The 57671-nt window shown below is 30.7% G+C and carries 51 protein-coding genes and 2 tRNA genes (2 of these 53 running past the window's edge); 28 read left to right on the top strand and 25 right to left on the bottom strand.

Annotated elements, in window-relative coordinates; translation table 11 throughout:
- From JOP69_RS08335 to JOP69_RS08320, 4 genes are all read right to left on the bottom strand, one after another.
- Positions 1-398 carry the beginning of a pyruvate dehydrogenase complex dihydrolipoamide acetyltransferase gene (locus tag JOP69_RS08335; protein ID WP_203393888.1) on the bottom strand. 1228 nt of this gene lie to the left of the window's left edge, so only the first 398 of its 1626 coding nucleotides appear in the window; the start codon lies at positions 396-398; the stop codon falls past the left edge of the window.
- Between the two features lie 3 nt (positions 399-401).
- Positions 402-1391 (bottom strand): pyruvate dehydrogenase (acetyl-transferring) E1 component subunit alpha, encoded by a 990-nt coding sequence (gene pdhA, locus JOP69_RS08330; RefSeq protein WP_203393889.1) that lies wholly within the window; start codon positions 1389-1391, stop codon positions 402-404.
- 132 nt (positions 1392-1523) lie between these two features.
- Positions 1524-2198 carry a hypothetical protein gene (locus JOP69_RS08325; protein WP_203393890.1) on the bottom strand — a complete coding sequence of 225 codons (675 nt, stop codon included), beginning with the start codon at positions 2196-2198 and terminating at the stop codon, positions 1524-1526.
- 78 nt (positions 2199-2276) lie between these two features.
- The gene (locus JOP69_RS08320; RefSeq protein ID WP_203393891.1) at positions 2277-2945 is read right to left on the bottom strand and encodes a M15 family metallopeptidase; all 669 of its coding nucleotides are present in this window, start codon (positions 2943-2945) and stop codon (positions 2277-2279) included.
- Positions 2946-3068: 123 nt separating this feature from the next.
- On the opposite strand from JOP69_RS08320, the gene ctlX reads away from it, so the two are divergent.
- Both ctlX and JOP69_RS08310 read left to right on the top strand, forming a co-directional pair.
- Positions 3069-4004, top strand: a complete 936-nt coding sequence (gene ctlX, locus JOP69_RS08315) for a citrulline utilization hydrolase CtlX (RefSeq protein WP_203393892.1) — start codon at positions 3069-3071, stop codon at positions 4002-4004.
- Positions 4005-4111: 107 nt separating this feature from the next.
- On the top strand, positions 4112-4786 hold the full coding sequence (locus JOP69_RS08310; protein ID WP_203393893.1) for a PrsW family intramembrane metalloprotease: 675 nt from the start codon (positions 4112-4114) through the stop codon (positions 4784-4786).
- Positions 4787-4888: 102 nt separating this feature from the next.
- On the opposite strand, the gene pafA is transcribed toward JOP69_RS08310, so the two are convergent.
- The gene (pafA, locus tag JOP69_RS08305; protein WP_203393894.1) at positions 4889-6529 is read right to left on the bottom strand and encodes an alkaline phosphatase PafA; all 1641 of its coding nucleotides are present in this window, start codon (positions 6527-6529) and stop codon (positions 4889-4891) included.
- A gap of 108 nt (positions 6530-6637) precedes the next feature.
- Between pafA and JOP69_RS08300 the strand changes: the two genes are divergently transcribed.
- The 5 genes from JOP69_RS08300 (at position 6638) to JOP69_RS08280 (ending at position 10078) form a co-directional block, all read left to right on the top strand.
- Entirely contained in the window at positions 6638-7378 is a 741-nt protein-coding gene (locus JOP69_RS08300; RefSeq protein ID WP_203393895.1) for an ABC transporter permease, read from the top strand.
- Between the two features lie 3 nt (positions 7379-7381).
- Positions 7382-8155 carry an ABC transporter ATP-binding protein gene (locus JOP69_RS08295; protein WP_203393896.1) on the top strand — a complete coding sequence of 258 codons (774 nt, stop codon included), beginning with the start codon at positions 7382-7384 and terminating at the stop codon, positions 8153-8155.
- Between the two features lie 55 nt (positions 8156-8210).
- Positions 8211-8283 (top strand) — tRNA-Lys (locus JOP69_RS08290).
- Positions 8284-8400: 117 nt separating this feature from the next.
- Positions 8401-8473 (top strand) — tRNA-Lys (locus JOP69_RS08285).
- A gap of 120 nt (positions 8474-8593) precedes the next feature.
- On the top strand, positions 8594-10078 hold the full coding sequence (locus JOP69_RS08280; RefSeq protein WP_203393897.1) for a DUF389 domain-containing protein: 1485 nt from the start codon (positions 8594-8596) through the stop codon (positions 10076-10078).
- A 187-nt stretch (positions 10079-10265) separates the two neighbouring features.
- Here JOP69_RS08280 and JOP69_RS08275 read toward each other — a convergent pair whose 3' ends face one another.
- The 4 genes from JOP69_RS08275 to JOP69_RS08260 all read right to left on the bottom strand — a co-directional run bounded on the left by JOP69_RS08275 (position 10266) and on the right by JOP69_RS08260 (position 14306).
- On the bottom strand, positions 10266-10862 hold the full coding sequence (locus JOP69_RS08275; RefSeq protein WP_203393898.1) for a SprT-like domain-containing protein: 597 nt from the start codon (positions 10860-10862) through the stop codon (positions 10266-10268).
- A 20-nt stretch (positions 10863-10882) separates the two neighbouring features.
- Complete coding sequence (locus JOP69_RS08270; RefSeq protein ID WP_203393899.1) at positions 10883-11563, bottom strand: SDR family oxidoreductase; 681 nt, start codon at positions 11561-11563, stop codon at positions 10883-10885.
- A 59-nt stretch (positions 11564-11622) separates the two neighbouring features.
- Complete coding sequence (locus tag JOP69_RS08265; protein ID WP_203393900.1) at positions 11623-13140, bottom strand: hypothetical protein; 1518 nt, start codon at positions 13138-13140, stop codon at positions 11623-11625.
- 122 nt (positions 13141-13262) lie between these two features.
- Positions 13263-14306 carry a glutaminyl-peptide cyclotransferase gene (locus JOP69_RS08260; protein WP_203393901.1) on the bottom strand — a complete coding sequence of 348 codons (1044 nt, stop codon included), beginning with the start codon at positions 14304-14306 and terminating at the stop codon, positions 13263-13265.
- 263 nt (positions 14307-14569) lie between these two features.
- On the opposite strand from JOP69_RS08260, the gene JOP69_RS08255 reads away from it, so the two are divergent.
- The 4 genes from JOP69_RS08255 (at position 14570) to JOP69_RS08240 (ending at position 19001) form a co-directional block, all read left to right on the top strand.
- Positions 14570-14821, top strand: coding sequence for a type B 50S ribosomal protein L31 (locus JOP69_RS08255; protein WP_203393902.1), 252 nt, complete (start codon positions 14570-14572; stop codon positions 14819-14821).
- A gap of 372 nt (positions 14822-15193) precedes the next feature.
- Complete coding sequence (locus tag JOP69_RS08250) at positions 15194-16708, top strand: FMN-binding glutamate synthase family protein (protein WP_203393903.1); 1515 nt, start codon at positions 15194-15196, stop codon at positions 16706-16708.
- Positions 16709-16723: 15 nt separating this feature from the next.
- Entirely contained in the window at positions 16724-17695 is a 972-nt protein-coding gene (locus JOP69_RS08245) for a YpdA family putative bacillithiol disulfide reductase (protein ID WP_203393904.1), read from the top strand.
- A gap of 424 nt (positions 17696-18119) precedes the next feature.
- Entirely contained in the window at positions 18120-19001 is an 882-nt protein-coding gene (locus tag JOP69_RS08240) for an NAD(P)-dependent oxidoreductase (protein WP_203393905.1), read from the top strand.
- A 141-nt stretch (positions 19002-19142) separates the two neighbouring features.
- Here the strand turns inward: JOP69_RS08240 and glgP are convergent, their stop codons facing one another.
- The 4 genes from glgP to gcvP all read right to left on the bottom strand — a co-directional run bounded on the left by glgP (position 19143) and on the right by gcvP (position 25941).
- Positions 19143-20783 (bottom strand): alpha-glucan family phosphorylase, encoded by a 1641-nt coding sequence (glgP, locus tag JOP69_RS08235; protein ID WP_203393906.1) that lies wholly within the window; start codon positions 20781-20783, stop codon positions 19143-19145.
- A gap of 207 nt (positions 20784-20990) precedes the next feature.
- Positions 20991-21953 carry a sugar phosphate isomerase/epimerase gene (locus JOP69_RS08230; protein ID WP_203393907.1) on the bottom strand — a complete coding sequence of 321 codons (963 nt, stop codon included), beginning with the start codon at positions 21951-21953 and terminating at the stop codon, positions 20991-20993.
- A 6-nt stretch (positions 21954-21959) separates the two neighbouring features.
- Positions 21960-22748, bottom strand: coding sequence for a DUF1080 domain-containing protein (locus tag JOP69_RS08225; RefSeq protein ID WP_203393908.1), 789 nt, complete (start codon positions 22746-22748; stop codon positions 21960-21962).
- Between the two features lie 307 nt (positions 22749-23055).
- A complete protein-coding gene (gcvP, locus tag JOP69_RS08220; RefSeq protein WP_203393909.1) occupies positions 23056-25941 on the bottom strand; it encodes an aminomethyl-transferring glycine dehydrogenase in 2886 nt (961 codons plus the stop codon).
- A gap of 186 nt (positions 25942-26127) precedes the next feature.
- Between gcvP and JOP69_RS08215 the strand changes: the two genes are divergently transcribed.
- From JOP69_RS08215 to JOP69_RS08205, 3 genes are all read left to right on the top strand, one after another.
- The gene (locus tag JOP69_RS08215) at positions 26128-26949 is read left to right on the top strand and encodes a hypothetical protein (RefSeq protein ID WP_203393910.1); all 822 of its coding nucleotides are present in this window, start codon (positions 26128-26130) and stop codon (positions 26947-26949) included.
- A 140-nt stretch (positions 26950-27089) separates the two neighbouring features.
- Positions 27090-28982, top strand: coding sequence for a phosphoglycerate dehydrogenase (gene serA, locus JOP69_RS08210; RefSeq protein WP_203393911.1), 1893 nt, complete (start codon positions 27090-27092; stop codon positions 28980-28982).
- Positions 28983-28993: 11 nt separating this feature from the next.
- Positions 28994-29866, top strand: coding sequence for a M23 family metallopeptidase (locus JOP69_RS08205; RefSeq protein ID WP_203393912.1), 873 nt, complete (start codon positions 28994-28996; stop codon positions 29864-29866).
- Between the two features lie 318 nt (positions 29867-30184).
- On the opposite strand, the gene JOP69_RS08200 is transcribed toward JOP69_RS08205, so the two are convergent.
- The 4 genes from JOP69_RS08200 to JOP69_RS08185 form a co-directional block, all read right to left on the bottom strand.
- Positions 30185-30862 carry a YiiX/YebB-like N1pC/P60 family cysteine hydrolase gene (locus JOP69_RS08200; protein WP_252191213.1) on the bottom strand — a complete coding sequence of 226 codons (678 nt, stop codon included), beginning with the start codon at positions 30860-30862 and terminating at the stop codon, positions 30185-30187.
- Positions 30863-30988: 126 nt separating this feature from the next.
- Positions 30989-31570, bottom strand: a complete 582-nt coding sequence (locus JOP69_RS08195; protein ID WP_203393913.1) for a hypothetical protein — start codon at positions 31568-31570, stop codon at positions 30989-30991.
- Between the two features lie 121 nt (positions 31571-31691).
- Positions 31692-32261, bottom strand: coding sequence for an outer membrane beta-barrel protein (locus JOP69_RS08190; protein ID WP_203393914.1), 570 nt, complete (start codon positions 32259-32261; stop codon positions 31692-31694).
- Positions 32262-32283: 22 nt separating this feature from the next.
- Positions 32284-33471 (bottom strand): C40 family peptidase, encoded by a 1188-nt coding sequence (locus tag JOP69_RS08185; RefSeq protein WP_203393915.1) that lies wholly within the window; start codon positions 33469-33471, stop codon positions 32284-32286.
- Between the two features lie 140 nt (positions 33472-33611).
- On the opposite strand from JOP69_RS08185, the gene kynU reads away from it, so the two are divergent.
- From kynU to JOP69_RS08140, 9 genes are all read left to right on the top strand, one after another.
- Positions 33612-34871, top strand: a complete 1260-nt coding sequence (kynU, locus tag JOP69_RS08180; protein ID WP_203393916.1) for a kynureninase — start codon at positions 33612-33614, stop codon at positions 34869-34871.
- Positions 34872-34924: 53 nt separating this feature from the next.
- A complete protein-coding gene (locus JOP69_RS08175; protein ID WP_203393917.1) occupies positions 34925-36334 on the top strand; it encodes an NAD(P)/FAD-dependent oxidoreductase in 1410 nt (469 codons plus the stop codon).
- Between the two features lie 13 nt (positions 36335-36347).
- Positions 36348-37295, top strand: coding sequence for a hypothetical protein (locus tag JOP69_RS08170; protein WP_203393918.1), 948 nt, complete (start codon positions 36348-36350; stop codon positions 37293-37295).
- Between the two features lie 8 nt (positions 37296-37303).
- Complete coding sequence (locus tag JOP69_RS08165; protein ID WP_203393919.1) at positions 37304-37828, top strand: DUF1697 domain-containing protein; 525 nt, start codon at positions 37304-37306, stop codon at positions 37826-37828.
- A gap of 7 nt (positions 37829-37835) precedes the next feature.
- Entirely contained in the window at positions 37836-38972 is a 1137-nt protein-coding gene (locus tag JOP69_RS08160) for an FAD-dependent monooxygenase (RefSeq protein ID WP_203393920.1), read from the top strand.
- Between the two features lie 3 nt (positions 38973-38975).
- Positions 38976-39194 carry a DUF6500 family protein gene (locus JOP69_RS08155; RefSeq protein ID WP_203393921.1) on the top strand — a complete coding sequence of 73 codons (219 nt, stop codon included), beginning with the start codon at positions 38976-38978 and terminating at the stop codon, positions 39192-39194.
- A 118-nt stretch (positions 39195-39312) separates the two neighbouring features.
- Positions 39313-40089 carry an SDR family oxidoreductase gene (locus JOP69_RS08150; protein WP_203393922.1) on the top strand — a complete coding sequence of 259 codons (777 nt, stop codon included), beginning with the start codon at positions 39313-39315 and terminating at the stop codon, positions 40087-40089.
- Positions 40090-40286: 197 nt separating this feature from the next.
- On the top strand, positions 40287-40820 hold the full coding sequence (locus JOP69_RS08145; RefSeq protein WP_203393923.1) for a 3-hydroxyanthranilate 3,4-dioxygenase: 534 nt from the start codon (positions 40287-40289) through the stop codon (positions 40818-40820).
- Between the two features lie 142 nt (positions 40821-40962).
- On the top strand, positions 40963-42048 hold the full coding sequence (locus JOP69_RS08140; RefSeq protein WP_203393924.1) for an amidohydrolase family protein: 1086 nt from the start codon (positions 40963-40965) through the stop codon (positions 42046-42048).
- A 69-nt stretch (positions 42049-42117) separates the two neighbouring features.
- Here the strand turns inward: JOP69_RS08140 and JOP69_RS08135 are convergent, their stop codons facing one another.
- The 3 genes from JOP69_RS08135 to JOP69_RS08125 form a co-directional block, all read right to left on the bottom strand.
- The gene (locus JOP69_RS08135; protein WP_203393925.1) at positions 42118-42741 is read right to left on the bottom strand and encodes a hypothetical protein; all 624 of its coding nucleotides are present in this window, start codon (positions 42739-42741) and stop codon (positions 42118-42120) included.
- Between the two features lie 24 nt (positions 42742-42765).
- Entirely contained in the window at positions 42766-43185 is a 420-nt protein-coding gene (locus tag JOP69_RS08130) for a DUF2141 domain-containing protein (protein WP_203393926.1), read from the bottom strand.
- 399 nt (positions 43186-43584) lie between these two features.
- Positions 43585-44478, bottom strand: coding sequence for a hypothetical protein (locus JOP69_RS08125; RefSeq protein WP_203393927.1), 894 nt, complete (start codon positions 44476-44478; stop codon positions 43585-43587).
- Between the two features lie 142 nt (positions 44479-44620).
- Between JOP69_RS08125 and JOP69_RS08120 the strand changes: the two genes are divergently transcribed.
- The 3 genes from JOP69_RS08120 to JOP69_RS08110 are packed head-to-tail and all read left to right on the top strand — an operon-like array spanning position 44621 to position 48619.
- The gene (locus JOP69_RS08120) at positions 44621-45130 is read left to right on the top strand and encodes an RNA polymerase sigma factor (protein WP_203393928.1); all 510 of its coding nucleotides are present in this window, start codon (positions 44621-44623) and stop codon (positions 45128-45130) included.
- 1 nt (position 45131) lies between these two features.
- A complete protein-coding gene (locus JOP69_RS08115) occupies positions 45132-46064 on the top strand; it encodes a FecR family protein (RefSeq protein ID WP_203393929.1) in 933 nt (310 codons plus the stop codon).
- Positions 46065-46069: 5 nt separating this feature from the next.
- Complete coding sequence (locus tag JOP69_RS08110; RefSeq protein WP_203393930.1) at positions 46070-48619, top strand: carboxypeptidase-like regulatory domain-containing protein; 2550 nt, start codon at positions 46070-46072, stop codon at positions 48617-48619.
- 11 nt (positions 48620-48630) lie between these two features.
- On the opposite strand, the gene JOP69_RS08105 is transcribed toward JOP69_RS08110, so the two are convergent.
- Complete coding sequence (locus JOP69_RS08105; protein WP_203393931.1) at positions 48631-50787, bottom strand: TonB-dependent receptor; 2157 nt, start codon at positions 50785-50787, stop codon at positions 48631-48633.
- Positions 50788-51239: 452 nt separating this feature from the next.
- Here JOP69_RS08105 and JOP69_RS08100 point away from each other — a divergent pair, with 452 nt between their 5' ends.
- Both JOP69_RS08100 and JOP69_RS08095 read left to right on the top strand, forming a co-directional pair.
- The gene (locus JOP69_RS08100) at positions 51240-52766 is read left to right on the top strand and encodes a hypothetical protein (RefSeq protein ID WP_203393932.1); all 1527 of its coding nucleotides are present in this window, start codon (positions 51240-51242) and stop codon (positions 52764-52766) included.
- A gap of 151 nt (positions 52767-52917) precedes the next feature.
- Positions 52918-54663, top strand: a complete 1746-nt coding sequence (locus tag JOP69_RS08095) for a cytochrome-c peroxidase (RefSeq protein WP_252191211.1) — start codon at positions 52918-52920, stop codon at positions 54661-54663.
- A 131-nt stretch (positions 54664-54794) separates the two neighbouring features.
- Here JOP69_RS08095 and JOP69_RS08090 read toward each other — a convergent pair whose 3' ends face one another.
- The 4 genes in view from JOP69_RS08090 to JOP69_RS08075 are tightly spaced (at most 29 nt apart) and all read right to left on the bottom strand, a layout consistent with a single transcriptional unit that may run on beyond the window.
- Positions 54795-55148: a hypothetical protein gene (locus JOP69_RS08090; RefSeq protein WP_203393934.1), complete on the bottom strand. Its 354-nt coding sequence runs from the start codon at positions 55146-55148 to the stop codon at positions 54795-54797.
- 1 nt (position 55149) lies between these two features.
- Complete coding sequence (locus JOP69_RS08085; RefSeq protein ID WP_203393935.1) at positions 55150-55458, bottom strand: hypothetical protein; 309 nt, start codon at positions 55456-55458, stop codon at positions 55150-55152.
- Complete coding sequence (locus tag JOP69_RS08080) at positions 55459-56754, bottom strand: NAD(P)/FAD-dependent oxidoreductase (RefSeq protein ID WP_203393936.1); 1296 nt, start codon at positions 56752-56754, stop codon at positions 55459-55461.
- Between the two features lie 29 nt (positions 56755-56783).
- Positions 56784-57671, bottom strand: partial view of a hypothetical protein gene (locus JOP69_RS08075; RefSeq protein ID WP_203393937.1) — the 3' portion only. Its footprint extends 42 nt past the window's final position; the window shows 888 of its 930 coding nt (coding positions 43-930); its start codon lies off the right edge, out of view; its stop codon occupies positions 56784-56786.

Raw genomic sequence — 57671 nt, 5'->3', positions numbered from 1 at the left:
TCACTTAAACGAGGCATTGTGATTACTTGCACTCCTTCTGGAATTGCAACTGAACCCGCAGTACTTGTTTCGGTAGTAGCTTCTTCTTTGACCTCTTCTGTAGTAGCAGCTTCCTTTGCAGGTTCTGCACTACCGTTTATAATTGCAGAAATATCTTCACCTTCTTCACCAATAATAGCTAATAAAACATCAACAGGAGAAGTTTCTCCTTCTTGAATACCAATGTATAAAAGAGTTCCTTCGTAGAAAGACTCAAATTCCATTGTTGCTTTGTCAGTTTCAATTTCGGCTAAAATATCGCCTTCTTCGATTTTATCTCCAACTTTTTTTAACCATTTTGCCACAACACCTTCTTCCATGGTGTCACTTAGTCTGGGCATATTTATTATTGTAGCCATATCTTAACTTATAAAAGGATAATCTTCTTGTTCGTAAACCATATCATACATTTGCTTAAGCTCTGGGTAAGGAGAGTCTTCTGCGAATTGTTCACATTCTTTTACTCTTACTTTTACGTCCTTATCTATAGCCGCTAATTCTTCAGCAGTAGCATATTCTTGTTCTAAAATAATATCTTTTACTTGCGTAATAGGATCTATTTTTTTGTATTCTTCTACTTCGTCTTTTGTTCTGTAGTGCTGCGCATCAGACATTGAGTGACCTCTATATCTGTATGTTTTCATTTCTAAGAAAGTTGGTCCATCACCACGTCTAGCTCTATCTAAAGCTTCATCAATAGCTTCTGCAACTTTTATAGGATTCATAGCGTCTACTGGTCCACAAGGCATTTCGTAACCTAAACCAAGTTTCCAAATATCAGTATGGCTTGCAGTTCTTTCTACAGAAGTACCCATTGCATATCCATTATTTTCACAAATAAATATTACAGGTAATTTCCATAACATAGCTAAATTAAATGCTTCGTGTAAAGAACCTTGTCTTGCAGCACCATCTCCAAAACAAGTTAATGTAACACCACCGGTATTATTATATTTATCACCAAAAGCAAGACCAGCACCTAAAGGAATTTGTCCTCCAACGATACCATGACCACCATAAAAGCCAAATTCTTTAGAAAAAATATGCATAGAACCTCCCATTCCATGAGATGTTCCGGTAACCTTTCCATACAATTCTGCCATTACACGTTTAGGATCTTCTCCCATACCAATTGGTTGTACGTGATTTCTGTAAGCTGTAATCATTTTGTCTTTAGATAAATCCATTGCATGCAATGCACCTGCTAAAATTGCTTCTTGACCATTATATAAGTGCAAGAAACCTCTAACTTTTTGTTGAATGTAAACAGAAGCAAGTTTGTCTTCGAACTTACGCCAAAAAAGCATGTCTTTGTACCAATCTAAATAGGTTTGTTTGGTGATTTTTTTCATTTTTAGAGATATTGTTATTTTAATCGTTTAAGCAGTTATTATATTAGATATAATATGAGCACAAAAATAACTTTTTTATGTAGAATAAAAAAACTAGATTACTTTAAAATAAAACAAAATATTTTAAGGTAGTTATTTGTCTTTAGCTATTACTATTGTTGCTTTAGCACCTGTTGCTAAATTCCATTCATTAGAAGAGAGTAGTAGGCCTGCATCATTATAAACTTTAAAAGCGGCAGTATTTGGTCCAGAAGAACCTTGGTTTAAGGCTTTAAAAGCAATTTTATTAATACCAACCTCTAAAGGGATATTAAATTTTTGATAACTTTGTTTTAGGGTAATGTTATGAATAACCGGAATATCATTTACAAGTATGGTCACTTTATCTCCGTCTGGGTATTGGAAGTCTCTACAGATAATGTTTACACTTTTAGAATCTGTTCTAAAACTACCTAAGTCTTGATCTATTACTGGATATAGGTATTGTCCGTTTATTTTTTTAAAAGCCTTTAAAAAATGTTCTTCTCTTAGCTTTTCTTTTGTTAAAATGCCTTTATTATTAAGATCGTCTTCTTCTTTTTGTTTTTTTAATTTATCGTTTTCTTTATCAAAAGCATTTTTAAAACCATCGCTTCCAGCCAATTCTAATGCTTTAGGTTTTGTAACTTCTTTAGAATTATTTAAAACAAGTCCTTTAGTGTTACCTTTTTCTTTGGTTCCTGAATTAGAATCTAACTGTGCAGATAATTGATAAACAGAGAATAAGGAAATAGTTAAAAAAAGAAGAAAATTAATTTTTGTTTTCATTTATATGATGCTTTCAAGCAATTCTGCAAATATAATGCCGATTTTGAGCGAAGTGTGTTTCTGTTTTGTTAAAACTTCTTATTCTATTGGAAAATTAAAATAGGTAGTAGGAAAGGGTTCATGTCTTAAAGTAAAATGCCACCATTCGTTATTGTAAGGTCTAAAATTATATTTAGCCATGATATTTCTAAGTAGTATTCTGTTTTTTTGTTGTTCTGGAGTGATGATTTTAGAGAGGTAATGAGACTTGTTTCCAAAATAATCAAATGAACTACCCATGTCTAGTTCTTTGCCTGTTTTTGTATTTACAATTGTTAAATCTACAGTACTTCCTCTTGAATGTCCAGATTTAGAGGCAATATAACCTCTTTTAAATAATTGCGATTTTGGCACATCTGGATAATATACTGATTTCATTAACGTATCTTCTAAAACCTTTGCCCAACGTACAAAATGATTTACGGCTTGTTGAGGTCTGTAGGCATCAAATATTTTAAGACTTAAACCCTTTTTACGGAGGCTTTGTTGCGCTTTTATAAGAGCGTTAGCTGACGCTTTTGTAACAATTATACAATTTTTATGATATCCATCAATTGGTTTTCCTATAAAATTATTATTGCTAAAATATCGTAATTCTAGTTGTATAGATTTATCTAGGTCAGATAAATAGACAAATCCATCGGGAAGTTCTTGTCCGAAAGAATAAAAAGAAATTAAGAATATAAAAATTGGAAGTATCTTTTTCATGAAGTAAAAATAAACAAAAAGATAATAATAAACTTTTAGAATGATTTTATATCCAAAAATAAAATCATTCAAATCTATAGTGATTAAAAAAAAGGCTAATTTTGTTTTAAATAAATGAATTAAATGAATCAAACTACAAATACAATTTTAATGATTCGTCCTATTGCTTTTAGGATGAATGAGCAAACTGCTGTAAATAACTATTATCAAAAAGAAATTGATGATACACTTCCATCAACAATAAATACAAAAGCACAATATGAGTTTGATACTTTTGTAGAAAAATTACGCAGTTTTGGAATTCATGTAATTGTAGTTTCTGATACAAAGGAGTCTGATACCCCTGATTCTATTTTTCCTAATAATTGGATTTCTTTTCATGAAGATGGTACTGTTGCGATATATCCTATGTTTGCAGAAAATAGACGCTTAGAAAGACGAGAGGATATTTTAGAAGAATTAGAAAAGGAAGGTTTTTTAATAGAAAATATAGTAGATTATACTTCGGCAGAAGAAGATCATATATTTTTAGAAGGAACAGGAAGTATCTGTTTAGATAGAGAAAATAATAAGGCATATTGTGCGCTTTCTCCTAGAGCAGATGAAGAATTGTTTATCGAGTTTTGTGAGGATTTTGAATACACGCCAGTTGTTTTTACAGCAAATCAGACAGTAAATGATAAGAGAGTAGCAATTTATCATACCAATGTTATGATGTGTGTTGCAGAAAACTTAGCTGTCATTTGTTTGGCTTCTATTGATGATAAATCTGAACGTAAAAATGTGTTGAAACATTTAAAAGAAGATGGTAAAAAAGTAATTGATATTACGGAGGAGCAAGTAACTAATTTTGCAGGAAATATGTTACAAGTTCGTGGTAAAGATGATGAACGTTTTTTAATAATGAGTCAAGTTGCTTTTAATAGTTTAACACAATCGCAAAAAGCACAAATAAACAATCAGTGTAAAATTATTTCGAGTCCTTTAGATACTATTGAGTTTTGTGGTGGTGGAAGTGCACGTTGCATGATGGCAGAAGTTTTCTTACCTAAGAAATAATATTAATTTTTAAAAAGAAATAAGAAAAACGTAAAGTTATAAAAGAAGTTTAAGCCTAATTTATACTAATCTTTACGTTTTTTATAAAAATCTAGTTATATTTTCTAATGCATTTACTTCTTCTTGCTATTGCTCCTGCTACGGTTATTATACTTTATATTTATTTTAAAGATAAGTTTGAAAAAGAACCGATTCCTTTTTTATTTAAGAATTTTCTTTTAGGCGCAACTGCAAGTGTTTTAATAACTGTAATTCTTGGTGGGTTTGCTGATAAATTATTTCCTATAACAGAGGTTACAAATATTTTTCAACAGTTTATAAAAGCCTTTATAGTGGTTGCTTTTGTTGAAGAGTTTTCTAAGTATGTAATTGTAAAATATTTTGCACAAAGAAATAAAGAATATAATGAGCCTTTTGATGGTATTGTATATGCTGTTATGGTTTCTATGGGATTTGCCACGTTAGAAAACGTATTATATGTTTTTCAACATGGGGTTTCTACAGGTGTTATACGGGCTTTTACGGCGGTACCGGCACATGCTACTTTTGCAATTTTAATGGGTTATTTTATGGGGAAAGCTAAGTTTTCTAAAAATAGAATAGCTTTAAATTTAGCAGGGTTGTTCTTTGCAGTACTTTTTCATGGGGCTTATGATTTTTTTCTGTTTATCAACTTTATTCCAGGGATTTCTATAGGAGCCTTTATTTCTTTAATATTAGGAATTGTGCTTTCTAGAAAAGCGATAAAAAAACACCAAAACAGTTCTGTTTTTAAAGTATAATTAAAAAGCAACCCCCAAAATTTATTTTGGGGTTGCTTTTGTAGTTTTATTTTCCAGAAATAGGAGTCTAAAATAATCTTTTAACCAAGTAAAATGTGCTATTTACTTTTCTAAAACTTCATCAATAACAACACCACTTGTTCCGTTTGGAGCTTCAATCTTTAATAAGTTTGCAATAGTTGGTGCAATATCTGTAATATTATATCTTTTAGATGATACCCCTTGTTTGATACCATTACCATAGAAAATAATTGGTACATGGGTATCATAAGAATAACCAGAACCATGGCTTGTGCCTGTTTTGCCTCCGGTTAAAGTAGCAGGATAAGGAATCATTAAAACATCTCCAGATAATTTTTGATTATAACCATTTTGTAGTGAATTTAAAATACCTGAAGAGAAATGTGTTGTTTGTAAAGTTCTTGCAGTTACTGCTTTGTAAATTCCATCAAAATTAAGGACTTCATCTGCTAATTTTTGAGCTACAGTGTTTACTTCTAAACCTAAAGATTCTATTTTTTCTTTGTTTAGAAATATTTGATAATTAGAAACGTTTTCAATTAAATCTACAGAATTAAAATACTTTTTAGTAGTTTCTAAAATAAATTCTTTAAACTTTTTAATATTTAAATAATGAGCAGGAATTTTTAAAGATTGTAAATAAGCTGGTGTGTGAACAGCTGCATGATCTGCCGTTAAAAATAATGTATAATTATCTTTTCCAACTTGTTGGTCTAAAAACAGTAGTAAATCTGCTAAATCTTTGTCTAAACGTAAATAAGTGTCTTCTGTTTCTATGGCAGAAACGCCATATTTATGACCAACATAATCTGTTGGAGAAAAACTTACAGCTAAGAAGTCTGTGTATAGGCTTTTACCTAATTTTTCACCTATAATTGCTGCTTTAGCAAAGTCTGCAGTAAATGTATTACCCGCAGGTACAGTTTTTATTAAATCGAAATTTCCGTTTTTAGATCGTAATGCTTTTAGGTCTTTCGGAAAAGTTGGAGTTTTTTGTCCTTTAAGTTTTCCTTCAAAGATATTATCGTCAGCTCTACTATTGGTATATGTTTTTATATCGTATAATGTTTTCCAAGGAGTATTAAGGTATGTATCTGCCTTGTTGTTTGCATTAAAATCTTTAACCCATTTTGGTAATTTATTCATATAAAAAGTACTGGTAACCCAGGTATTAAAATTACCACCATCATACCAATAAGCAGCATTTGCAGAATGACCTGCAGGTAAAATTGCAGACCGATCTTTTATTGAAACTCCAATTGTTTTTCCATGCATGTTTTGAGCCAAGTGTAACTGGTCTGTTATGGTTGATGTAAAAAGTCTCTTAGGTGATTTTTGCCCATATTTTCCATTGTTTCCAACGGTTTCATAAGAAGAATCATCTACACAGTAAATAGATTTTTTTAAATATTTGTCATACCAATTGTTAGAAATAATTCCGTGTTCACTTGGCGTTGTTCCGGTATAAATAGAAGTGTGTCCAACAGCTGTATAGGTTGGTATATAATTATAATGAGCGTTTTCTAATGAAAACCCATTTTTTAGGATTCTATTAAATCCGTCTTTTCCAAATCTATCAGAAAACCGAGTTAAGTAATCGTATCTCATTTGGTCAATAACAACACCTACAACTAATTTTGGTTGTTTGTTTTGTGCTAATATTTTATTGTTTCCTAAAAAAAGAAATAAGCATAGAAAACTAAAAAGATATTTAAATTTCATAAGTACAGATATAAATTATAGACCAAAAGTAATTATTTTTTGGTTTGATTTTGTCAATTTAACAGACTATTAATGATAATTTAATACTTTAGCACAAAATTAAAATGAATGGGTTACCTAGAACATATTGGTAAATATTTTCTCATGTTAGGTCGTGTTTTTAAAAGACCACAAAAAGGAAAAGTTTTTTATGAAGCTTTGGTAAAAGAGATTGACGAATTAGGCTTAAAATCTTTAGGGATTATTATGTTTATTTCCTTTTTTATTGGAGGTGTAATTGCATTGCAAACTGCTTTAAATTTAGACAATCCTTTTATTCCGGAATCTTTAATCGGTTTTGCCGCTAAACGTTCAATTATTTTAGAATTTGCGCCTACTTTTTGTTCAATTATCTTAGCAGGTAAAGTTGGGTCTTATATAACATCTAGTATAGGTACAATGCGTGTTACAGAACAAATTGATGCTTTAGAAGTTATGGGAATTAATGCATTAAGTCATTTAGTTTTACCTAAAGTTATTGCTACTGTTTTCTTTTATCCTTTTTTAATATCATTAGGGATGTTTTTAGGTATTTTAGGAGGATGGGTTACTGGGGTTTTATCGGGGCTTTTTTCTGGTGCAAGTTATATAGAAGGAATTCAAACAGATTTTGATCCTTTTTTATTAACCTATGCAATTATTAAAACGTTAGTTTTTGCCTTTTTAATTGCTACAGTACCTTCTTATCATGGGTATTATGTAAAAGGAGGATCTATAGCTGTAGGTAAAGCAAGTACACAAGCTGTGGTTTGGACGACTATTTTAATTGTAATAGCAAATTATTTTTTAACTCAAATGCTTTTAACCTAAAAAATGATAGAAGTAAATAATTTACATAAAGGTTTTGGAGAAGCAAAAATATTAAAAGGTATTTCTGCTACTTTTCTTCCTGGCGAAACTAGTTTAATTATTGGTGAAAGTGGTTCTGGTAAGACGGTGTTTATAAAATCTTTAATAGGTTTGCATACCCCAGAAGATGGTACTATTTCTTTTGATGGTAGAATAAATACAAAATTTACAGAAAAAGAAAAACAGCAATGGAGACAAGAAATTGGTATGGTTTTTCAAGGAAGTGCATTATTCGATTCTCAAACGGTACAAGAGAATGTAATGTTTCCTTTAAAAATGTTTACTAATCAATCTAATGTGGAGATGTTAGATCGTGTAAATTTTGTTTTAGATAGAGTTAATTTACAAAATTCAAATAAAAAGTTACCAGCAGAGCTTTCTGGAGGAATGCAAAAAAGGGTTGCCATTGCAAGAGCTATTGTAATGAACCCAAAATATTTGTTTTGTGACGAACCAAATTCTGGTTTAGATCCTAGAACTGCAATTGTGATAGATAATTTAATTCAAGAAATTACAGATGAATATAAAATTACAACCGTAATTAATACGCATGATATGAATTCTGTAATGGAAATTGGAGAAAAAATAATTTTTTTAAAAGAAGGTAGAAAAGCTTGGGAAGGTACTAATGAAGATATATTTAAAACTGATAATGAAGCTGTTGTGAGTTTTGTGTATTCTTCTAATTTATTTAAGAAAGTTAGAGAAGCATATTTAAATGAAAAAAAATATAAATAGATTTGTTTTATTTAATTTAAAGTATATCTTTGCAGCCGCTTAAAAGGAAATAAACGACCTGGTAGCTCAGTTGGTAGAGCATCTCCCTTTTAAGGAGAGGGTCCTGGGTTCGAGCCCCAGCCCGGTCACAAAATTTTAAAACTTCATAGATATGTGAAGTTTTTTTATTAAAGTAATTGCATCGAGAAGCGTTGTTTTTCGAATTTTAATTAAGCGTATCTTTTAGTCATTAAGATAAAATAAATGACCTGGTAGCTCAGTTGGTAGAGCATCTCCCTTTTAAGGAGAGGGTCCTGGGTTCGAGCCCCAGCCCGGTCACATTAAATTAGAAGCTTCACAGAAATGTGAAGCTTTTTTTATGCAAAAAAAATAGAGGCTGTTTAATTGTCGGTTTTAAATTTTTGTATCTTTCCCAAGTTAAAAAGAAACTTAATTTTGATGGAAGAAGAAAATAAGGTAGTTGAGGAAAAGGTAGATCAATCTAAGCAAGAAATGAAAGATGAAGCTAGGGGATTACTCTCTAGTATAAAAAGATATTTAATAGAACTCTTAGACTTTAGACACGATACAGACCATGAAGCTACCATGGAAGCTATTAAAGCAGATATTCCTTTTAAAGGGGCTACTGCTTGGATTCTTATTTTTGCTGTCTTTGTGGCTTCTATTGGGTTAAATGCAGATTCTACTGCTGTGGTTATTGGAGCTATGTTAATATCTCCTTTAATGGGCCCCATTTTAGGTATTGGAAGTGCCTTTGCTATTAATGATATTGATGTTTTTAAAAAATCAGTAGTAAGTTTAACTACCATGATTGTGTTAAGCTTGTTAGCGTCATTTGTATTCTTTTATTTTTTTCCTTTAAGTGAAGATACTTCAGAGTTATTAGGCAGAACAAAACCAGATATTAGAGATGTACTGATAGCTTTTTTTGGTGGTTTGGCCTTAATGGTTGCTAAAACAAAAAAAGGAACTGTAGCTTCTGTAATTTTTGGAGTAGCAATTGCTACTGCTTTAATGCCTCCATTGTGTACTGCTGGTTATGGTTTGGCAAAAGGTTTTTCTGGAGATGTTGTTGGGTTTACGTACGCTTTTGGTGCCTTATATTTGTTTACTATTAATACTATTTTTATCGCTTTGGCAACCTTTATAGTCTTAAAGTTGTTGAGTTTTCCTATGCATAAATACGCAAATGCAGCAAGAAGAAAACGGTATGCCACTGTTGCAACGGTTGTAGGTATTGCTGTTATGATTCCTGCAGTGTATACATTTTTACATGCTTTGGAAGAAAGTAGAGTAAATGCACAGTTAAAAACCTTTGTAAAGAATGAAGTAAAGACTATTGAAAATTTTCAACTGATAGAGGAGGATTATGATTCAGATACTAAGGTTTTAAAGCTAAATTTCTTTAATGAAGTAAGTGCTGCGGAGAAAAATATGTTAGAAAGTAGTTTGGTTAATGACCCAAGATATGATCGCTTAAAAGAAGTGAAAATTAATATTAAAGGAAGTGATACTAAAAGTTTTGAGTTGATAACAACAGCTTACACAGAGAAAAAGGAAGAGTTGATTGAAAGTAAAAAACAGATAGAAGAACTTCAAAACAAAATAATCCAATTAGAAGGAACTATTTCTGCTTTAAATACAAGGATTGAAAATGATGCACTGCATAATGATAAAAATGCAATTGCTTTTAGTAGAATTTCTAAAGAGGCAAAAATTCTATATAGTGATATAGAAGAAATCGGATTTTCAAAAGTTTTATTTTCAAAAGATTTTATTAATATAGATACTATTCCTACGGCAACTATTAAATGGAACTTAAAGTTAACAGATAGCATTATTAACATAAAAGAAAGTAAATTACGTCCTTGGTTGCAAAAAGAAATGGATTTAGATACGTTGTTTCTCAAAAGAGAAAGATAAGCTTTAAGGAGCTTTCTAAAAGTTTTGAATATTGTCATACTGAACTTGTTTCAGTATCTTAACCTATCTATATTCAATATTCATAAGAATCTGAAATAAATTCAGATTGACAAAAAAATAACTTGTTAGATAACCTAATTTGTTAAACGAATTACTCTATAAGTGATGTTATTAAGGTAAATAAACGCTAACCGTTTTTATAAAATTCAATTTCTACATTTTGATTGAATAAATAGACTTTCTTGTTACTCATATTCATGCATTCATAACGCGTTCTACGTTTATTTCCTCTTTTGTAGATCGTGTTTTTAAAGACGAATAAACTACCAAAAGGAATATCAAAAATAAAATGTTTGCCAGTTTCTGCTACATTTCCTCTTAGGGCTAAAGATAAATCGGCATCAGTATCTGTACTTGCTTTTGGGTTTTTAAAATACCTAGCTAAAAAAGGTAGCATCTCCATGGGGTAAATTTCTGGACGTAAAAAAGGCAACATTAAATGCTGAAAAACCATTTTCCATTCCTTACCGTGAGGTTGTACGCGTCCAAATTTTTGATGCGTAACATGATGGGCAATTTCGTGCACTAGCGTTAGTAAAAACTGATATTTATTAAGATTATTATTTACCGTAATTTGAAACCTTCCGTCTGGTAATTGTCTAAAATCACCATGTTTTGTTTCTCTCTGATTTACAATTTTTAGCGTAAAAGAATGCTCGTTTATTAGAAATTCTATAAACGGAATTGCTTTTAAAGGAACGAAATTTTGATAATTTGAATTCAATTTTTAATTTTGCTTAGTGCTTACGGGTTTGTAGATGAAACTTGTAATACTTTACCGTTATAAAACTTATTTCCTGTTAAAGAGAAGTCAAAAATATAATTTGCCATTTCTGTAGCAGTGGTTGGAGCTTCATATCCAGGAAAAGCTTCTTCTAGCATTTCTGTTTGTACAGCGCCTAAAGCTAAAACATTAAAAGCTATTTGTTGTTCTTTATATTCTTCTGCTAATAATTCTGATAAAGTAATTACAGCGCCTTTGGCGGATGAATATGCGGCTAATCCAGGAAATTTTAGACTTCCTTGAATTCCACCCATAGAGCTTATTGTAACTACATGACTTCCTTTTTGCATAAAAGGAATCATTAATTTAGTGATTTCTGCAACAGCAAAAACATTCACTTTATAGACTTCTAAAAAATCATCCGAAGATAAATCTGTAAAAGGTTTGTTAATTAATTTACCTGCATTATTGATTAAAATATCAACTTGTTTCCAGTTGTTTTTAATATAATCTGTTACTTTTTTTAAATCTGAATTTACAGATAAATCAACAGAAAATAATGTAATGTTTTTATGATTGAAATCAGAAAGTGGTTTTGTGTTTCTAGATAAAGCTAAAACATTGTGTCCGTTTTCTGCAAATTGTTTTGCTAGTTCAAAACCAATTCCTCTACTGGTTCCTGTTATAACTATATTTTTCATTTGTAAAAATTTAAAGAAGCAATTTGCTTCAATTTATTTGTCTATTAGTCAAAAGAAAATTACTCTTCTTTTTCAAAAGTAATATGTTGATATGCTCCAATATCAGGGTTTGTTGTTCTGTCAACCCCTAAAATATCTGTAGAAAAAGCAGTTGATTTTGCTTTGTTAATAGCATCAGACACTTCGCCAATAATAAAATCACTGTTTTGAGTATCTCTAAAATGAGCTTTTCCATTTATAATATTGTCTTGGTAAAAAGAATTGGAAAAATCTAATTCGGAATTATCGGCATAACTATCATTATAGTCTGTAAATTTAATCATAGAATTGCGAACGTTGTAGTTGAAGATTCCGCCTCCATCAACTTTGTCTAAGATAAATTCTATATTATTGTTTCCATCAAAAATACAATTGGTAAAATTTGCTGCATGTAAATTTCTTGTTTCAATAATTTCTTGTCCGGTTGCATCCGAATACACAAAAAAGTTGTTCACTAAAACAGCAGGTAGTTGACGTAAACCGCTGTTCCAATAGTTTGCAAAAGTAGAATGCGTAAAATTATAGGTTCCTCCAATAGTTGCTGCTAAAGAAACTTGTCCTGCAGCACCAATTACCACATTGTTTCCTTCAATATTTGCTTCTCTACCTAAAATACCATAGCTAGAATTATTGTAAATTTCTGTGTTTTGTAGTTTTAAAGTTGGGGTAGAAGGAGTACCGATACTATCAACCAAAATACCTATTATTCCGTTTTTAATAATGGTATGGCTCATTTCGTTGTCTTTACTTCCGGCACGCATCCAAATAGTACCCCATTGTCCGGCGGTTTCACTAAAAGCATGTTCTAGGCGGTCGCCTTCAAAAACTACTTTTTCAGTTAAAGTGCCGTTTACTTTTAAAGTAGCTTTATCATCTACAATTAAACCAGAATTATCATGAAAATATACTTTTGCTCCAGCTTCAATAGTTAATGTTTTATTAGCGGGTACAGCAGCAAAACCATAAATAACAGTAGGTTTTATATTGGTAATTGTTAGCTCTGAGTCCGTTAAAAAACGACCTTTTAAAGTGGTTGGTTCTCCGTTTAAAGTTAGGCTATCAATTTTCATAGTAACGGCATCTTTACCCGGAAAAATAAAATTAGCATCCTGCACTAAAGTAACCAGGTCTACATCTTGTAGAGAACTTCCTGAGTCGAATAAAATTCTATCTGTGTAAAGCGGATTTAAAACATTGCTAGCATTTATAGTAGTTTCTACAAATATAAAAATACTGTCTTTGGCAAGAATATCGATGTCTTTAAAATCTTTTCCAGGAATTCCATCTACATTTAATCTGTAGTTAGAACTTGTTCCGTTTTCTAATTTTATTTCGGGAATGGTGATTGCGTTTTTTCCTCTGTTGTAAACCTTTAGATTATAGGTTGCAGAGCCAATATTTGTAAATATGGTATCTAAAAAAACGGTGTCTTTAGAGAATTCTAATTTTCCTAAACTAGGTGTAGTGTCAAAATCTTTTCTACAAGAACCTAAAGAAGCAACAATAATAATTAAGAAGAGGTATATAGTGTATCTCATGTTGTTTTTATAAAAAATACCACTATACATAGCAATATGTTGTCTATGTTTCTATGTGGTAAAATTTGTTTTTATTTTTAAATCTTAAAATGTATTAAGGTTAGAACTTTTTATGATGATAATTATTGTTTTTTAATCAATTCAATTTCAAATAATTTGCCCCAATGTTTACCTGTTACAAAAAGACGATTATTCTCTGCATCAAAAGCAATACCATTTAAAACCTCGTCTTGTGGCACTAACTTCTGAGTTTTTTCCATTTCTGCATGCAAACCTTTTAAATTTGCAATACCTTCTACAACACCCGTTTTAGGGTCTATAATAACAATAGCATTTTGTTGATATTTGTTCGCGTAGATTTTTCCATTGATCAATTCTAACTCATTTAAGTTATCTACTGCATATTTATTGGTGTATACTTGTATTGATTTTAGTTCTTTTAAAGTATCCGGATCTAAAAACCAAATTTTAGAAGTACCATCAGATTTTATCAACTGAGTTCCGTTATGAGTAAAACCCCAACCTTCTGCACTATTATTGTATGCAAACTCTTTTTCTTGTTTAAAGGTTTCTAAATTATACACAAAACCTTTTTTACCTTGCCATGTTAACCAATAAATTTTGTTGTTAAAAATAGTCATACCTTCACCAAAGTACTTTTTATCTAAATCTATTTTTTGTAAAACTTTACCGGTTTTAATTTCAACCTTTCTAAGATTAGATTGACCTCTACGACCTGTGCTCTCATATAAAAAACCATCGTGATATTCTAAACCTTGTGTGTAAGCAGTTTTATCATGCGGATATTCATTTATAATTTTATAGTCATAAACAATAGGAGTTTTATCAGCTAAAACCTCAAAAAAACTATTTTCTTTTTTAGTTTTTTCAGCATAAAAAATCAAGGCAGATATTTTATGTTTTCCAACACCCAAATTAGTGGTGTTTATAGAAGCCGTATTTCCTTCAGAAGAAACTTCTTTTCCATTCACAAAAAACTGGACATTAGTTACTGGTTTGTCTTCTTTTTCTTTTAGAGTAACCTCTAAATTAGAATTTAAAGTAACTTGTTTTTTATGGTTTAAGCTAAATTTATACACATCAGAACAAGATGTAATTAGTAAGAAACACGCTAAAAAAGCAACCAATAGAGTACTATTTTTCATTTTTTGTAATTTTTTATATTAAATTTTAATCTTTTTAGTATTCAAAAAAGTGATAAAAAACCGCTATTCATCAACAAAAGTAGGTGTAAAAGTAACTATTGTGTTTATTAGACCAAATAAAAACGAAATATTTATTTGTTAATTAAAAAATATAGTTAAATTTGCATCCTCAAAATAGTAAAAAACAACTATTTAGAGAATAGAGTAAGCCTTACCAACTTTACTCATGCAAACATAACATTAAAGTATTAAAATATAATAAAATGAGAAAAGGAATTCATCCAGAAAATTACAGAATGGTAGCTTTTAAAGACATGTCTAACGAAGATGTATTTTTAACACGTTCTACTGTAGACACTAAAGAAACGTTAGAAGTTGATGGTGTTGAGTATCCTTTAGTAAAATTAGAGATTTCTAGAACATCTCACCCATTTTACACTGGTAAATCTAAACTTATTGATGCTGCAGGACGTATCGATAAATTTAAAAACAAATACGCAAAATTCAAAAAATAATTTTTTTAGAATTTTCAACATATTTAAAACTCCAACATTTATTTGTTGGAGTTTTCTTTTTTACCACATAGACACATGGTTTACATAGCGCTATGTTTTTTATGTGTCTATGTGGTAAATATATTATTTTGGGCGTTCCCTAAAGGTCAGGCTTTTCACTATATCTTTTTTGAATTTGTCATTGCGAAGAAAGTTTTTTTCTTTCTGTGGCAATCTTGCTTTTCTATAAACAGATTGCTTCGTGCCTCGCAATGACATTATTAAGCATAAAAAGGATGCCGTTGCAATCCTTAACGCAAACTATTTGTAAGGCTTGTGCAAAATATCGTACTAAATGACTATTTTTAAAGTCTTTTAAATAACTATTTTATAATGAGAAATACCATACTTTCTATTTTTATAGGAATCACTATTTTATCCGGAGTTTTAGTTTACTTCATTCCGCAAATTGGCACTATTATTTTATTAGCTATCTCTGGTTTGCTAACCTTACTAGCAATTTATGACAGCTTTCAAACCAAGCATTCGTTGTTAAGAGCTTTTCCTGTAATAGCACGTTTACGATGGTTTTTTGAAGATGAAAGAGATAAAATTCAACAATATTTTATAGAAGACAATTTAAATGGTACGCCTATAAATAGAGAAAAAAGAAGTATTGTATATCAACGTGCCAAATTATCTAAACAAACAGTTCCTTTTGGTACACAGCATAATGTCTATGCAAAGGGGTATGAATTTGTAAAGCATTCTTTGTTTCCAAAAGATCATCATCATATTGCAGGAGAAAGAATTGTTTTTGGTTCAGATAGGTGTACTCAAAAATATGATGGTTCTATCATTAATATTTCTGCAATGTCTTTTGGTTCTTTGAGTAAAAATGCAATTATGGCATTAAATCAAGGAGCAAAAATGGGTAATTTTGCTCATAATACTGGAGAAGGTGGTATCTCACCTTATCACCTACAAGGAGGAGATGTTATTTTTCAAGTAGGAACTGGATATTTCGGCGCAGGAAAACACGATGCCGATGGAAAACGTTTTTTTGATGACGAAATTTTTAGAACGAATGCCATTCGTCCGGAAGTAAAAATGATTGAAATTAAGTTTTCTCAGGGAGCAAAACCTGGACATGGAGGAATTCTTCCGGCAGTAAAAAACACAGAAGAAATTGCAGAAATTCGTGGAGTTATTCCGTTTACACAAGTAGATTCACCTCCAGGACATTCCGCATTTTCTAACTATGAAGAAATGATTATTTTCATACAAAAAGTAAGAGATTTATCTGGAGGAAAACCCGTAGGAATCAAATTTTGTGTGGGTAATAACGAAGAAATTGAAACCATGATGCAAGCTTTTGCAGATGCTAATAATTATCCAGATTTTATTTCAGTAGATGGAGGAGAAGGCGGTACGGGAGCTGCACCAATGGAGTTTACTAATTATATTGGCACGCCACTTGTTGAAGGATTAGTTTTTGTAAATAAACTTTTAATAAAACATAAATTAAAAGATCAAATAAAAATTATTGCAAGCGGAAAAGCAATTGATGCTTTCGATATTATAAAATACTTGTCTTTAGGTGCAGATGCAATTGGAATGGCAAGAAGTTTTATGTTGAGTTTAGGGTGTATACAAGCTAGAGAATGTAATTTAGATACGTGCCCTGTTGGTGTTGCTACACAAGATGACGATTTGGTAAAAGCATTAGTGGTAGAAAAGAAAAATGTACGTGTTAAAAATTACCACAATAAAACTATTGAAGCAGTTAAAGAGGTTGTTGCAGCAATGGGAGTAGCGTCTATTTCAGATATAAAAGCTAATCAAGTTTTTAGACGTAGAAAAGATGAAGAAGTTGTTAGTTTAGAAGAAATTTTTTATCCTAATTAAAATCTTATTTATTTTATGAAAAATTTAGATATTGTTATAGTTGGAGGAGGTCCAATAGGTATTGCTTGTGGTTTAGAAGCTCAAAAAAAAGGGTTGACGTATGTAATTCTAGAAAAAGGTCCTATTGTAAATTCAGTGTACAATTATCCGGTGAACATGCAGTTTTTTTCTTCTTCAGAGAAATTAGAGATCGATGAAATTCCGTTTATTAGTAAAGAAGCAAAGCCAAGAAGAAGTGAAGCTTTAGAATACTACAGAAGAATAGCTACTTCAAACAAATTAAATATCAATTTGTTTGAAAAAGTAACGTCAGTTTCTAAAGTAGATAATGAGTTTACCATTGTTTCTGATAAAAACAGCTACAAATCTAAGAACATTGTTATTGCAACAGGTTTTTATGATATTCCAAATTTGTTAGATGTCCCTGGAGAGGATTTACCAAAAGTTTCTCATTATTATAATGATCCTCATTTTTATGCAGGACAAAAGGTGGCGGTTATAGGGGCAAGTAATTCGTCTGTAGACGCAGCTTTAGAGTGTTATAGAAAAGGTGCAGACGTTACCTTAATTATTAGAGGAACAGAGGTTGGACAGCGTGTAAAATATTGGGTAAGACCGGATATTATAAACCGTATAAAAGAAGAAAGTATAAAGGTTTTTTATAATAGTACTGTAAAAGAAATAGCGAAAGATACGATTACAATAAATACAGAAAAAGGAATAGAAACGCTACAGAACGATTTTGTTTTGGCGTTAACAGGTTACAAGCCAAATTTTACGCTTTTAGATGAAATTGGTGTTTCTTTTTCTGAAGATGCAAATAAAATTCCTACTTATAATGATGAAACTATGGAAACCAATGTGGCAGGCGTATACTTAGCGGGTGTTATTTGTGGCGGAATGGAAACGCACAAGTGGTTTATAGAGAACTCTCGCATTCATGCAAAGATGATTATTGATAATGTAGTAGGGAAAAATAATAATTAATTTCTTTATCGTTCTTCGTTTGTTTTTCATTTTAAAGATAATTGGAAATCATTATAATCTTTTTATGGTATTGCCTTAAGAATAGTTTGTGTTCAATTATCTTGATTTTTAATCATTATTTTTCTGTATAAATTTACATATTTTACTTTTTTTAACTGATGATTGTAATTTATTTAACTATTTTATTATGAGGTAGATAGGTGTGGTGTTTGCTCCCTTTTAATAAGTAATTACTTGTGTGATTTATTGTAAATCAGTTATTTGAGTTGTTTTTTTTGGTTCTTTCTTACATCAAGATGGATCTTTCCTTCTATTTTTATGTTTATTTAACGCATCAATCCTTCATTGAGTTTGGTTAAATACTTTTGTAAGTGCTAACAGAAGCATATCTTTGTAGCTACAATTATAATTTAAATAAGTAAATATGAAAAAACCCACTATCGGATTTATCGGACTAGGCCTTATGGGCGGTAATATGGTTGAAAATCTGCAAAAGAGAGGTTTCGAGCTAACAGTAATGGATCTTAATAAAGATGAAGTTGCAAAAGTTATTGCTCGCGGTAATGCTTCGGAAGCTGTTTCACCAAAAGAATTAGCAGAAAAGAGCGATATTATAATGTTCTGTTTAACAACTTCTGCAGTTGTTGAGAAAATAGTTTATGGAGAAGAAGGTGTTTTAGCTGGAATTAAAGAAGGTGCCGTTTTAATTGATTTTGGAACTTCTATTCCTGCTTCTACTATTAAGATAGGTAAAGATTTAGCTGCAAAAGGTGCTGATATGATTGATGCTCCACTTGGACGTACTCCAGCTCATGCAAAAGACGGATTGCTTAATATTATGGCAGCCGGTAATAAAGATACTTTCGAGAAAGTGAAGCCCGTTTTAGATGAGCAAGGTGAAAACGTTTTCTATTTAGGAGCTTTAGGTGCAGGTCATACAACTAAATTGATCAATAACTTTATGGGGATGACTACTGTTGTAGCAATGTCTCAAGCTTTTGCTGCAGCAAAATTAGCTGGAGTAGATACGCAACAATTATTTGACATTATGTCTTCTGGACCGTCAAATTCTCCATTCATGAAATTCTGTAAGAATTATGCTGTAGATAACGTAAGTGATTTAGGTTTCTCTATAAACAATGCAAATAAAGATTTAGGATATTTTGTACAAATGATGAATGATCTTGGTACAACTTCTAAAATAGCAGAAGCTACATCTTCTAACCTTCAAGCTGCAGTAGCTGCTGATATGGGGAATGGAAATGTACCTGAAATTTTAGATTATTTCATGCAATTAAAAAAATAGTGTCGAAATTATTTTTAATTAAACTTAAAGTTTTTTTGGTTTAAAAATCAATATTTCAAACATCTATTTATAACAAAAAAAACCTGAACATGTATTTGTTCAGGTTTTTCTATTTTTAAGATTTATTGATTAAGATTTTACTTAAAATAATTTTTTATAATAATCATCTGCCATTCTTTGAGTGGTAAACTCCGGAATAACATCATCCATAGCCTTAAATACTATTTTTTGCCATTTTTTAGGAGCGCCATAATACATTGGTAATACTTTGTTCTCTAAAATATTGTATAAATTATCTGTGTCTAATTTATCTTGCTCATAGGTTGGTAACTTATAATCTAGTGCAGGTAATACGAAACAGTTTTCTTCGTCTTTTTTAAATTCAGGAATCCAACCATCATCCGTAGAAACATTTACAGAACCATTCATTGCAGCTGTCATACCACTTGTACCAGAAGCTTCACGTGTTATTCTAGGAGTGTTTAACCAAACATCAGACCCACATTTTAATTTTCTAGACAAATCTATTTCATAACCAATAAGGACGGCTAAATTTGGCTCTTGTTTAGATTGATGTACCAAATGGTTAAAGGTGTCAATAGCACCATAATCAAACGGATATGGTTTTCCTGCCCAAATAATTTGTACAGGATATTTTTCGTTATGTAATAATCTTTTGAAACGATCGTAATCATGTAAAAGTAAATCGGCTCTTTTATAACCCGCAAAACGTCTCGCCCAAACAATTGTTAATACATTTGGATCTAACTTTTTACCAGTCTGTTTATATACCTCTTCAAAAAGTTCACTTTTTAATTCCAGTTTTTTCTTTTTATAAGCAGTCGTATTTCCTTTCTTCCAAGATTTTTTAATAGTTTCATCTTGCCAGAATTTTTGATTTTGAGCATTCGTAATCGGTATTATTTCACAGATACCATCATAGTCTTTCCACATATCGTTAGCAACAATAGCATGAAGTTTAGAAACTCCGTTTGCTTTTCTAGCCATTCGTAAGGCAGATATGGTATAATTAACCATGTCTCCATTCACCATTTCTTTATGTAATTCTTCTTCAGAAAGAGATCTGCCAAAGAAACCACATCTGTTTAAAAGACGCGCATCGCGTTCTTCATTCCCGGCTTTTTCCGGAGTGTGCGTTGTAAATACCATTTGTTCTTTGGTTACACCTTGGTCTCTTAAATAATAAAAAGCAGGTAAAGCATGTCCTTCATTTAAATGGTAGGTGTCAGCACCTCCTAAAGCCTCTACTACCTTCGCACCCGCAATTCCTAAAACAATACTTTGAGATATTCTAGTTATTGGGTTTTGATCATACAAATGGTTTGTAATCGTTCTAGTTAAATGGTCGTTTTCTTCTACATCCGTACTTAAAAAGTACATAGGTACGGTTCCAAAAACTTCTGGTTTTAAAACATAAGCTCTTACTTTTACATTCGGATTGTCATGAAGTTTTATAGTTACTTCAATACCTGTATATTCTAAGAAATCGAAGTGTTTTTCATTAAACTCTGTTTTTAGTGTTTGGTCATCATTTCTTGCTTGGTCGTAGTAGCCATATTTCCATAGCATACCAATACCAATCATATTTTGTTTTTGTTCTAAGCCAGAACGCATGTGAGATCCTGCTAAAAAACCTAAACCTCCAGAGTAAATATTAAAAGCCTGATCAATACCAAATTCCATACTAAAATACGCGACTTTCTTTTTATATTTTGCTGCCGGTTTGTAAGGATGATGCCATTTACTATATATATGTTCCATAGAATTTTCTGTTAAATTTTAAGTATTAAAAGTAAAGAAAATTCACAACTTATAGTATAATGATAATAATAATTTTATGTAAAATTTTTAATGGGTATAAATTTATTGAAATTTGTTTGCTTTTAGTTTTTGGTGATAAAAATCATTGCAAGTTGAAGGTAGGGTAGAGGTTTTTTTAAGTATTTTACGGAATAGGTATTATAGTTGTTATAATTCTGTAAAAACCATCTCAAGTAATGCTTTTGTGGTTTTTATTCCTTCAGGTTCAGAAAGAGAATTCCCTTCATATTCAATACCTATATAACCTTTAAATCCAGATTCTTTTACGATTTTCATCATTCTCAGAAAATCAATTTTTGTTTCACGACCTGTTTTATCAAAATCGTACGATTTTGCACTAATCCCTTTTGCAAAAGGAATTAGTTCGCTAATACCTTTATATCTGTCATATTCAGATAGACAATTCTTCTCAGAATCACGACTTAAGCAGAAATTCCCGAAATCGGGAAGAGTTCCTACATTTTCCATTCCAACATGTTGTATAACACTTGCAAGCCACGCACCATTAGAAGAGTTTCCTCCGTGATTTTCTACAATGATATTAATGCCTTTTTCTGATGCATATTTACCTAGCTTAGAAAGGCCATCAATAACATTTAGTGCTACATCATCTGCGTTACCTTTACCGGCTGCATTTACGCGAATAGAATGAGCGCTTAAGTATTTAGCAATGTCTACCCAAGCATAATGGTTTTCTACAGTTTTCATTCGCTCCTTAATATTTGGATTTCCTAGATTTCCTAAACGATCACACATAATTAAGCCAACGCTTACTTTGTTCTCATCACATTCTTGCTTAAAGGTTTTCCAATATGTCTTGTCATTTACTTTGGTTCTATAAAAGCTATTTACAAGTTCAATAGAATAAATGTTATAAGAAGCCGCTATTTTAGGGAAGTCCATTGGATCTAAGCTACCATCTTTAAAAGCTCTATGTAAAGACCATTGAGCAAGTGATATTTTAAAATCTGAAGTAGATTCTTGTTTAGCAGATAAAGTTTTGTTGCTAGTTTTTGATGATTGAGGTTTAGAGTTACAAGATATTAATAGAAAATTTGCAAATAATATTAATATAAAATGTACACATGAAATTGTAAGTTTTCTTTTCATTATTTTCTAATTAAGATTTTTAATTTTTATTTCTCTAAATTCAATTCCTTGTCCTTCTGCTTGTAGAGCGATGAATCCTTTCTTTAAAGGTTTACCGTCAATTTTTATACGCTTATCATAACCTTTTACTACTTTTCCGCCAATTTGTGGTTTAGTATATTTTAAGACTTTATTGTTTTCAACAATATGTGTAATTAATGAATCTCTATAAACAATTACTTCTCCAGACAACCATTGATTCCATTTATAGGTTTTAGAACTTGAAGGTATACAGTGTTTCGGGTCCATTTCTCCTTTAAAAAACACTTCTGTTCCGGGGGAGCACATATTACCTGTAGGTCTAGATTCATTTTCTTCTCTCTCCGCTAAAATTTGGTATTCAACAGAAATTGGCCAGTTCTGATCTTTTAATATACTATTTGGATTTTGAGAATGAATCATTACACCACTATTTCTATAAGTGCCACGAGGAGCATCTTCCATCCATTGGTCTGTAAATCGATATTCAAATTTTAAGTGGTAAGAAGAAAAAGGTTTTTCATAATAAAGGTGTCCAAAGCGTTCTCCAAATTCAGAATACTCATTATAATTAACCTGAATTGCACCATCTACTACTCTAAATGTGTTGGCGTAATTATCGCCAACTTCATGATGGTTTATTTTTGTAACCCAACCATTTAAATCTTTACCATTAAAAAGGTAGACCCAATCATTATCGGTTTTTGGGGTGTTAGAATTACATGAGTTTAATGTTGTTATTGCAGTTAGTAATAGAATTATTTTTAGCTTATGCATATATTGGATTCAATTTTTACGGTAGATTATTAGTGACGAATTTATTTTAAATATTTTGTTTTAATGTTAACAAGAGTATGTAAAATGTTTCTAAGAGTTCATTTAATACTATTAAAAATTGAAGTATAATTGTTTTCTGAACGCAAATAATACTGTATTATATATTCATTTATGCATTCAGTTTAGCATGTTCAGTTGAGTTCTTTTTTTGAATCAAAACATCAACATTGCAAATAACGGTTTTTTAAAACAAGAAAACCGCTTCAAAAAGAAACGGTTTTAAAATATTAAAAGAACATTGTGCGTTCTACATATAATCTTCAATTGGGTTACAAGAACAAATTAAGTTTCTGTCTCCAAAAGCATCATCTACTCTACGAACAGAAGGCCAAAATTTATTTTCAGCAATATATTCTAAAGGAAAAGCTGCTTGTTTTCTAGTGTAAGGTAATGCCCATTCATCTGCAGTTAACATTTCTTGCGTATGAGGCGCATTCTTTAAAGGATTGTTGTCATTCTCTTTAGATGCATTTTTAATCTCTTCACGAATTGAAATCATAGCATCACAAAAACGATCTAATTCTGCCATAGATTCAGATTCTGTAGGTTCAATCATCATAGTTCCTGCAACAGGGAAAGAAACGGTTGGAGCATGAAAACCATAATCCATTAAACGTTTAGCGATGTCTACTACTTCAATTCCGTTTTGTTTAAAATCACGACAATCAATAATCATTTCGTGTGCAGCTCTGTTCATTTCACCAGAATACAACGTATTGTAATTTCCATGCAAACGTTCTTTAATATAATTGGCATTTAAGATGGCGTTTTTAGTAGAATCGGTCAATCCTTTTGCACCTAACATGGTTATGTATCCGTAAGAAATTAAACAAACTAAAGCAGAACCCCAAGGAGCTCCAGAAACAGCTGTAATGGCATTTTCTCCTCCTGTAGCAATTACCGGATTTGTTGGTAAAAACGGAACTAATTGTGGAGCAACACAAATTGGCCCAACTCCTGGTCCACCACCACCATGCGGAATGGCAAATGTTTTGTGCAAGTTTAAGTGACAAACATCTGCGCCAATTGTTGCAGGATTTGTTAACCCAACTTGTGCGTTCATATTGGCGCCATCCATGTATACTTGTCCGCCGTTATTATGAATAATTTGTGTAATTTCTTTAATCGCTTTTTCATATACTCCGTGTGTAGAAGGATATGTCACCATTAAAGCAGCTAAATTATCTTTATGTAAAATTGCTTTAGCACGTAAATCTTCAACATCAATATTTCCTTTCTCATCAGTTTTGGTAACTACAACCTTCATACCAGCCATAACAGCTGACGCAGGATTTGTACCGTGCGCGGAAGCAGGAATCAAACAGATGTTTCTATGAGAATCGTTGTTAGATTCGTGATACGCTCTAATAGTCATTAAGCCGGTAAACTCGCCTTGAGCACCAGAATTTGGTTGTAAAGAAGTACCAGCAAAACCAGTGATAATGTTTAATTGATGCTCTAATCTTTTTAACATTTGTTGATACCCTTCCGCCTGATTTAAAGGTACAAAAGGATGAATATTTCCCCATTGTGGATTGCTTAAAGGCAACATTTCAGAAGCAGCATTCAATTTCATAGTACAAGAACCTAAAGAAATCATAGAATGATTTAATGATAAATCTTTACGTTCTAATTTTTTAATATAACGCATCATGTCTGTTTCAGATTGATACGTGTTAAATATATTGTTTTCTAGAAATGGTGTGTTTCTTTTGGTGTTTTCTGTAATAACTTCAAAATCTGCATTAAAAGATTCTTGTGTTAAAATTTGATGAAAATCACCTACACTTTCTGCTTCCGAAGCAACAGGTTTCTTTTTAAGTTGACCGAAAATGGTAAACAGATTCATTAAATCTTTTTGAGTAGTTGCTTCATTTATAGAGATAGAAATGTGTTTTTTATCAACATAATTAAAGTTCACTTTAAAAGATTCTGCTACAGATTTTAATTTAATACAATCTATTTCTACTAATAAAGTATCAAAATAAGAAGTATTCAATTGATTGAAACCTGCTTTATCTAAGTAATCTGCAACTAATTTAGTTTTGTTGTGTACAGAATCTGCAATAAATTGCAAACCATTTTTACCATGGTAAACAGCATACATACCTGCCATAACAGCTAATAGAACCTGTGCAGTACATATATTAGAAGTCGCTTTTTCTCTTTTAATGTGTTGTTCTCTAGTTTGCAATGCCATGCGTAATGCACGTTCTCCATGTATATCTTTGGTAATACCAATAATACGACCAGGCATGCTTCTTTTATATTTTTCTTTTGTTGCAAAATAAGCGGCATGAGGTCCTCCGTAACCTAATGGAATTCCGAATCGTTGCGTGGTTCCTACAACAACATCAACACCAAATTCAGCAGGTGCTTTTAATTTTACCAATGATAAAATATCTGCAGCAACAGCTACTTTTATATTGTTCTCATTCGCTTTAGTAACAAAATCTGCGAAGTCATAAACCTGCCCATGTTTTCCTGGGTATTGTAAAATGGCTCCGAAAAAATCCTCAGAAAAATCGAATTCTTCGTGGTTTCCAATCACTAATTCAATACCAATAGGAGTAGAACGAGTTTGTAAAAGAGATACTGTTTGAGGTAAAATTTCTTCAGAAACAAAAAACTTGTTTACACCAGCTTTCTTTTGGGCTCTTTCTCTAACATCAAATAATAAAGCCATTGCTTCTGCAGCAGCAGTACTTTCATCTAATAAAGAAGCATTTGCCAATTCCATTCCTGTTAAATCACAAACCATGGTTTGAAAATTTAACAAAGCTTCTAATCTACCTTGTGCAATTTCTGCTTGGTATGGAGTATAGGCAGTATACCAACCCGGGTTTTCAAAAATATTACGCTGAATAACACTTGGCACAATAGCCTCATGATAACCTAAACCAATGTAAGTTTTAAAAACTTTATTTTTTTCTGATAACTCTTTTATATGTGCTAAATATTCATATTCGCTCTTAGCTGGCGCCAAATCTAACTCATTTTCTAAACGGATATCATCTGGAACAGTTTGGTAAATTAACTGATCTAAACTATCCGCTTTTATAGTAGATAACATTTTTTCTTGTTCCTTTTTATTAGGTCCAATATGTCTGTTTTGAAACAAATTTGTATTCATGTAATAAGGTTTTGATTAGGCTTATTTCAATCGATATAGTTTGTGTTTTATCACCTCTAAACCAATTGATTTTAAAAGTCTCAAAAGTAGGGAAATAATAAAATAATTTTCTCCATTTCTTAAGCAAAAACGAGAGAATTATCAACCAAAAATGAATGTTATGAACATAAAACCTATTTTTGCCGAATGAGATTCTTAAAATTAATGTTCGACTTTTATATAAATGCAAGTATTCATGTTGCATTTTCTGTATATGCATTTTTAAGAATTACAGAAATTTATTTAGAGTTGCCTTACAATGGCAACTTAAACTACTTTATATTTTTTGGAACTATTACAGGGTATAATTTTGTAAAATATGCGGGTATGGCAAAATTACATCACAGAAGTTTAACAAAAGGGTTAAAAAATATCCAGATTTTCTCGTTTTTCTGTTTTTTAGCGTTGTGTTATTTTGTGGTTCAAATTTCTGTAGAAACCTTGTATTACACGATTCCTTTTTGTTTGTTAACGGTGTTATATGCAGTTCCTTTTTTAAGTGGATTCGATAAAAATTTAAGAGAAGTCAGTTACTTAAAAATTATTGTGGTTGCCTTAGTTTGGGCTGGGTTTACGGTCTTAATTCCGCTGATAGCTGTAGGTAAGGAAATTACATTAAACGTGATGCTTTTAATGTTGCAACGGTTTTTAATTGTTGTAATTTTAATACTACCGTTTGATATAAGAGACATAATGTATGACGCTATTTCTTTGCAAACAATACCAAAAAAAATAGGCATAGAAAAAACGAAGAAATTAGGATTAATGCTATTGGTGTTTTCATTAGTCTTAGAATATTTAATTTCTAGTGTTAGCATGGTAAAAACACCATTTATGATTTTCTTTTTTCTATTGATTATTTTCCTGATGAGGGCTAGAACAGCACAATCTAAGTACTATAGTTCTTTTTTTGTTGAGTCTTTGCCAATTGTTTGGTGGTTACTTCTTTTAGGATTTCATAATTTTTAAGGTTAAAAAACACTTTATTACTATTATTTTTTAATATAAAGAATAAATAAAAAAGATATCATAAAACTTTAAAATAGCTTTATAGTATCCTACTATATTTGTAGATTTACTCACTTAAATTCAACCAAGATTCTTAAGTAATGATTACCACAAAAAGAAATTATATTTTCGATTTTGACAGCACCTTAACCAAGGTAGAAGCATTAGATGTTTTAGCTGAAATCACCCTTGAAAACAATCCTAGAAAAGACGCAATTATTCAAGAAATAATTGACATTACCAATTTAGGTATTGACGGAGAAATATCCTTCACGGAATCTTTAGAAAGAAGAATTAAGCTATTAAAAGCAAACAAAGCCGATTTATCTGGTTTAGTAGTAGCTTTAAAAAAGCAAGTATCAAAATCCATAGAAAGCAACAAAGAATTTTTCGAAAAGTTTGCAGATGATATTTATGTGATTTCTTGCGGATTTAAAGAATTTATAGATCCTATTGTAAAAGAATACAATATACCTTCAGGTAGAGTGTATGCAAATACTTTTGAGTTTGCAGAAGATGGAGAAATTATTGGTTTCGATGCCAACAATCCACTTTCTCAGCACAACGGAAAGATAAAGTGTTTAAAAGACATGAACCTAGAAGGAGAAATACAAGTTATTGGCGATGGGTACAGCGATTATGTAACTAGAGAAGCTGGTGTAGCAGATAAGTTTTTTGCGTACACAGAAAACGTTTCTCGAATTAAAACAACAGAAAACGCAGACCATATTGCCCCAAATTTAGATGAATTTTTATACGTAAACAAGTTGCCAAGAAATATCTCATACCCAAAGAACAGAATTAAAATATTATTATTAGAAAACGTACATCCAGATGCTTTTAAAAAGTTGTCTTCAGATGGTTTTTCTGTAGAAACCGTTTCTAAAAGTTTGTCTGAAGACGAATTGATAGAAAAAATTAAAGACGTACACGTGTTAGGAATTCGTTCTAAAACAAACGTTACTCAAAAAGTAGTAGATGCTGCAGATAAATTAATGGTAGTAAGTGCTTTTTGTATTGGTACCAAACAGATAGATTTAGATGCGTGTAAAGAAAAAGGAATCGTTGTTTTTAACGCACCTTATAGTAATACACGTTCTGTTGTAGAGTTAGCAATAGGAGAAATTATTATGCTAATGCGTAGTGTTTTTCAAAGAAGTACAGAAATTCACAATGGTCAATGGAATAAAACAGCAGAAGGTTCTAGAGAAGTACGTGGTAAAAAACTAGGTATTGTTGGTTATGGTAATATTGGTAAACAATTATCAATTTTAGCAGAAGCTTTAGGTATGGATGTTTACTATTATGATGTAGAAGATACTTTAGGTTTAGGAAATGCAACTAAAGTTGATAAATTATCAGACTTATTAGCATTATCAGATGTGGTTACTTTACATATTGATGACAATGCTGCAAACAAAAACTTTATTGGAGAAAAAGAAATTTCTCAAATGAAAGATGGTGCACTTTTAGTAAACTTAGCAAGAGGTTTTGTTGTAGATATTCCTGCATTGGTGGCTGCTTTAAAAAGCGGAAAATTAGCAGGAGCTGCAGTAGATGTATATCCTTCTGAACCTAGAAAAAACGGAGAATTCTATTCTGAATTACAAGGTTTACCAAACGTAATTTTAACACCACATGTTGGTGGTAGTACAGAAGAAGCGCAAAGAGATATTGCAGATTTTGTACCAAGTAAAATTATGGCGTACATCAATTCAGGGAATACAGTAGATGCTGTAAACTTCCCAAATATTCGTTTGCCAAGACAAACAAATATACACCGTTTTTTACATATTCATAAGAATGTACCGGGTGTAATGGCTAAAATCAATAAAGTTTTAGCAGAATATGATTTGAACATTAATGGTCAATTTTTATCTACAGACTCAAAAGTAGGATATGTAATTACAGATTTAGACAAAGAATACAACAAAGAAGTTTTAGATGCCTTAAGAGAAATTGAAGGGACGATTAAATTTAGAGTGCTGTATTAGTAATATAGCCAATGAATAAATATCTATTTATTTTCATTTTATTAATTTCTTATAATTCATTCTCTCAACTTAATTTTAAAACCTATTTTAAAAAAGCAGAGAATGGATTTGAGTTTTTAGCAGACAACAATGAGTATTGTCCGGTTTCGGTTGAAGTAGATTTAGAGTTAGTGAATTTGTCTACATCTAACGGGAATTTTAAAACGTACCTAATTCCTGCAAGAACAAAAGACTTTGTAATTACTACATTAAAAGCAATAAAAGCAGGTAAGTACAAGTACAACTCCAAAACAAGGTATAATTACGGAGATTTTGCAACGAAGGTGAAAGATACGGTTGCAGTAAAAGATAAAGACACTATTTCTGTAAAAAAGAAAGATACTGTTTCAAATCAAGAATACATTTACAACCTCCCTTATAAAAAAGGAAAAAAGTTTAAAGTGTCTCAAGGCTATAATGGGGCAGAAACACATCAAAAGAAAAATGCGCTAGATTTTCTCATGCCAATTGGTACAGATATTTATGCAGCAAGAGAAGGCGTTGTAATTAAGGTGGTAGATTATAATACCAAAACCTGTATAACAAAAGGCTGCTTAGAGTATAATAATTTTATTTTAATCTACCATTCAGATGGTTCATTTTCAGAATATTCTCATATTAACACTAATTCGGCTAAAGTAAAACCAGGATATAAAGTAACAAAAGGTCAGTTAATAGCAAAAAGCGGAAATATTGGTTGGTCTACAAATCCACATTTACACTTTGAGGTTTTTAAGCAAGAAATTATCAAGCGAGAAACCCTTAAAACCAAGTTTAAAATTAACGACGGAACAGAAGCTTCGGTTTACTTAGAAGAAAACGTAAAGTATCAAAGAAAGTATTAACTCACTTTATAAAGCTTAAAACACCCTTCAGATATTGTAATTTGAAGGGTGTTTTTTTTGAAGCTATTTCCTGCTTTCCACTATATCTTTTTGCAGAAAAAGCAAAAAGGATGAAAGCCTGTCTTGAGCGAAGTCGAAAGGTTTCAATCAGGGCTAGACTTGTTTGTTAACATGCTGTCATTCCGAGAAACGAAGTAATCTGTTTATTAAAAGAACAAATGCTGTTTTTATTAAATTTAGGTAAGAAATACAAAATAGAATATTAAATAATTTTGTACGCTATTGTCAACTGTAATTTATATAAAATAACTTTATCATTTATTCATTCTCATAATCATGTACAAATTTAATACGAGGGCTGCTAGCCATCAAATTTGGGTTTGTACCTTCAATGCCCTCAGGAATAGGTTGGTTTCGAGTTTTGTAATAAGCTTTCCAACTAGGCATTGGGTTTCCTGAGCTGTCGTTAAACGTCATTGAGTGTGTAAGAAAAGGAATAGATTCTGTTGGTAAATCTTGAGAAGAAAACATTTTATAAACTAATTCTGAGCAATAATAAGAGTTGTCATCCCATAAAAAAATCTCATCATAAGGCGTATTTATTCTTTCTACTCCATATGCTATTGCTTTAGATATATAAGGTTGGTAATAATTATCTAGTCTTGCAACCGTGGTTGCAGATTTGTTGAACTTATTTTTATTTCTGTTCAAAAACTTTATTAAAGGAGTTTGGCAAATTCCTTCTTTAGGAATCGCCTCTATTACAAACCATTTTCCGTCTTTTTTCATTGCCATTCCAACATGAGAATAGTTTTTAGCTAATGAAGTTGCTGTTACATCTTTAATGGCATTATCAATTTCGCCCGTTCCTGTATTCTGAAACAGTAAATCACCTTGTTTTAATTCAAAATTACTTTTGTTTTTATTGTTATGGCAACTTAAGAAAACAAAGGAGAATATAATGAGGATGCAAGTTCGTTTTGGTGTTTTATTCATGATTGTTTTGTAATTGATTTTTAAGGCATTTTTAAATTAGGACCAATATTGTTGTGTTATAAAAAGTTGCTTTTTGGGTAAAACATTAATCTATTTATTTTTTATAAATGGTGTTTGCTTTAGTATTTACTTGATTAGTTTTTGAATTTTGTATTCATTTTTCTTTTCATTGTAAAAATTGATGTCAATTAAATTATTATTCAATAACCAATTTATTTGTTCAATAAAAGTTTCTTCTGGAATATCAAAATCTACTCTAGAATATTTTTCAACTAAACTCTTTTTCGATTTTTTAATTAAAACGGAAGCAAATTCTTCAACCTCATCTCTTGATGGAGAATCTAAGTAAAAAATTAGATTTCCATGAGATGTATTAATCGTTAAAGTATTATTCATAGGAGCTTTTAAAGCAATAATACCTAGAAAGAGCATGAAAATTCCACCCCAAATAATTACGTCTTTTTCTCCATTAGAATTTCCCTCAATAAATAATCCAACCCAAGATAAAATTGCAATTAAAATAAATACGATTCCAATAATATTAACTCCTTTTTTAGAATGTGTTTCAATGGTTTTGTAATGAGCAATATTCTCAATATCAACAGACCATTCTTTTGTACTTAAAAGACTTTTTTCTTTGACAAATAGTTCATTAGCTATTAATTCAAATTCTTTAGTTTTTTCTCCTCGTTTTTGTATTAATTTCATTTTTAAGTAAATTAAAGCTAACGTCATTTAAACACTAAAGTTAGTAAAATAATCAGATATGGAAAGCCTGACAATATTTTATTAATATTCTTGCAATTAGGTAATTAATTGTTGTGATACGTTATTTTTTATTATTCAGCGGAAATGTAATTCCAACAGCAAAAGCTCCAGCGAATTGTTGGACTGATGGTTGAAAATAATAAGTAAATCCTAAATCAACATTATTATTCTTTCCTAACTCTAGTCCAATTGAAAAAGGGATGTGATATATAATTCCACTTTTATCAATATTATCGAAAGCTGTAAATGTTTCAAATTTTCCAATTGAAGTACCTATTCCAATTTCAACGTATGGTGCAACCCAAGGAATTGGTGCCCGAACTCTTGCTTTTCCTCCAAGTAAAAAAGCTTTTGATTCGGCTTTTTCATTTGTCGGATTGTCATTTAAATCTTTTCCGTTTGAATTTGTCAAAATAAAACCTGCGTATGGTCTTAATTCAAACCAAGAAGCCACTTTTAATACTAGTTCTCCTTGTATAAAAAAACCATTATCAGCAACCTCGTCAATGCTATTGTAAGGAGCGCTAATACCATATCCGATCTGAGCATTTATTGATTTTTCTTTTATAAACTGAGCTTCAACTAAATTTGAAGTCAGAACAATCATTAATAATATCAGCGTTTTATTCATAATGTTTTACAATACGTAACAACTAAAGCTTTATTTTTTCTTTCAAGTCTACAATCATTTCATCTTTGACACCTAAATAACGTTGACTTCCTAAATATCTATTCTTATTAAATTCATCATAGTTAGTTTCATCAGCGTTCATAGAACTCAAATGCACGTTTCCAGAAGAATGGATAAATTCCATTTTGTTATTACCTAACCAAATACCAACATGCGTAACACGTTGTTTTTTATTTGGGGTCGCTTTTGTACCAAAGAAAAGTAAATCACCTTTCTCTAAACCTTCAAATTTTAAGTTTTTATCTACGGTTTTACCAGCATTAATTTGTTGAGAAGCATCTCTAGGAATGATAAAACCATTCATTAAATACACCATTTTAGTAAAACCACTACAATCAATTCCTTTGCTAGAAGTTCCGCCCCATAAATAAGGAAAACCATTCATGGTTTTAGCTACAGTTTCAATATTTTCTTTTGATGCAACTATATTTTTTAGCCAAGAACTATAAATAACAGCTTCATTCTTTTTAATAAATCCAATTCTGTTGTCAGGATATTTTACTTTATAGAAATCATTGTCTTCAGAAATATATTGAAGCAATCCACCAAAAGTAATATCAGAAACAATTTCAGAATTTGCTGATTTATCAGCATAAGTATACCCGAAAATTTCAGTAAAAAGTACCTTTTTAGAGTTATTCCAAGCATCAAACTCACTTTTAGTCATCGATTGAATTCCGCCTTTATCAACCCAAGAAATATAATTGTCTGGAGTTTGAATTCTATAGAAATCACCTTTTTTATCCAATACTTTTAAAGACATTCCAAGCAAACCTTGTGTACCTAATTCTGCAGAATGTTTTGGTTGAGACCGAATATTGATGACCGAATTTCTAGCAATTGCATATTGTAGTTTTCCTACAGCAGAATCAGGTAAAATACGTACATGATTGGTAAATGCTAATTTTCTATTTTTTAAGCTGTCTAAAAGTATCAAAAAAGCTTTTTTAGAAGTAGTTTCTCCTTCTAAAATAAGATGATTGTCTACTGATTCAAATTTGATGTCAAACAATTCCACACGCTTGTCTGGAGCAAATTCTGCTTTTAAATTCGATTGAATATTTTCTAATTCAGTTATTGTTTTTGTGTCGTTTTTACAAGACATAAAAACCATTAGCATTAAAAAAGAAACGTTTTTTATAATTTTCATTAAAAATGTTTTTGCTAAAATACAAAACTATATTCTTTATAATTTGTGAATTCGTGGTAAAAAAGTTTGAAATTCACATCTAAAAATTGAAATCTAATTAGGATTGTTTTATATTTGGAAACACTCATTTTTTAACGCTGATGAAATATCAAAATAATTTAGAATTTGCCAAACAGCAAGATAAAGAAGATCCACTTTCTTATTTGCGAAACCGATTCCATATTCCGAAAGACAAAAACGGAAAAGATTGGTTGTATTTTACAGGGAATTCTTTAGGCTTACAGCCAAAATCTACCAAAGGATATATCAATCAGGAATTAGAAGATTGGGCTAATTTAGGAGTAGAAGGTCATTTTGAAGCAAAAAATCCATGGCTAAATTATCATGAATTATTAACTGATAAAATGGCGAAAATTGTTGGCGCAAAACCGATAGAAGTTGTGATTATGAACACCTTAACAACTAATTTACATTTGTTAATGGTGTCGTTTTACAGGCCAACAAAAACAAAATATAAAATTGTTATAGAAAGTGATGCTTTTCCTTCGGATAGATATGCAGTGCAATCTCAATTAGAATTTCACGGATTTTCTAAAGACGATATTATTGAGTGGAAACCAAGAGTAGGAGAAGAGTTACTTAATATAGAAGATTTAGAAACGATTGTTGAAGAACAAGGAAACGAAATTGCGTTGTTATTAATTGGAGGTGTAAATTATTACACTGGTCAGTTTTTAGATTTAGAGCGGATCGCTCAGATTGGTCATGCTAAAGATTGTGTTGTAGGAATTGATTTAGCACACGGAGCAGGAAATATTCAACCAAATTTGCATGAATCAGGAGTCGATTTTGCTGCGTGGTGTACGTACAAATACTTAAACTCAGGACCAGGGAGTTTAGCCGGATTATTTGTCCATGAAAAACACGCAAAAAATAAAGAGTTACCACGTTTTTCTGGTTGGTGGAATCACAATAAAGCCACCCGTTTTAATATGCGAATGCCTTTTGATGTAATGGAAGGAGCAGAAGGTTGGCAATTATCCAATCCGCCAATATTATCTATGGCGGCCATAAAAGCGTCTTTAGATTTATTTGATGAAGTTGGTATGGATGCTTTGAGAGAAAAATCAGAAAAACTAACCGGTTATTTCGAGTATTTAATCAATGAAATTGGTTCTGAAGATATTAAAATTATTACACCAAGTAATCAAAAAGAACGTGGTTGCCAATTGTCCATTCAGGTTAAAAATGCCGATAAAAGTTTGCATATAAAACTAACAGAAAAACATATTATTACAGATTGGCGAGAACCAGATGTTATCCGTTGCGCGCCAACTCCATTATATAATACTTTTGAAGATGTGTACAGCATGGTTTCAATATTAAAAGAGTTATTGTAGATACAAGAAACCTCAAAGGTTTTAAAAACCTGTGAGGTTTAATTTTTGAAAAAATGAACAGAAAAGATACTATACTAATAATAGGTGCTGGTTTATGTGGAAGCTTACTTGCTTTACGCTTAGCGCAAAGAGGTTATAAAATAGAATTGTATGAAAGCAGACCAGATTTAAGAAAAGTAGATATTTCTGCCGGAAGATCTATCAATCTAGCTTTATCGGACAGAGGTTTTAAAGCATTGCGTTTATGCGGAGTAGAAGAGAAGGCTAGAGAAATTTGTATTCCTATGTTCGGACGATTAATCCATGACAAAAAAGGAAATACCTTTGCTTCTAATTATTCTGGTCGAGAAAATGAATATATCAATTCTATTTCTCGTGGCGATTTAAATGCTCTCTTATTAAACGAGGCAGAAAAGCACGAAAATGTAAACATTCATTTTAATAAAAAATGTAAAAATGTTGATATAGAAAATAATACCGCACATTTTAAAGATTACGAAACCAAGCAAGAATTTTCTATAAAAGCAGATGTAATTTTTGGTACAGATGGCTCAGGTTCTTCTCTAAGAAAAAGCTATTATTTAGAACGTAAATTTTTGTTTAGCTATTCTCAGAATTATCTAAATCACGGATATAAAGAATTAGAAATTCCTGCGGATAAAAACGGGAAACATCAAATTAGCAATCAGCATTTACACATTTGGCCTCGTGGTGATTTCATGTTAATAGCCTTACCCAATTTAGATGGTAGTTTTACCGTTACGCTATTTTTAAGTTATACTGAAGGCGAATTTAATTTCGAAAATTTAACATCCGAAGAAAAAATAACACAGTTTTTTGAGCAAGAGTTCCCCGATGCTTTAGCAATCATTCCGAATATAAAAGACGAATTTATAAACAATCCAACAGGTGCTTTAGGAACCGTAAAATGTTCGCCTTGGTCTTATCAAAATAAAACCGTTTTATTGGGTGATTCTGCGCATGCAATTGTACCATTTTACGGACAAGGTATGAATGCCTCGTTTGAAGATGTTACTGTTTTTGATGAAATTTTAAATCAAAATTTAGATTCTTGGGAGACTGTTTTTAAAACCTATCAAAAAGCAAGAAAACAAGATACGGATGCCATTGCAGATTTAGCAATTGATAACTTTTATGAAATGCGAGATCATGTGGCAAATCCTATTTTTAAAGAGAAAAGAAAAATAGAAATGGATTTAGAAAAGACGTTTCCAACTGAGTATTTCTCCAAATATTCGTTAGTCACTTTTAATGCAAATATTGGGTACAACGAAGCCATGAAAAAGGGTAGAGCGCAAGACAAAGCGTTGTTGAATTTAATTGCAGGAGAAGAAGTCCACACGCATTTAAACATGACAAAAGACGAGTTAAAAGTTATTTTAGAGAAAGTGATAATAGAGACCAATATTATTTTAGAAGAGTATGATCTAACAAGATTATAATATGAGGTAAGTAATGAAAAATAAACTTCCAATAAATATATTTGATAAAAATATTAAAAATGATGCAGAGGCTAAAAAAAATGAAAACTCGTATTTAGGTAAAAAAAAGAGAGGAAGTGTTTCTAATAATAAGATTTTTAAAACTATTCTAAAATTTGTTATAAGTATTATTGGTGTTTTCTTAGTAGCTCTTGTATTAAATTTTATTATTTCTGAAGTTAAAAAAGCAAATGAAGACCCTATTGTAAGTGCTACGAATAAATCTATAAAAAGGTTGAATTTAGCAAACAAAACATTAAATATTGATTGGGAAAAAAAAGAAAATAGTATTTCTGATCTTTTAATTTACACAAATGATACTGCAGCAAACTTAACTGTTAAATTATACCCTAATTTTAAAAGAGATAATTATAGAGGGATGTTTACATATATTACTTACGATGCGGAAGCTAGAAGTATAGAACGGTTTTTAAATAAAAAAGATACTTTAGGGTATCGTGCTTATCTAGAAAAAGATTCTTTAAAAGTAAGATTAAGTATTTTTACTAATGTTGAAAATGAAATTAATTACAATGTTTGTAATACTTTTTTTCATACAGAAAAAGAGAAAAAGATGCTTTTAAAATTAATGGATAAAAAGAAAAAGCTTTCTAAGTTTCAAAAAAGAATGTTAAGAATTGATAGAATAAATGAAAGACAAGTCAGTTTTATTGATTTTAGCGAAGAGGAATTAAAAAAGGAAAAACTAGAGGGTAGTATTAAAAATCTTTTTTATCATAAAATTGATTTAAAAAATCCTAAACATTTGTTTTATTTTACAAGTAATAATTCAGAAATGAAGCGAGAAGAATTTAAGTTAAAAACAGTATCTTTTAAAAGGTTTTTACTTAAAAAAGAAGATACTGCAAATTGCTGTTTTATAAGAAAAGTAAAAATAACATTACAAAAACCAACCAATTAGTTCATATTATGAAGAGTTTTATTGTTTTATTAAGAGGAATAAATGTGTCGGGAAAAAATAAACTCCCAATGGCAGAACTACGTGATTTATTAAACGATTTAGGTTTTAAAAACGTACAAACATACATTCAGAGTGGAAACATTATTTTAGAATCTGATGATGGTAAATCTGTGATTTGTAAGAAAATTAATGAAGGAATTCAAAATAAATTTGGTTTTGATATTCCTGTAATTGCAAGAACAATTCCTCAATTAAAAAAAGCAATTGCTAGTTACCCTTTTCCTACAGACAACACCAAAATAGTTGCCTTTGTTTTTTTAAATAAAAAAGTATATGAAACAAAAGTTGAGGTAAAAGATATTGAGAATGATAAATATTTAATAGATAATGATATGGTATATATTTATTGCGAAACTGGTTTTGCTAAAACTAAACTTTCTAATAATTTATTTGAGAGAAGCTTGTATGTAAGCGCAACAACTAGAAATTATAATACCACATTAAAGTTATTAGAGTTGGCAGAAAGCAATTAAAATTGGTATGAAATATACAATCATTGGCGCAGGAATTGGTGGATTGACGACAGCATTGGCTTTTGAACAAAAAGGAATCGAATACCAAATTTTTGAAAAAGCACCTGTTTTAAATGAAGTCGGCGCCGGAATTTGGTTAGCGCCAAATGCATTGCAAGTTTTAGAAAGTTTAGGTGTTTTAGAAGACGTAATTGCTAACGGCAATTTTATTGATAGAATTACCATTGGCAAACAAGATTTATCACCAATTTCAGATAGTAATCAAGATTTTATAAAAGATATTTTTGGCTATACAACCGTTGCAATTCATAGAGCAGCGCTTCAAAAATTGTTATTTGATAAAATTCCGAAAGAGAAAATATTTTTAAACAAAGGTTTTGAATCTTTTAAAGAAATAGCAGCTAATAAAATAGAAGTTACATTTAATGATGCTTCTAAAACAACAACAGATTTTTTAATTGCTGCAGATGGTATCAACTCTAAAGTCAGACAACAGTTATTTCCAGAAAGTAGCAAAAGATATTCTGGGCAAACTTGTTGGCGAGGAATTACAAATAGGGTGTTAGAAGACGATTTATTACACAGAGGATTTGAACTTTGGGGAAATAAAATTAGATTCGGAATATCGAAAGTTTCAAAAGATAAAACCTATTGGTTTGCAGTTGTTTTGGCAAAAGAAAATGAGGAAGTAGAGGTTAATTTGGTAAAAGAGAAGTTGCTAAAAATGTTTTCTGATTTTGATCCTTTAATAACTGACTTAATTGCTGCAACAGAAATCTATCAAATTATAAAAAGTGATATTCACGATTTAAACCCACTTAAAAAATGGCATAAAAATAATATTTGTTTAATTGGAGATGCTGGTCATGCTACAACTCCAAATATGGGACAAGGAGGAGCACAAGCTATTGAAGATGCCTATTATTTAAGTAATTTAATAGCTGAAAATAAAGACAAAAATGTTTTTGAGTTGTTTCAACAGAAAAGACAAAAGAAAGTGAATTTGGTTGTTAATCAATCTTGGATGACCGGTAAAATGGCACATTGGAAATATGGTCAAAGTTTTCGGAATTTTATCTTAAAAAATGTTCCTAAAAGTATTATAAATAAGAAAATGATAGCATTATATCAATTAGAAAAATAAAATATGAATAAAGATATAAAAGAAAAAATAATTGAAGTTTGTGATGAAAAAATAGCTAAAAAAGGAACTAGTGTTGGTTTGTCATTTTATGCTTTTTTTAAGAATAAAAATGACAATCCGGTTTTGTTAATGGAAGTCGCAAAATGGTGGATTGAAACTCATAAATTAGATCATTTTGAAAAAGCCGTGAAGATTAAACAAATGGTTTTAGATCATAAATAAGTACCAAGAATCAAGAACAAAGAATCAAGGAAAAAGAGACAAGAGACAAGAGACAAATTGCATAGATTGTAAAATGATATAATTTTCGACTGTGCTCGACTAGACATAAACATAAAATATGAATTTAGGATTACATAACAAAAACGCTTTAGTTTGTGGAAGCACACAAGGAATAGGAAAAGCAACTGCAATTTTATTAGCAGAAGAAGGCATAAATGTGACTTTAATTGCTAGAAATGAAGAAAAGTTAAAAGTTGTTTTAGCAGAATTACCCAATAATAATCAGTGTCATAGTTATTTGGTTGCCGATTTTTCTACCCCACAAGAGCTGCAAAAAGTTTTAGAAAGGACTAAATTAAAATTTCATATTCTAGTCAATAATACAGGCGGTCCAAAAAGTGGCGCTTTAATTTCTGCAACTTCGTCAGATTTAATAAATGCGTTTCAAATGCATGTTGTTTGTAATCAGATTTTGGTACAAGCTTTGGTTCCGTTTATGAAAAAAGAAAAATTTGGTAGAATTATTAATGTCATTTCTACGTCTGTAAAAGAGCCAATTCCTGGTTTAGGAGTTTCTAATACGATTAGAAATGCGGTTGGAAATTGGGCAAAAACATTGTCTACAGAATTGGCAGAATTTGAAATAACAGTAAATAACGTGTTGCCAGGTTTTACAGACACGGCTCGTTTAGATGAGATTATTAAGATCAAAGCAAAAATTGAGCACACTACAGAAGCAGAAATGGAGCAAATTATGAAAAATTATGTGCCCGCAAAACGCTTTGCAAAATCCGAAGAAACTGCTGCAGCTATTGTTTTTTTAGCAAGTGAACAAGCAAGTTATATTAATGGTATTAATCTTCCGGTTGATGGTGGAAGAACGAAAAGTTTATAGTTTAACGGATTTTGCGTTAGGGATTGAAACGGCATCCTTTTTGCTTTTTTGCAAAAAGATATAGTAAAAAGCCCGACCTTTAGGGAACGCCCAAATATTTATAAGAATTAAGAATAAAGATATTTAAAACGAAAATATTTTAGACTAACTTTATAAAGTATAGATTTTTGTTTTAAACATCTAAATACCCAAACAATATGAGAAATTTAGTACAGCCTTTAAATTTTAAAAAGTGGATTGATGAACATCGTCATTTATTAAAACCACCCGTTGGTAACAAGCAAGTTTGGGATAATGGTGAGTATATTGTTATGGTTGTTGGTGGGCCAAATAATAGAAAAGATTATCATTATAATGAAACTCCGGAGTTTTTCTATCAGGTTGAAGGTGATATGATTTTAAAAATCATTGATGACAAAGGCGAACAAATTGATGTAGAAATTAATGAAGGTGATATTTATTTGTTGCCCGCAAAAGTACCACATTCGCCGCAAAGAAAAGAAAATACGGTTGGTTTGGTAATTGAATATCCGCGAAGCAAAAAGATGAAAGATGCTTTGCAATGGTATTGTGAAAACTGTGGAAACTTGTTGTATAGAAAGAAATTTAAGCTAAAAAATATAGAAGTTGACTTGCCAATAATTTTTGATAAATTTTATTCTGACATAAATAAATGTACGTGTGATAATTGTGGAACGGTAATGGAAGCTCCGAAAAAAGTTGGCAGTTAATCAGTTATGGTATGCAGTAAAAAAATAAATTGGTCGTCATTGCGAGGAACGAAGCAATCTCATTCTCAAAAATGAGATTGCCACAGAAAGTAAAAAAACTTTCTTCGCAATGACACCGTAACACTGAAATTAATTCAGAAAGATGGAAAAAAGAAAACTTCGCATAAACGGACATTCGCATTTATTACCATATCCAGAAGAAATTCCTGATTTTATGAAGGAAAAAGAAATTTTTTGGGTAGATGATGAGCGTAAACACATGTTGCAGAAAGGATGGAAACGTCCTGTAACAGATTCTAGTTTTTTCTTAGATGAGAAATTATTGTGGATGGAAAAAAACAAGCTAGACCATGCGGTTGTTTTAAATCTTTCTCAATTATACGGTAATGGATTGCGTTTAGAAGAAATGAAAAAAGCGTTGCGTTTTCAGAATGATTTTAATGCAAAAGTGCAAAGAGAACATCCATCTAAATTTACGTGTGGGTTTGTGGTTCATCCTGGTTTTATTTATGGTGCTTTAGATGAAATAAAACGGTGTGTAGAAGAATTAGGCTTAAAAGTATTATGCTTACCTACACATTTTATGGATTCTATTGGGCAATGGCGTTGTGTGTTTGATGAAGAAAATGATCGGATTTTTGAATTGGCAGATAAATATAAATTGGCAATAGAAATTCACCCGTATGATGGTGATAAAATGATAAAATTAGAAAATACCAATTGGCGTTTTCATTTAATTTGGATGTTGGCACAATGCGGAGATGCGTATCATTTTTATACTTTAAACGGAATGCAAGAGCGTTTTAAAAACATAAGAACGTGTTTTGCGCATGGTGGTCAATTGGCACAAATGAACTTAGGAAGAAGGATTCAGGGTTTTGATGGTAGACCCGATTTGTTTGAAGGTAAAACGCATCCTAGAAAGGCAGTCGGACATAAAAATATCTTTTTTGATACGTTGGTCCATGATACCGATTCGTTAAAATTAATGTTTAAAAGACAAGGTGTAAGTCAGGTTTTAATGGGTTTAGACGATCCGTATCCGTTAGGAGAAATGGAAAGTGATGCACAGTCTTCTTATCCTGGTAAAATTTTAGATTTAGCAGTTAATGAGAATATTATTACAGAAACAGAAAAAGGACAAATTTGGGAAGATAATGTGTTGCAATGGTTGTTTGGTGATGATGAGGTTGCGAAGCAAGAATTAGTAAGAAAGATACTCTCTTAATAAGTTGGCAGTTAACAGTTGCAGTATTCAGTCCATGATTAACTGAAAACGGCGACTGAAAACTGAATACTACTTTTCACATTGTTTTAAAACATTTTCAGCTCTCTCTAACATAAACTTTGGGTAGAATTCAATATCAATTTCCTCTTTTTTGCCAAGCTCAATGGCACGTTTAATTTCTGTACAATATGGTTTTGTAGATTTTCCGAAGAAACGAGCAGACCCCATATTCCATTCTGCATTACCTAAAATAACTCTTGGGTTGTTGGGTGCTATTTGTAATGCTTTTGCATATAATTGACTCGTTTCTCCAGATAACGTCATGCCGTATTTTTGTCCGTCAAAGGCAATATAACCTAGGTTTAATAGTGCTTGGGTAATTATAATTTCTGGATTATTTTCTGAATTTGATTTGGCGACATCTAAAAATTCTTGAGCCTTTGTTAATTTCGCTTTTAAAACAGTTTCATCTTTTAAACCAAAGCTACTTAAAATCTCTACCGTTGCGATATAATACGCGGGCATCCATTTTTTTGGTTCAGCTTTAGATATTCTTTCAAATAAATGAGAAGCTTCCGTCATGTTTCCTTTTTGCCAGAATCCGAATGCTTTTTGCATTCCTTTTTGATATTTTGTTTGCGCAGCAATCCCTGTCGCAATGAAAATTGCAATGATTAAAATAGATTTTTTCATCTTAAAAAGTTTTAGGTAATTGGGTTATATTTTAATTTCAATTGTTTTGTTTGCTGTTAATTGAAATTTAGCATCATCGTATTTTGGAGGTCCCATAAAGCCTCTCGCGTTGTTTGAGCAACCATAGTCTTCTTTAGGAATTTTAAACATGTTCGTGTCCATTTTTTTGTTATCATTTTCATCATGAACAAAAGAAACAGCATATTCACCTTTTGGTAAATCTTTAAAAATTACGATAGATTTTTTGTCTTTAATTTTTGCGGTATCAGCTTTAAATTGTTTTTTTAAGAAATGGTCTTTCTTGTTGTAAAGACCAACTAATAAAGTGCCTTTATCAGAATTTAAACCAGAAATATTTATTGTTAAATCAGCCGTTTTTTCTTGTGCGTTTGTAGTTGAAATGCCACTAAAAACGATGGCTAATATTAAAAGTAATTTTTTCATGATTGTTTTTCTTTTTTATTGATGATTCAAATATCTGATGTTTCTACTTGAAATACACAAGAATAATACCGAATTGTTGTTTTTTGTTTCTGAAATGTAAAAAATACTTGTTTTTTTATAAATAACGAAAAAAAAGGCTGTCTAAAAAGAAATAAATCTTGTCATGCTGAACTTGTTTCAGTATCTTAATTTACTGAATATCAAATTTCAAAAGAATCTGAAATAAATTCAAATTGACAAAAATTCACTTTTTAGACAACCTTTTTTAGAAGATGTATTTAAAGTTAATGACTCATTGCAAAAGAAGCAGCTTTCCCTATTTCTTTTAATTCTTTTAATATTAATTTACCTATTTTTTTTAGATCGATTTTTTTAGTAGTAGCAGTAGTAGTTTTCATTTTAGTTGTTTTTATAAAAGGTTATATTATCTATTGCAGTTTGTGCGTTGGTGTTTCTAATTACAAGTTTATAAGTGCCTTTTGCTAAGCTTATATTTTCATTATATAAACTCCAACCTTTTGGGTTTGCAGTAGGAGTAAAAGTCATAATTGGTTCTGATGTATAGTTTAAATCATTTTCAAAAATGAGAATTTCTAAATTATAATCTCCCCATTTAGAAAAATCTCCAGGTTTATAATATTGAAATTGAATTCCTAATTTACCATTAGAGAAATCTTCTGTAAAGGTTATTTCTTTTTGAATAGCAGAAGTAAAATAACCTAGACAAGTACCCATATTTGTTGCTACAAAGTTAGAGTTGTTGCCTTCATAAGAATAAGTAAGCCAATCTGTAAAATCTTCTTTTTTACCCATGTATACGGTACCACAGTGGTTTGTTTCTTCGGTAACGTTTCTTAATTCTTTTCCAGCAGTGTAATTTCCAAAAATACTTGTTGTAAAGCCTTCGTTAGAATTTTCAAAATCTAAATTGTAAAGTACTTTAGCGTCACTTACACTAAAAGAGATAGATTCTTTGGATGATTGGTTGTTATTATTACTTACAGTTAAAGTGAAGCTATAGTTTCCTTCTACTAAGTTTGTAATCGTAATGTCTTTTTTATCGCTTTCAAAATCCGCAGCACCACCAGCAGTTTTTTTCCATAGAATAGTTTGTGTCTGATTACCAGTATCTGAAATTGTAGCATTTATTTCTACGCTATTCTTTGGTAAGAAAACCGTTTCTACAACATCAATGGCAATAATAGGAGCGTTAAGAGATCCGTTTTCTTCTTCTGTATTTGTGCAGGAATAGGTTAAGAATACACAGAGTGCTAATAATGTTAGTTTTTTCATGATAATAAATAATTTTAGAATTGTTATTTGTAATTACTTTTGTTGACTTTAGTATTAAACGTTTTACTTTCAAAAAACCCTCCTTTTTATTTTTTGTAGGGTTTTATCAAGTTGAAACGTTTTATAAATAAGAATATATACTATGAAAGAATTGAAGTCTGTTTGTGATTCTAAAATTTTTGAAATACTCTATAACAAATATGCAGATGATGTTTATGGGTTTATGTTTTATAAATGTGGCAATAAAAATTTGGCAGAAGATTTTGTACAAGAATCTTTTGTAACCATGTGGTCTAACTGTAAAAAGGTGCTTTTTGATAAAGCAAAAGCCTATTTATTTATGGTGGCTAATAATTTATTTATAAGTGATTATAGACATCAAAAAGTAGTTTTAGAACATCAGAAAATAGTACCGAATGCTGTTACTGCAGAAACGCCTGAGTATGTGTTAGAAGAGCAAGAGTTTTTAAAAAAATTACAAACGGTTATTGGTAATTTATCAGAAAAACAAAGAGAAGTATTTTTGATGAATAGAATTGATAAAAAGAAATACAAAGAAATTGCAGAGGAATTAGAAATTTCTGTAAAAACAGTAGAAAAAAGAATGAGTGCAGCTTTAAAAGAAATAAGAACGTATATAAAAGGAATTTAATATGGAAGCTATAGAAAAGTCTGAAACATTATTAGCCAAATGGGTTTCTGGAGAAATGACAGAGGAAGAACTTAGTGCGTTTAAAAAATCAGAAGATTATCAATTATTTGCTAGAATTACAGAAGAAGCCGCATTGTTTAAAAAACCAAAATTTAATAAAGAAGAAGTCTTCTCAAAAATAGTCAGTGAAATTACAGAAAACAAAAAAGCGGTTTCTGTAGATAAACCTAAAAAAGTAAAAATCTTTACCTTAAAAAAAATAATGAGTGTTGCTGCAACTTTGTTATTACTGGTTAGTACTTTTTATTTTTTAAATTTTAATACAGATGTTAATACAGGTTTCGGAGAAAGAAGAACCATTATTTTACCAGATAATTCTACCGTTATTTTAAATGCAAAATCTAGTTTATCTTATAATAAGAAGAATTGGAAACAAGATAGAACGCTAGAGTTAGAAGGGGAGGCTTATTTTAAAGTAGCAAAAGGAAGCAAGTTTCAGGTAAAAACTACCGAAGGAATTATTAGTGTTTTAGGGACTCAATTTACCGTTTTTGAAGAAGAAGATTTCTTAAGTGTTACATGTTTTGAAGGAAAAGTAAAAGTAGAAAGAAAGGATGTTGTAATTATATTGACTAAGGGAAAAACGTTTTCACAATATAAAGATGCTGTTCCGTTAAAACTGGGTACTAAGAAAGTGAATCCAGATTGGTTAAAACAAGAAAGTTCTTTTGTGAGTGCGCCATTGTTGGTTGTTTTAAAATCGATAGAAAAACAGTATAATATTAAAATGATAAATTTAGAATTAAAAAAGGACCAACTTTATACAGGTAGCTTTGTGCATACTAATTTAGAACAAGCTTTAGAAGCTGTTTTATTACCGATGAATATAAGTTATACCGTTTCTGATGATAAAAAAATCGTTACTTTAAAATAGAAATTTTGCAAAAACGAACCTTACTTTTCTTTTTAATTTTATCCTTAAATATTTTTTCTCAAGAGGATAAACAAAAAGAGATTTCTTTAAAAAAAATATTAACAACTATTGAAACAAAGTTTGATATAAAGTTTGCCTATGCAAATCATTTAATAAAAGGGAAAAGTATTGTATTTAATTTTGATCATAAGAAGTTAGCAGAAATAATAGTAGAATTAAAAAAAACGATTCATTTAGATATTAAGGAACTAAGTAAAAATAGATTTCTAATTGTTTTACCTCCAAAGAAGATTACTATTTGTGGAGAATTACAAAATGAGAACAACATTGCAGAGAAACTAAGAGGAGCTTCTGTAAAAATAAAAGGGACAAATATTGGTGTACTTTCAAATAACGAAGGGAAATTTAGTTTTAAAAATATAGAAACTTCTGCTGTTTTAGAAGTTTCTTTTATTGGTTTTAAAACGAAATATATTAGTGTTAGTAATTTTCTTTTTGAAGACTGCATATTAATCCCCATGCTTGAAGAGTCTACTTCTTTAGACGAGGTAATTATTACAAACTATTTAACAAATTCAATTTCTAAAACAATCGATGGAGCTATCGTATTTAGACCCAAAAACCAAAATGTACTTCCAGGGCTTACAGAACCAGATATTTTACAAAGTGTACAACAATTACCTGGCATTTTAAATGTTGATGAAACTGCTTCTGGTTTGCATGTTCGTGGCGGAACACCAGATCAAAATTTAATACTTTTCGATGGAATTAAATTGTTTAATACCGGTCATTTCTTCGGTGCAATTTCTGCATTAAATCCATATATAATCGATAAAGTTACAGTGTACAGAACAGCTTCTAATAGTAAATACGGTAATCATATTGCAGGAGTTGTAGATGTAGAAACATCGTCGGACATTGCAACTAAAATGTCTGGTTCTGCTGGTTTTAATTTTACGCATGTAGACGCAAATATTAAAGTGCCGATTAATGAAAAGGTAAGTGCAATTGTTTCTGTAAGAAGGTCTATTTCAGATATTGTGAGAACGCCTACAATAGATAAATTGTCTAACAAAGCTTTTCAACATTCTTCAGTAACAGAAGACGCTAAAGATGCCAAAGACTTTAATGTTATTAGCGATAATAATTTTAAGTTTATAGATTACAATTTAAAAATAAATTACAAACCAACAGCAAATGATTTTTTATCTATAAGTCAAATAGGTATTTTAAATAATTTCGATTATAATTTTTTAAACTTAGATTTAAAAGAAGATAGATCGGATGATTTAAGATTAAACAACCTTGGTTATAGTGCAACCTGGAAAAGAAAATGGACAGATAAACTTTCTCAAAATTTTAATGTAAATTACTCTCAATACAATTTAAACTATAATAATCAAAAAGTTTCTAATGATGAAGAATATGCTAAAATAGAAAAGAGAAATGATGTTGCTAATTTTGAAGTGAAACTAGATTTTTTACAAACAATAGGTAAGTTTCAACAAATGAAATATGGATATCAATACGGATATCAGGATATTTCTTACTTTTTGGAAAGAGAAAATAGCAACCAGTTTTATGGAACTAAATTAACATTAGATACCAATAGTAATAATATTCACACCCTGTTTAGTGAGTATTCGTATAGTTTTAAGAAAAAGTATGTATTAAAAGCAGGTGTTCGTGGTAACTATTTTAGTTCTATTGATAGATATACTATAGAGCCTAGAATTTTTATGCAAATAAAAGTTTTACCTAAATTTTGGATGAATAGTTCTTTTGAAGTTAAACAACAAAATACGAGTAAATTATTAGAATTTGATACCATAGATTTTGGATTGGAAAATCAACTTTGGGCTTTGTCTAACAATAAAGAAATCCCTTTGTTAGAGAGTAATCAGTTTACTTTTGGTGCTTTGTATTCTGCAAATAATTTTACAGTTGATGTAGATTTATATAGACGAAAAATAAAAGGATTAACAACTTTAACAACGGGTTTTGATAGTTTTATTCAAGAAATTTATACAGGAGAAGCTATTACTCTTGGTTTAGATTTACTGATAAAAAAAACATGGCATAACTTTGATACTTGGGTAAGTTATAATACTGGTAGTTCTAACTTTACTTTTAGTGATCTTAATGGAGGAAAAGAGTTTAGTGGTAATTTTGATGTTTCTCAGTCTTTTTATTGGTCGAATAATTTTAAATATAAAAGCTTTACTTTCTCTACAGGCTTTAGTTACAGGGTTGGTATTCCTTTTTCTTCTGTAGAAGGACGAAATGATAATTTTGAAATTCTTAGAAAAGGAATTAATGATGCTAGGCTACCAGATTACCATCGATTAGATTTTTCTAGTGCTTATGATTTTAAACTGAATAAAAAAATAAAAGGGAAAGTAGGGGTATCTTTATTAAATATTTATAACCAAGGTAATATTTTAAAAAGAGAGTACGAAAGTAAAATAACACCAGATAATAATGCTGTTTTAGTAAAAAACGATACAAAATCTCAAGGTTTTACTCCAAATTTCTTTTTTAGAGTTTCTTTTTAAAAACCTTTTGTTTACAAATTATCTAACTGATTTGTTTTTGTATTATCACTAATTGTCCAAAAGAAACCTACAAAAAAGAAGCTGTCTGCATTTGGGATAATTGCTTGTCGCTCAAAATTTCCATTCGGTTCTGCGGTGTTTTTATAGTTGTAGCCAAATACATTCTGAGTTCCTAAAACGTTGTTTACGGAGAAATATAAAATCTTTTGTTGATCTATTAAATACGCCCAATTTAAACTTAAAGAATTGTAGTTTTTAGTCTGATTGTTTAAAAAACCAGTTTCATTTGGGTTGGTATAATTTCTGCTGGAAGCAAAATTGTAACTAAAACCAACTTGACTTTTCCAATCTGCTATCCAATGTTTGGCTACCACAGATAAATTATGTTCGGAAGCAAAACTAGGTCTTGCTGCTGTTGGATAATTTCTATAATCTCTTTCGGTATCTAGATAGGAGTAAGATACCCAATAATCGGTGTTTTTTATTTTACCATCTTGTCTCCAGAAAATATCGAAACCTTTGGCATACCCATTTCCGTTATTGTTAAAGTTACTTGTAAATATTGGTTGGTTGTCATCATATTTCACCAAGTCTTTATAGTCTTTTAAATAGGCTTCAATTCTAAATATCTGACCTTGTTTTGTATGTTGATAATTGGCAATTAAATGTGAGGTGTTTTCTGCTTTAAAATCTTGATTGAATTTTAAATATTCATTTTTCGGATTCTGATAAAACTGACCGTAAGCCAAGGAAAATTGTGCGTTTTTATTCACTTTATAGGCAATAGAGGTTCTAGGTGAAATTGTCGATTCATTTAATAACTCAGAATGTTCTGCTCTGACTCCTATTTTTGTTGCTAAATTTTTAGAGAAGAAAATATCTGTTTCTACAAACGAAGCAAAGATGTTATTGTTAAATCCATATTCTATTTCATTGCTATTATTAGCGTTGTAAACTTCTTTAAAATCTGTCATAAAATATTCTGATCCAAAACTTACTTTAAATCGTTTAGAAAACTGTTTTTTAAGCTTCACTTTAAAGTGCATGGAGTTTTCATTGTCTGTTACTAAATCGTCAATAATTTTAAGGTTAGAATGATCGTTTGTAAAACTAAACCCCGTTTCTATTCTCCAATTATCGCCAAATTTGTTCTTGTAGGAAGTATTAAAGTAGAGGTTTCTATTTTTCAGTCCGAAACGAAATCCATCAACGAAATTAATATCATCTTGTATAACATCAAAATCTGTATAACTAAATGCGCCGTACAATTTTAATAAAGATTCATTCTTAAATTTATGTCTATACACCATTTCTCCACTTAAAGATTGTACAGGTTTCTTCCAAGTATTTCTATCAGGAAAAGCTTCTTGATAAGGTGCTAAATTGATGTAAGAAGTATTTACACTAAATGAATTGTTCCCCCAAACTTGAGTATTTCCAACACCTAAACCTAACGTCATAAAGGACAAATCTGTTTTTTCTTCCACAGGTTCATCAATAGTATTTAACTGTAAAACGCTCGATAATGCTTGTCCGTATTCTGCAGAATAACCACCAGTAGAAAAAGAAATTCCTTTAAATAAGAAAGGAGAAAAGCGTCCACGAGTTGGAATGTTATTTGCTCTTGGAGTATAAGGTGTAAAAACACGAATTCCATCCACAAAAATCTGAGTTTCTTCTGCTTCACCACCACGCACAAATAACCGTCCATCTTCATCTACGGTAGAAGTTCCAGGAAGTGTTTGCAAAGCGCCCATAACGTCGCCCAAAGCACTTGCTGTGGTAACAATGTCTAATGGTTTAAGAACGGTGACTTTGGCTTTTTCTCCTGCTTCAAATGTACCTGCATTGATAACAACTGCGTCTAAAGAATTTACATCATCTCTTAATTTAATTTTTAAATTTTTGAGTGATGAAACATCCGTAGTTTTTATAAAGGGTTCAAAAGAGATAAAAGAGATGATTAAGGTTTGTGTTCCTTTCTCATCAGTTTTGAAAGAGAATTCTCCCTTATCGTTGGTCGAAGTTCCATCATACGTTCCGTCTAAATATACATTCGCTCCATTGATAGGATTGTTTTTAGAGTCCGTTACTTTTCCGGAGATGGTGGTTTGTGCAATGATTGAAAATTGACAGCTGATTAATAATAAAAGTAGTATTTGTTTCATCTTGGTTGTTTTGATGATACAAAGATGTGAACTTATTCATGTTGAAAATAAAAACAAATACCGAGTTGTAATTTTTAAATGATGAATTGTAAAGTTTTTATAAAATATGGCCAACTGTCTTTAATTTTCTTAATAAACGCTTTTTAAATGTGATGATTATCTTTTTTTAATGAATTTTAGAAAGCCTTTTAAGTTCTTCATATCTATGCTGTTTTAGTTTGTTGAAAATGAACAGTCCATCTTAGGTTGTCTTTGAAATGAAAGGATTAGCGTTCTTCTTTTCTTCATGTTTACTTAATGTTATAGCTTCAATTTCATGTACTCGTTAATATTTAATTAACGTTTTTAACACTAAAGTTACTCAAGATTAAGGGAACAGTAATGCTTAGTTAATATTTGCAAAGGCTTCTAAGGATACTTTTGTAACCGATTAATTAACCTTTATAAATTAAATGATGAACAAGTACTTTAAATTATTTTTATTTCTTTTTGTAGTAACTTCTGTAAGTGCAGTTTTTACGAGTTGTAATCCTGAAGATGGTGTGGATGGTATTGACGGTGTTGATGGCATTAATGGATCTGACGGTGCAGATGGTGAAGATTTTACACCTTCTCCAGAAATGTTTTCTAACAAATCTTCTTTAGCTCCTTTAGTAACAATAAAGTCAGACTTTAGTTCAGTAGAAGCTTTCTCTTTAATAAGTTCTACAGATGTACTTTCTAACGGTTTCCGTTTAGTAGGTGCACAAGACGGTGCAGGATTTTTAAAAGATGGAGATGAGTATATCTATGTTGTGAATGCAGAAGATGATCATGCTGTTTCTAGAATTCGTTTTGATAAAGACCTGAATCCTATTAAAGGAGATTGGTTATTAAATAATGGTGTGTCAGATTATGCTAGACAATGTTCTGGAACCATGTGGGAAGCGGCAATTCACGGTGGTGATAAAGACATCTTTTTATCGGCTTCAGAGAGTCTTTCTTACGATGTAAAAGGTATCGACCCTTGGGTTGAAACACCTACACCTACGGCAGATTTTGGTTTAGATGCTTTAGGAGAATTCTCTTGGGAAAATGCAGTGCCTTTGCCACAAGGAGCATATGCTGGTAAAACAGTAATTGTTGGTGGTGATGATGATTCTAGTGGCTCTGAAGGACAGGTTGTTATGTATGTTTCTGAAAACGGTGATGCCGATTTAGAAAACGGAAAAATATATGTTTTAAGATTTAAGCAAGTGTCTGATGGTGCTGGTGGAACAATGGATGTTACAGCTAATACTGTTTACAACGAAGGAAGTTTAGAGTTTTCTAAATCGTATGATATAGAATTTGTTGAAATTGTTGATGGAGCTAGTTTAACTAAAAACGAAATGGAAACAGCTTGTACAAATGTATTTGCTTCTCAGTTTATGCGTGTAGAAGATGTAGATTACAGAAAAGGTAGCGATGCAGATGCAAGAGAGGTCTTTTTTGCTGTAACTGGTAGAGGACCTGGGAGAGGAACTTATAATGATTGGGGTACTGTTTATAAAATGGAATTAGATGCAACCAACCCATTAGAAGGTAAGTTAACGCAAATTATTAGTGGAAATACAGATACTAATAATAAAGATGGTAATGTTTCAGAATTACAAAGTCCAGATAATATTTGTGTAACAGAAAACTTTATTTATACGCAAGAAGATCCAAACTCTTTTTCTAGAAATCATGCTGCTCAAATTTATCAAAGTGATTTAAATGGTAACAATACTAAAGTTGTTTTAGCTTTAAAAATTGAAAATAACTTAGATCCAACAGGTTCAACTGGTTTTTCTGGTGAATTTGGTGCATTAACAGATATTTCTGATAAAGTTGGAGTGCCAGATACTTTTATATTAAATCTACAACCGCATTATTGGGAAAGCGATGATTTCGTTTCAAGCAGTTTACCACATAACCAAGGTGGACAAATTGTTTTATTGAAAGGATTAGCTAGATAATACAAACCATATTTTTAATATTAAGAATCTTCATTTTTACAATGAAGATTCTTTTATTTTTAGAACTTTCAACATGTTTAAATATTTTAAATCGTTATTTTTTTTATTAACTGGTATTCTTTTGATATCCTGTAATCAGGATAAAAAAGAAATGATTCCTATCGTGGATTGGACATCTGCCCAACAGTATTACGCCCAAAGTTTGGATACTGCTTTGCTGTATATAGATAGCTTAGAAGTTGCAGGGATGCATGGCGAAAAATCAAAAAAGTATTTTGCTTTATCTAGAGCTGCATTTAAAAAAGCAGAACCTTATGCATCTTATTTAAACCCGGAAGTTGGTCACAAAGCTAACGGACCTGCCTTACCAATTTATAAAGAAGATACGGGTAAAATAATAAAACCAGTAGGGTATCAAAAAATTGAAGAAAGTATTTTTGATAATGAAACCTCAGAAGCAGATTTTAATCAAGAATTGTATGTGCAAAAAGGCATGCTTTCTAATCTTAAAAAAGGGATTCTAAAACGAACTTTAAATCCGCAACGTTTTTTTATTGCAACACATCAGCAGCTTTTAAGAATTGTTAGTTTGGCTATTTCAGGATTCGATACACCCGTAAGTCATTTAGGAATTAAAGAAACGATTATTTCTTTAGAAAGTTTGCAAACCGTTTATGAGCAAACAATACAGGGTGTTGTAAAAGAAAAAAATAAGGAGTTAGACGCTGCTTTTAACAGTAATATTGAAAGCGCTATTTCGTTTATTAAAAAAAATGAAGACTTTGATACCTTTGACCGTTTTACATTTACTAGAGATTACATGAACTCGATTACTAGAAATTGGGTTGAAATAAGAAAAGCGAGTTCACTTTGGAATCCCATAAATACCACGCCTTTTAATTTTGATGCGCCTACCTTTTTTGAAGATAATAGCTTTAATCTAAATTATTTTACGCCAGCGATCAACCAAAATCCAACCGATCAACAAATAGCTTTAGGGAGAAAATTATTTTCAGATCCTAAACTTTCTGAAAATGGAAAAATGGCTTGTGTTAGCTGTCATTTACAAGACAAAGGTTATGCAGATAATGTCGATTTTAATTCAGATAATCAAGGGAATCCTTTACAACGAAATACACCAACACTTATAAATACCGCTTTTCAACAAAGTTTCTTTTTAGATGGAAGGTCAAATACATTAATAGATCAAATTTCAGCTGTTTTTACAAACGATAAAGAGTTTAACTCTAATGTTCATAAGTTTTCTAATGCTATTTTAAAAGATTCGACATACACGCCTCTTTTTAAAGATGCTTTTGGTAAAGTGTCATCTAATAATACAGATGTTATAAAAGCAATTTCATCTTATGTTTCCACTTTAAATGGTTTCAATTCTAAATTTGATAAAAATATGAGAGGAGAAGAAAACAATTTTTCTGATGAAGAAAAACTTGGATACAATTTATTTATGGGAAAAGCTTTGTGTGCTACTTGCCATTTTATGCCGTTAACAAATGGTACAGTACCGCCATTTTTTACGGAGACTGAAAAAGAAGTTATTGGGGTACCTGAAACTGCGGAAAATAAAAAATTAGATGACGATTTAGGATTTTATTGGAGCTATAAAGAGGAACTGCATAAAGGGATGTTTAAAACACCTTCTATTAGAAATGTAGCATTAACTGCTCCCTACATGCACAATGGTGTTTACAATACTTTAGAGGAAGTAGTAGCTTTTTATAACCTTGGTGGTGGAGGTGGATTAGGTTTTGATTTGGAGCACCAAACCTTGCCTTTTGATGAATTGAATTTAACGACTGATGAACAAGATGCTATCGTTGCTTTTATGAAAACGTTAACGGAAACACTTGATGAAAACTATGAAGAGTCTAAGTAGTAATTAAGTGTGTTTTATTTCTTTATATCTTCTTTAGACTGATTTTTTGATTGATCGAATGAACCTTCTAAAGAAGATTTTTTTTGCAATAGCACTTGTGTTAAATGCGAATGTTTTATTTCGAAATTTTATCAGTCTTTATCTTTTTGAAGATAATAGAATACAAATCCGCTTGCGAAATAAAGAATAACATCTACAATATCTTTGGTATATCTTGCTAAATATTTAGGGAAAATAAACTCGAATAAAAGGCTATACATAAAACAAACGTAAAGAATGATTGGTAAACTCAACGTGTAGCTTTTATCTTTTTTAGACCATTTTAAAACCTGTAAACTACTGTATAAAACAATCGGAATGATTAAAAAATCGTTCACATAAAAACGAATAACTCTAGGTAAAGGAACTGAAAAGTATTGAAGAAAATAGACCGTAATTCCTATTAATAGAGAAATGATAAAATAATAAAAGAGTGTTTTTTTCATGTTAACCGGCGGCCACCATTGCAATAAACCAAGCCAAACCAGCACCAATTAAACTTACAATTGTAATTGCAGAATATAAAGCCCAACCCACAATACGGTAAAAAACATTAGGATGCTTTTTTAATCTTTCTGCAAGATTAGGATTCTCTCTTTCATGAATAGCTTTATCTACTTCTTTCTGTTTTACAGCACTTGCTTTGAGCTCTCTTTTCTTTTGATGAGAGATAAGCGTGTTACAATTAGAACAATACTCTTTATTGGTATTGAAAACCCCACAGTTCGGACATTTTATAATTCTTTTTTCAGCCATCTATTTTCTGAAACTAAAGCTATTTTTATTCTTATAAGGTCTAATAATTAAACGCGTTTCTCTATCAAAACGAATGTAACTATACACCCAATTTAGAAAAACGATGGCTTTGTTTCTAAAACCAATTAAGGAAAATAAGTGGACAAACATCCAAACAAACCAAGCAAAAACTCCTTGAAATTTCCATTTTGGTAAATCTACAACGGCTTTATTTCGTCCAATAGTTGCCATGGAGCCTTTGTCTTTATAAACAAATGCTTTTTGTTCTTTGTTAAATAATTTTGCCAATATATTTTTTGCAACCAATCGTCCTTGTTGAATGGCGGGTTGCGCCATCATAGGGTGTCCGTAGGGAGTTTTTTCTGATGTCATACAAGCAACATCTCCAATTGCATATACGTTTGGATGTTCTAGAACTTGGCTAAATTGATTCACTTTAATTCTTGCGGCTCTTTCTATAACACATTCTGCGTTTAAACCATCAATCATTTGTCCTTTTACACCCGCTGCCCAGATAACAGTTTCGGCTTTAAAATGATCTTCACCATTTGTGGTTACTGTTTTTCCGTCATAATCTAAAACACGTAAATTTTTCCAAACATGAACGCCTAGTTTTATTAGAAAATCTTCTGCTTTTTCAGAAGCTTTTGCACTCATTCCTTTTAAAATACATTCAGAACTTTGTATTAAGTTAATCTGCATTTGACGAATGTCTAAATCTGGATAATCTTTAGGCAAAATTCCTTTTTTCATTTCTGCCAAAGCACCAGCTAATTCTACACCTGTTGGTCCTCCACCAACAATTACAAAATTCATTAAAGCATTTCTTTCTTCAATGTTAGATGTTAATAGGGCTTCTTCAAAGTTTTCTAAAATTAGACTTCTAATATTTAAAGACTGCGGAATGGACTTCATTTCCATCGTGTGTTTTTGGATGTTTGTATTTCCAAAAAAGTTGGTTGTAGAGCCCGTAGCTATAATTAATTCATCATACTCTAAGCTTCCAATAGAAGTTTCGATGGTATTATTTTCTGGATTGATTTTCTCAACTTCAGCTAATCTAAAATAGAAATTTTCTACATCATTAAAACGTTTTCTTAACGGAAAAGCAATAGAATCGGGTTCTAAACCACCCGTTGCTACTTGATACAATAAAGGTTGAAACGTATGGTAATTGTGTTTGTCAATTAAAACAACTTGCAGTTCTTGTTCTTCTAATCCTCTGGCTGCAGCTAAACCTGCAAATCCGCCACCAATAATTACAACTCTTGGAAAACTAGTTTGTGGTATGTTCATTTTGTTTTATAATAATGGTTAAAAGGATTCTAATTTTTTAATTGTAATATAATTGGTTTCAATTTTTCTGTAAAAATAAGACTTCTTTTTTTTGTTCCGCTATAAGTTGTATGGTAAGGATGGTTTAATATTAAACTGTCATTAATAACAAATGTTTTAGGGGTTCCGATTAGTTTTAAATCTGTTTTTTTATAAAATTTTATAATATCAGTATAAAATCTATCGTCATATTCAGATGCTGCAATAGGAGGGAACGTAATAAAGAAATAAGCTCCTTTCTTTTCGACTTCTTTTTTTGCGTATAAAATATTTTTTTTAAACTCTTCGCTTATTTTATGATTGTAATTATATTTTTCATATCTGCTTACTTGACTAGCAGTCCAAGTTCTTTTTTCGTTTTTTTGATTAATATAATCACCTCTTGAGTTGTATTTTTTTAAATCGTTGTATAAATTTGGTTTTAAAAAGGATTTTAATTTTCTGTAAGAAAGTAAAGTATTCATTTTAGGAATATTGTATATGAACTTTATTTTTTGTTGAAAACTTTGATATTTAAATAAAGAAGAATTATTGTAAATCGAAGCTAATTGTGCTGTTGATATAGAATTGTCTTGGTCGTAATAATTATCGTATTCAGGTCCGTAAATAACAATATCTCCTTTTTTTACTTTGTCCGTTATATAACATAAAACAAAATTAGATTTATGTGATAATGTAAATGAGGTATTAAACACTTCTCTATTTAATTTTTTTGAAACCAGCTCAGAGTCAAAAGAATTTCCCATACTAGAACCAGCAATAACGTATATAGGTTTTTCTATTGTATTATTAAAAAAACTTGCTTTTTTTGTTTCTATTGGAGTAATCCAATTTCCAAGACTTAATAATGTATAAAAAATAAGATTAACACCTATAAT

It is taken from the genome of Polaribacter sp. Q13 (assembly GCF_016858305.2).
GTDB lineage: Bacteria > Bacteroidota > Bacteroidia > Flavobacteriales > Flavobacteriaceae > Polaribacter.
Note: the sequence above shows the minus strand (reverse complement) of the source record. Positions and strands in the feature narration are given on the sequence as shown.

Coding starts and splice junctions, on each gene's coding strand:
- serA (WP_203393911.1), top strand. CDS start 27,090: ATGATTACCACAAAAAGAAATTATATTTTCGATTTTGACAGCACCTTA.
- JOP69_RS08205 (WP_203393912.1), top strand. CDS start 28,994: ATGAATAAATATCTATTTATTTTCATTTTATTAATTTCTTATAATTCA.
- JOP69_RS08120 (WP_203393928.1), top strand. CDS start 44,621: ATGAAAGAATTGAAGTCTGTTTGTGATTCTAAAATTTTTGAAATACTC.
- JOP69_RS08185 (WP_203393915.1), bottom strand. CDS start 33,471: ATGAAAATTATAAAAAACGTTTCTTTTTTAATGCTAATGGTTTTTATG.
- JOP69_RS08115 (WP_203393929.1), top strand. CDS start 45,132: ATGGAAGCTATAGAAAAGTCTGAAACATTATTAGCCAAATGGGTTTCT.
- glgP (WP_203393906.1), bottom strand. CDS start 20,783: ATGGAACATATATATAGTAAATGGCATCATCCTTACAAACCGGCAGCA.
- JOP69_RS08250 (WP_203393903.1), top strand. CDS start 15,194: ATGAGAAATACCATACTTTCTATTTTTATAGGAATCACTATTTTATCC.
- JOP69_RS08175 (WP_203393917.1), top strand. CDS start 34,925: ATGAACAGAAAAGATACTATACTAATAATAGGTGCTGGTTTATGTGGA.
- JOP69_RS08265 (WP_203393900.1), bottom strand. CDS start 13,140: ATGAGATACACTATATACCTCTTCTTAATTATTATTGTTGCTTCTTTA.
- JOP69_RS08130 (WP_203393926.1), bottom strand. CDS start 43,185: ATGAAAAAATTACTTTTAATATTAGCCATCGTTTTTAGTGGCATTTCA.
- JOP69_RS08170 (WP_203393918.1), top strand. CDS start 36,348: ATGAAAAATAAACTTCCAATAAATATATTTGATAAAAATATTAAAAAT.
- JOP69_RS08325 (WP_203393890.1), bottom strand. CDS start 2,198: ATGAAAACAAAAATTAATTTTCTTCTTTTTTTAACTATTTCCTTATTC.
- JOP69_RS08195 (WP_203393913.1), bottom strand. CDS start 31,570: ATGAAATTAATACAAAAACGAGGAGAAAAAACTAAAGAATTTGAATTA.
- JOP69_RS08270 (WP_203393899.1), bottom strand. CDS start 11,563: ATGAAAAATATAGTTATAACAGGAACCAGTAGAGGAATTGGTTTTGAA.
- JOP69_RS08215 (WP_203393910.1), top strand. CDS start 26,128: ATGAGATTCTTAAAATTAATGTTCGACTTTTATATAAATGCAAGTATT.
- gcvP (WP_203393909.1), bottom strand. CDS start 25,941: ATGAATACAAATTTGTTTCAAAACAGACATATTGGACCTAATAAAAAG.
- JOP69_RS08150 (WP_203393922.1), top strand. CDS start 39,313: ATGAATTTAGGATTACATAACAAAAACGCTTTAGTTTGTGGAAGCACA.
- JOP69_RS08125 (WP_203393927.1), bottom strand. CDS start 44,478: ATGAAAAAACTAACATTATTAGCACTCTGTGTATTCTTAACCTATTCC.
- JOP69_RS08230 (WP_203393907.1), bottom strand. CDS start 21,953: ATGAAAAGAAAACTTACAATTTCATGTGTACATTTTATATTAATATTA.
- JOP69_RS08260 (WP_203393901.1), bottom strand. CDS start 14,306: ATGAAAAATAGTACTCTATTGGTTGCTTTTTTAGCGTGTTTCTTACTA.
- JOP69_RS08135 (WP_203393925.1), bottom strand. CDS start 42,741: ATGAAAAAATCTATTTTAATCATTGCAATTTTCATTGCGACAGGGATT.
- JOP69_RS08300 (WP_203393895.1), top strand. CDS start 6,638: ATGGGTTACCTAGAACATATTGGTAAATATTTTCTCATGTTAGGTCGT.
- pafA (WP_203393894.1), bottom strand. CDS start 6,529: ATGAAATTTAAATATCTTTTTAGTTTTCTATGCTTATTTCTTTTTTTA.
- JOP69_RS08225 (WP_203393908.1), bottom strand. CDS start 22,748: ATGCATAAGCTAAAAATAATTCTATTACTAACTGCAATAACAACATTA.
- JOP69_RS08160 (WP_203393920.1), top strand. CDS start 37,836: ATGAAATATACAATCATTGGCGCAGGAATTGGTGGATTGACGACAGCA.
- JOP69_RS08085 (WP_203393935.1), bottom strand. CDS start 55,458: ATGGCTGAAAAAAGAATTATAAAATGTCCGAACTGTGGGGTTTTCAAT.
- JOP69_RS08200 (WP_252191213.1), bottom strand. CDS start 30,862: ATGAATAAAACACCAAAACGAACTTGCATCCTCATTATATTCTCCTTT.
- kynU (WP_203393916.1), top strand. CDS start 33,612: ATGAAATATCAAAATAATTTAGAATTTGCCAAACAGCAAGATAAAGAA.
- JOP69_RS08145 (WP_203393923.1), top strand. CDS start 40,287: ATGAGAAATTTAGTACAGCCTTTAAATTTTAAAAAGTGGATTGATGAA.
- ctlX (WP_203393892.1), top strand. CDS start 3,069: ATGAATCAAACTACAAATACAATTTTAATGATTCGTCCTATTGCTTTT.
- JOP69_RS08105 (WP_203393931.1), bottom strand. CDS start 50,787: ATGAAACAAATACTACTTTTATTATTAATCAGCTGTCAATTTTCAATC.
- JOP69_RS08255 (WP_203393902.1), top strand. CDS start 14,570: ATGAGAAAAGGAATTCATCCAGAAAATTACAGAATGGTAGCTTTTAAA.
- JOP69_RS08140 (WP_203393924.1), top strand. CDS start 40,963: ATGGAAAAAAGAAAACTTCGCATAAACGGACATTCGCATTTATTACCA.
- JOP69_RS08155 (WP_203393921.1), top strand. CDS start 38,976: ATGAATAAAGATATAAAAGAAAAAATAATTGAAGTTTGTGATGAAAAA.
- JOP69_RS08280 (WP_203393897.1), top strand. CDS start 8,594: ATGGAAGAAGAAAATAAGGTAGTTGAGGAAAAGGTAGATCAATCTAAG.
- JOP69_RS08100 (WP_203393932.1), top strand. CDS start 51,240: ATGATGAACAAGTACTTTAAATTATTTTTATTTCTTTTTGTAGTAACT.
- pdhA (WP_203393889.1), bottom strand. CDS start 1,391: ATGAAAAAAATCACCAAACAAACCTATTTAGATTGGTACAAAGACATG.
- JOP69_RS08090 (WP_203393934.1), bottom strand. CDS start 55,148: ATGAAAAAAACACTCTTTTATTATTTTATCATTTCTCTATTAATAGGA.
- JOP69_RS08190 (WP_203393914.1), bottom strand. CDS start 32,261: ATGAATAAAACGCTGATATTATTAATGATTGTTCTGACTTCAAATTTA.
- JOP69_RS08240 (WP_203393905.1), top strand. CDS start 18,120: ATGAAAAAACCCACTATCGGATTTATCGGACTAGGCCTTATGGGCGGT.
- JOP69_RS08080 (WP_203393936.1), bottom strand. CDS start 56,754: ATGAACATACCACAAACTAGTTTTCCAAGAGTTGTAATTATTGGTGGC.
- JOP69_RS08165 (WP_203393919.1), top strand. CDS start 37,304: ATGAAGAGTTTTATTGTTTTATTAAGAGGAATAAATGTGTCGGGAAAA.
- JOP69_RS08095 (WP_252191211.1), top strand. CDS start 52,918: ATGATTCCTATCGTGGATTGGACATCTGCCCAACAGTATTACGCCCAA.
- JOP69_RS08245 (WP_203393904.1), top strand. CDS start 16,724: ATGAAAAATTTAGATATTGTTATAGTTGGAGGAGGTCCAATAGGTATT.
- JOP69_RS08295 (WP_203393896.1), top strand. CDS start 7,382: ATGATAGAAGTAAATAATTTACATAAAGGTTTTGGAGAAGCAAAAATA.
- JOP69_RS08310 (WP_203393893.1), top strand. CDS start 4,112: ATGCATTTACTTCTTCTTGCTATTGCTCCTGCTACGGTTATTATACTT.
- JOP69_RS08320 (WP_203393891.1), bottom strand. CDS start 2,945: ATGAAAAAGATACTTCCAATTTTTATATTCTTAATTTCTTTTTATTCT.